This is a genomic window from Blautia sp. DFI.9.10 (genome assembly GCF_024461705.1).
In the GTDB taxonomy this organism is placed as follows: domain Bacteria; phylum Bacillota; class Clostridia; order Lachnospirales; family Lachnospiraceae; genus Blautia_A; species Blautia_A fusiformis.
The window spans coordinates 1-57,671 of record NZ_JANGAA010000009.1; the positions used below are offsets into that span (position 1 = coordinate 1).

Consider the following 57,671-nt stretch of genomic DNA (forward strand, 5'->3'; position numbering starts at 1 on the left):
TTACAGAATGTAACATAAAGAATCATCTACAAAATGTTCTATCTAAATGGCATTGGCCCGCTTTTCCCCCTCGCACTCCCCCTTTCCGGGCACGCTATATTGTCGTACGCTGTGGAAATGTGTTAATGTATTGGCACGGCGATGTATTCTACGGTATTGATAATGCTACGCTACACCGATGTATTCATCCCGCTCCGTCAACCACATTTTCTCCAGCCGCTTCCCGTCTCGCCTGTAATCCCACCCACCACCGCCACTCTATCCCTTCCGCCCTGAAATACCAGCCCGTGAGGTGTGTGCTGCCTGTCGGCGGACTCTGCAGGAGGGGTGCTGATTCTTAGCCGGTGGAAATCTGCGTTGCTTCAAAAATTCTCGCTGTCTGAGCGGCTTCAGACGCGAGTTCGAGAATTTTTAAAGCGCTTTTAGCAGATTTTCAGCGGCTTAGAAGTCAGCCCCCGACGAAGCCCCGCCGACAGGCAGCACACACCTCACGGGCGTCCGTATATCCATATCCATCCTTGCCCTTCCCACACCCAATATTGTATAATCACCTCATACAACATTCCATCCCATTTTGTGACCCAAAATTGCGTTTTTGTTGAATAACCCAAAAACAGGAGGCCCACCCAAATGAAAAACGATTCCAAAGAAACCCAAACCCAGCACACCCTCTCCGTCTACTTCTGCGGCCAGGAAGACTGCGGCCCGAACCACTCCTTCGGCCCGGCCATGCGCCCACACTACCTTCTCCACGTGATCTTCCACGGCAAAGGCATCTACCAGTGCAGCGGCCACACCTATCATCTGAAAACAGGCGACGCCTTTCTCATCCGCCCCATGGACTCCATCTACTACCGCGCCGACACCTCCGACCCCTGGAGCTATGCCTGGGCAGGCTTTGACGGCTCCGCCTGCAAAGAAATCCTGAAGCAAACCGTATTTTCCGACACCCCCATCTTCACCCCGGAAACACCCTCCCGGCAAAACAGCCTCCTCACCCACATGCAAAGCCTACTTGACACCTTTTCCGAAAACAACGGAAACGACCTTGCCTCCACAGGAAACCTCCTCCTGATATTATCCGACATGCAAAAAAAGCCCTCCGAAAGCAGGACCGACATCTCAAACCTGTACTTTCAGAAAGCCTCCGAATACATCAGAAACAACTATGCCTACCCCATCCAGATCTCAGACGTAGCACACTACGTAGGAATCGACCGTTCCTATCTTTACCGGATCTTCATGGAACATGAAAACACCTCCCCAAAACAATATCTCCTAAAACACCGACTCCAGATGGCAACCCAGCTTCTCTGCTCCTCCTCCTGCACCATCACAGAAGCTGCTCTCTCCTGCGGCTTCCGGGACGCTCCCTCCTTCTGCAACTACTTCCGCCAGGGAACCGGCTACACCCCAAAGGAATTCCGCAAAGCCTACAGCGGAACCATCTACACCTGACCAGACACCCGCACTCCGTCCTTTACCAGCCGGTCGGAAGATGATAGCTCCTAATCGCAGTTATAACAGCAGACCGAAACAATTCCATAACAGCAAAAAAAGACGGAAACCATCCCGCAGACTCTGCAAATGATCTCCGTCTTTTATTTTCCGGAAAAGAAATGCTTGATAAACACATACAAAACAATAATAAAAGCAAACACATAGCCAAAGGCGCCCAACGCCGGAATCCCCCACAGCTTTGGTTTCATATCCGTAGTACAGATAATACTGGAACTGATCAGAAGTGCCATCACCCACAGCCCCATCACAATATTCCGCACCAGCCGCCGCAAAAGCCACGCCAGATCATCCGAGGCATGAAGATCCAGATTGATCTTTGTCTGCCCCTTCATACAGCCCTGAAGGAAATCCGCCGCCAGAGAAGGAATATCCACTGCACGTTTCAGCGACCAGGCAAGATTTTTTCCTTCTTTTTTGATCTCACGCTTCCAGTTCCCATTGCTCAAAAACTGCTCCTTGAGCCTTGCCGCAGCAATCTGTGTCATATTGATGTCCGGACAGATCTCAGCCAGAACCCCCTCCACATGGGTCAGTCCTCTTGCAAGCATAGTCAATCCGTGAGGCATCATGATCTTATTCTCCTTCATGACCTCCATCAGGTCCACCATCACCTCTGCCACATCAATGTTCCCCATATCCGCAGTACCATATTTCTCCATAAGTCCGCGGATATCCTCATAAAGCTTGCTGGAATCCGGTTTGCCTTTAAACTCCCCAAGAGCCAGGACCGCATCCTGGATCTTGCCGATGTTGTTCATGGCAACCCCTTCAATAGCTTCTGCGATCAGCTGACGATCGTGCTCTGTAAGCCGCCCCATCATTCCCATATCGATCCAGACAATCTTTCCATCCTGGATCCGCACGTTTCCCGGATGGGGATCCGCATGGAAAAAGCCATCCTCCATCACCTGTTTGATGAAATTATCCACATATTTCGTTCCGACCTCATTAAGATCATAACCATTGACCAGAAGCGCAGCCTTGTCATTGACCGCAAAACCGTCAATATATTCCATCACAAGAATATGCGGCGAAATGTACTCACGGTAGAGGATCGGCACTTTCACAAAAGCCACATCTTTGTTCTTTTTTGCAAATTCCGCCATATTTGCAGCTTCCGTCAGGAAATTCATCTCCTCCTGGGTCACTGTCCACAGCTCGCTTAAAACCATGTTCAAGTCCACCATACCCTTGATGCTTACCGGCGGCATCAGACGCACAGCCTTATGCATCAGGCCGATATCCCTTGCCATGGTTTCATAGATTCCCTTACGCTGAACCTTGATCACAACTTCTTCTCCGGTTTTCAGCGTAGCGCGGTGAACCTGGGCAATTGAAGCAGCACCCAGCGGTTTCTGCTCAATATGCTGAAATTCTTCCTGCCACGGACACCCCATGGATTCCTCCAGAACCTCGATGACCTGGGAAAATGGCATGGGTGGTACATCCGAGCAGAGTTTCATCAGCTCATCACAGTATCTCTTGGGAAGAATATCGGAACGCAGGGACATAATCTGACCCAACTTGATATAAGTTGGGCCCAGGTCTTCCAGTATGAGCCGGAGCTTCTCAGGAGAAACACCCCGGGTAATGGCATGCTTTTTCAGAACGGCTGTGATCTCTCTCAGCCGTTCTCCATATCCGCTTTTTTCTTTTTTCTCCTGTTCTTCTCTGGCCATAAAATTCTCCGTTTACGTTATTAATTCTCCGACAGCTTTCATACTTCCTCTTTGTGCTTAAACTGCCTTTTTGTTTCTGTTCCACCGTCTTGTTCTGTCCGGCTTCTTCCATGAGTTCTGCTGTTTTCTCAGAAGTCTCTTTTTATTCTGCCTCCGGAGCTTCCTCACTCCCGCCGGCTGCTTCTGTTTTCTCTTCTTCAACAGTCTCTGTGGCTGCATCCTCAACAGGCTCTGCTACAGGTACTTCTTCCTCTTTTGCAGCTGCCTCAGCCTGCATGCTCTCGATCTGTGCCTTCACAGCTGCAAGCTGCTCCGGTGTGAGCTTGGAGATCGTCGCCTTAAGCTCCTCCTGCTCGTTCTTTCTGGCTGCGGATTCTTTCACGGAATCTGCTGCTGTCTTAACAGTTGACTTGATATTGTGCTTCAGTTCCTGATTGAGAACCTTGCCCTGCTCAACGGTGAGCTCACCTTTTTTTACCAGCTCATCCAGAATCTCCTTAGATTTCTCTGCTGTCACTGCTGCTGTACCAATACCCACCAATAAAATTTTCTTCAGTCCTTCACCTAATTCCATAATATTTTCTCCTTTCCTGAAACCGGCAGCTGCCCGACTATCACTCTGCAGTCCGACACCAGCCCCTGTCATGAAACAAAATTTCCTGTTCCTGTCATATTCCCAGAAAAACAAGTCCCTTGGGAACAAAAATGATCAGTCCGACGATCGCTGCCATGATCGCTGCGATCAGTACTGCTCCGGCCGCTGTGTCCTTGGCGATCTTTGCCAGTGGGTGACGTTCCTCCGTAACCAGATCCACAACAGCTTCCACTGCCGTATTCACCAGTTCCAGCGCCATCACCATTCCGAACAGCCCCAGGCAGATGCACCACTCTGTCACGGAAATCCCAAGGATCAGTCCTGCGATCACCACAAGCGCTGCCACCATACAGTGGATCTTCATATTTCTTTCCTTGCGGATGCAGGTAAAAATCCCCTGAAACGCATATCCGAAGCTTTTATACAGCGGATCCTTCTTTCTGCCTGCCATGTTCCTCACCTGATTTCCTGTTTGAATTATTCCCTCCAACGGGAAGTATGGGATTATTATAACAAGTTTGTAGTAATATTTCCAGTATTCCGGAAAATTTATGAATATTTAAGGAGTATATGTGGTTATTCACAGACAACTGTTCAAGCGGATAAAAGCATCCGCATTCAGTTAAACCACACATACTCCTGATCCTGTTGCATATTCTGTAAAATTTCCGGATATCCTGAATTATTTTTCCGGATATATATACAGATGTCACATATTATTCCACATTTTTCAGTGCTTCATCCATGGGCACTTGACGGATTCTCCGGAATTCCAGCACTGCTACCACTGCATAGGCTACGATTCCGATCGCTGTCATTTTCACATAGATCATGGGATCCACCCACATGGTGATCCATCCCGAAATACTGGAAAGCATCATCTCGCGGAACAGCACTTCCATGATCTGCCGTTCAACCGGAAGGCTTAACAGCAGGCAGAACACCACCACAAGTGATGTGGAAAGTATATACAAACGGCTGATCTCACCATTTGTATAGCCCAGGATCTTGGTCATAGAAATCGACTGGGCATTTTTTTCGATGATGACCTTGGAAAGCAGATAGATCACCACCAGGAAAATGATCACGGAAAATCCATACATCATTCCCATCATATCTCCCATGGAGACATCCAGCTGCCTGGATATTTTTGTAAGAGCTTCCAGATCAATGACAGAGCCGATATATTTTGAAGGGATATCCCTGATCTCTGTATCAGAGAAATATCCTCCAAAATAATCATCTCCAAATATCTATATGCGCTGTACCGGTCCGGCTCTTGCCAAAATCCAGTAAAACGTATATAATGTGGGAGTATCTGTATATTTTTAACCAAATAATCTTATTTTTAAAGGAGTGAATATTGAAAGTGGACCCCAGCGACACTTACCAGATAATCATATTACTTATTCTGCTGGCATTGTCAGCCTTTTTCTCATCTAACGAAACCGCGCTGATGTCGGTAAACAAGATCCGTCTCCGCTCTCTTGCAGACGAGGGAAACAAGCGTGCAGCCATGGCTCTCGATATCCTGGAGAACCAGACGCCCAAGCTTCTCAGTGCGATTCTCATCGGAAACAACATTGTGAACATTTCAGCTTCTTCCCTTGCAACCACACTTGCATACAGCTTTGGCGGCTATATGGTCAGCATCGTGACGGTGATTCTGACGGTTCTGATCCTGATCTTCGGTGAGATCACCCCCAAGAACTACGCAACCATTAACTCTGAAAAGATCACCCTCCGCTATATCCCGGTCTTTAAATTTCTTATGACCATCATGACACCGGTGATCTTCATCATCAATCTCTTTTCAAGAGGTGTGATGCGCCTGATGCGTGTGGATCCGGATGCAGCCAGCAAGGCCATGACCGAGGAGGAGCTTCGTACTATCGTGGACGTCAGCCATGAGGACGGTGTCATTGAATCCGACGAAAAAGAAATGATCTACAATGTGTTTGATCTTGGAGATGCCACAGCCAAGGATATCATGGTTCCAAGAGTACATGTTACCTTTGCGGATGTGGAATCCACCTATGATGAACTGATCGATATTTTCCGCGAGGATAAGTTCACACGTCTGCCGGTTTATAAGGACAGCCAGAACAACATTGTGGGAATCATCAACATGAAGGATCTTCTTCTTTACGACAAAAATGAGGAATTTGTTATCGATCATTTCCTCCGAAAGCCGCATTTCACTTACGAAACAAAAAGCATTTCCGATCTTCTTGTGGAAATGAAGGACTCCACCTTCAACATTGCCATTGTACTGGATGAATACGGTGATATGGCCGGACTGATCACACTGGAGGATATCCTGGAGGAGATCGTGGGTGAGATCCATGACGAATACGATGAGAAGGAGGACGAGCTTGTCCAGAAGATTTCCGACCGGGAATATATCATCGAAGGTTCCATGCATCTGGATGACGTAAATGATCATCTGGATACGGAACTGGATTCCGAGGATTATGATTCCCTGGGTGGATTTATCATCGAACATCTGGATCGTCTGCCTGTTGCCGGTGACGAAGTGATCACAGAGGACGGAATCCGTCTGATCGTAGAAAAGCTGGATAAAAACCGTATCGAGAAAGTGCATGTCTACCTTCCGGAAAAAGATCCTGAAACACTGGATAATACCGAATCCTGAGTAAGCAGGCTCCAGCTCCGTAACAAGAAACAGCTAATGTACCGAAAAAATATTTAATACTTAATATCATCCATATCGGAACTGTTATCGTAATCCCCGGCTCACCCATTGAGCCATCAGGATTTCTAATTGACAGTTCCGATATTTTATATTATAATGATAGAAAATTTTTATCCATATTTACTAAATGCAATGACAGGGAGTAGTACACAGTCTCCGGATGCACAGAGAGAAGATGGCCGGTGAGAATCTTCGTGACTGAACTGTGGAAGTAGCCCTCGAGCAGTGGACTGAACCATGGATCTTCATGCAGTAGGCTTCATCGTCATTCCCACGTTACAGGGAGGCAGTATAATTTTGTACTGGCAGAGAGCAGAGTTTTACCTCTGAAAACAGGTGGTACCGCGGAATCATCCGTCCTGAGCATATTTTATCCGATATGCCGGGACTTTTTTATTGGAAAAATTTCTCGCGACAGCCCTTATCTGCTTAACTTTTCACATCATCAAAGGAGGGAACCAATTCATGAAACAGATTTCCGGAAACAAATTGCTTGTAAAAGCCTTAAAAGAAGAAGGCGTTGATGTTCTGTTCGGCTATCCTGGTGCCTGCACCATCGATATCAGCGATGAATTATATAAACAGAGCGGCATTGACATCATCCTGCCACGTCACGAGCAGGCCCTTGTACACGAAGCAGATGCCTATGCCAGAACTACCGGAAAGGTTGGCGTATGTCTCGTTACCAGCGGTCCCGGAGCTACCAACCTTGTTACAGGTCTTGCAACTGCCAACTATGACAGTGTTCCGCTTGTATGCTTTACCGGACAGGTTGCCCGTCACCTCATCGGAAACGATGCGTTCCAGGAGGTTGATATTGTCGGGATCACCAGAAGCATCACAAAATACGGTGTTACCGTCCGCAACCGTGAGGATCTTGGACGTATCATCAAGGAAGCCTTCTATATCGCACGCACCGGACGCCCAGGCCCGGTTCTCATCGACCTTCCAAAGGATGTAATGGCCGAGCTGGGAAGTGCTGAGTATCCGAAGACCGTCAATATCCGTGGCTACAAGCCTAACACCAGCGTGCATATCGGACAGCTTAAGCGTGCCCTCAAAATGCTGCAGAAGGCCAAAAAACCTCTGTTTCTTGCTGGCGGCGGTGTGATCATTTCCCGCGCGCAGGAGATTTTTACCCAGGTTGTTGAGAAAACTCAGATCCCGGTTGTCACAACCGTCATGGGACGTGGCGCCATTTCCACAAAGAACCCTCTGTTTATCGGAAATCTCGGTATGCACGGCGCTTATGCCGCAAATATGGCAGTGAATGAATGCGATCTTCTGTTTTCCATTGGAACCCGTTTTAACGACCGTATCACAGGCAAGCTCCATGAATTTGCCCCACATGCACAGATCGTCCACATTGATATTGACACCGCTTCCATTTCCAGAAATATCCATGTAGACATCCCCATCGTTGCCGATGCAAAAGAGGCAATAACAAAAATGAATGAATATGTACAGGACTGTAATACCGGCAAATGGCTGAAGCAGATCCAGGAATGGAAGGAAGAGCATCCTCTTACCATGAAAGACCGTGGTATTATGGGACCGCTGGATATCATCGGCGAGATCAACCGCCAGTTTGACAAGGCCATTCTTGTTACCGATGTAGGTCAGCATCAGATGCTGGTGAGCCAGTATGCAGACATCACCGAGAACCGTCAGCTGATCATGTCAGGTGGACTTGGAACCATGGGTTATGGCCTTCCAGGTGCTATCGGTGCCAAGATTGGTAATCCGGATACACCGGTCATCTCCGTTTCCGGTGACGGCGGCATGCAGATGAACATTCAGGAGCTGGCTACCGCAGTTCTGGAGGAGCTTCCGATCATCTGCTGTATCTTTAATAATGAATATCTCGGAATGGTCCGCCAGTGGCAGAAGCTTTTCTACGGAAAACGTTACGCCATGACAAATCTGAAGGCCGGTGCACTCTCCCGCCGCACAGACGGTCAGGAATATCCGGAATACACACCGGATTTCATCCGTCTCGCAGAGAGCTATGGGGCAAAGGGTATCCGCGTAACTGAGAAGGATCAGATCGCGGCTGCTTTCGAAGAGGCTAAAAAGAATACAAAAACTCCTACGATCATCGAATTTATCATTGATCCGGAGGAAATGGTTTACCCGATGGTCAAGCCGGGCGGCACCCTGGCTGATCTGATCATGGATTGTTAGGAGGAATGAATGATGGATAAAGGAATGAAAAAAAGATGGATCTCTCTCTACGTTGAAAACCAGGTCGGTGTTCTTTCCAAGATTTCCGGTCTTTTCTCCGGAAAGTCCTATAACCTGGACAGTCTTACTGTTGGAACCACCGAGGACCCCACAGTTTCCAGAATGACCATCGCCACAGTCAGCGATGATGAGACTTTTGAGCAGATCAAAAAACAGCTGAACCGTATGATCGAGGTGATCAAGGTTATTGATTTTACAGACGTGTTCGTTCGAATGAAGGAGATCCTTTACATCAAGGTAAAGGGCTGCTCCCCGGAAGATAAAGTAGAACTTTTCCAGATTGCTGAGACTTTCAAGGCACGTGTCATCGACTATGGAAAAGACAGCCTCCTTCTGGAATTCGTCCAGACCGCAACCAAAAATGACGCGGTCATCAAGCTTATCAAAGAAGAGTTCAAGCATATCGAAGTTGTCCGCGGCGGAAGTGTCGGAATTGAGTCCATCAGCATGATGGAGAGATAAAAGCGGAATAATACTCCGACAGAAAAACACGGGGCTGATGCTTTAACGATTAATAAATCGTGATTTTTACAGCCCCGAGTTTGTTCATATACATTCATTATTTCTGCATAAATTCAAGCGCTGCCTCTTTCGTCGGAATCGCAGGGATTCCGCCTCTCTTTTGCACACACAATCCAGCAACTGCATTTCCCAAAACAGCACACTTTTTGATCTCTTCCCATTCCATTTTTTCAACATTCTTATTCATAGAAAGGATACTGCATAATACGCCTCCCCAGAATGAAGCACCTGCCCCAGTCGTGTCGACCGCATGTGTCTGAAATGCTTTGATGATTTCTTTTCTGCTTTTTGTTGCCATAAGAACGCCCTATTCTCCCAATGTAATGGCAACCAGCTTTGGTCCCATGGCAAGGAGTTGATCTGCAGCCTGCTCATAACTTTTCGCCTCTGTCAACAGAGTACTCTCTTCATCCGATACCTTCATGACATCTACCAATTCTATGACAGATCTCATTTTTTTCACTGCATACTCTTTGCTCTTCCAAAGAGACGAGCGATAATTTGGATCATAGGAAGCAACTCTCCCAATGCCACGATATCAACTTTTTCTTCCATTTTTCAGTTCCTCTACAATCTCGTTATAACGTTTTTTATTTAACCGGTAGAAAAATAATACAACCGCAGTCACAATCCACAGTACACCCGGAATCGTCGTAAATGCATGTTTCATAATTGAAAGTACAGTTGCATTTTGTGTCTGATTTGCAATATAACCATATTTTCCAAGTAATCCTGCTAAAAGTGCTGTTCCAACTGCCATTCCGATTTTATTTCCAAGTGAAATAAATGCATACTGAAAACCGTCATTTCTAAGTCCGGTTTTCCACTCCCCATATTCCACACAGTCTGGAATAATTGCATAGATTGCGGTATTAAATCCAGAGAAGAAAAACTGTGTGAGACCAGATAATGCATAAAAAATAGCTGGTGATTCTTTGGCATTGAAGAAAAACATAGACAACATGGAAATTCCTGTAAATAAAGCAAAGAGAGATGCTGTTCTTCCTTTGTTATTCAACTTGCGGAATAATGGTTGAAAACAGGCTGCCCCGATGATAGAAGGAATAATGATGCACATCGAATAAGTTGTGTAGTAGGAGGCATTCCCTTCCACATATGTAAAATAATACAGAATATCTGCATTTCTACCATATAATGTAAATCCAAATAATATCTGTCCTGCCAATGCAAGAAGATATGGTCTGTTCTGCATGACTGCTTTCAACTGTATCTTTACAGAAATTTTTTCTTTTTCCGGAGTAATCACTGCCTCTTTCGTCTTCGCAAAGCAGAAGAAATGACAGGCTGTAAAAATACATCCATATATGACCGCCACCGTCAGATATCCTGTCTTTGCACTGTGACTGCCGAATTTGCTGAGCAGCGGAACTGTGATAATATTTAACACACCAATTGCAATCATCGCTGCAACCGAACGGGACGTATTTATTTTTGCACGTTCATCAATATCCTGTGTCATAGCACCACACAAGGTTCCATATGGAATATTCACACAGGTATACCCCAAAACCAGCAGACAATATGTAATTACCATATAAATGATCTTTCCATTCTGCGGCCAGTCAGGTCTTGCCCAGAATGTCATAACAAGAAGAATCGCTGTAATTGGTGCCGCTACTAACAGCCATGGACGGTACCGTCCCCATCTCGATTTTGTTTTATCCGTAAGTCCCCCGACGATTGGATCATTGATCGCATCCCAAAATCTTGAAAAAAGCATAAGTGCTGACACAGCCGCCATACTGATTCCGAACACGTCTGTATAAAATATCATCAGAAAATTACTGACGAACATCCAGCTGAAATTACATCCGACATCACCAAAACCATATGCAATCTTACTGATCAGCGGTACTTTTCCATTTTTGTTTTCGCTTCCCATATGTCCCTCCTATTTTTATCAGAGTTTCTGACAGAACTCTATTCTTTCCTCATTTGGTCCCTTGATCATAAAAAACTTCACACCATTTTCCCAAAATGGCAGTTCTTCGATTCCGTCTGTAATAATTGTGTATTTTTCATTGCAGATTTTCTGATACATACTTTCAATGTCTTCCACATCAAGTGCAACATGTTGGTATGCACCGTCTGACATTGCCGCCTGCCCATTTTCAAAAGTTTCTATACAGTAATTTTTTATCTGTAAAAATGCCACTTTTTCCCCTGCTTTTTCATTATAAGACTGCATAATTACTTCAAATCCAAGACTCTTATAAAACTCAACTGTTTTCTGCAAATCGTTTGTCGGAAGCCCGACATGGGCAACTCCGACAATTCCATATTTATTTTCCATACGAACTCCTTACTTTTCACTGACGTTGATAATTACTTTCATCGTTGTCTCGCGGTTATCATCAATATACTGGTATGCCTTCAGATAATCTTTAAAAGCAAATGTCTTTGAGATGAGCGGTTTCAAATGAACTTTACCCTCATTTACCAGTCTGATTCCATCTATGTAATCATCATGGCGGTACATCATCGTGCTCTTAATGTCAAGTTCGTGGTCATTTGCCACTGCAAGATCTACTTCTGCCATTCCTGCAAAAACAGCCACCAGTACGATCGTGCTTCCTTTTCTTGCATATTTAATTGCCTGTCCCATTGTAATATTGTTTCCGGCACAGTCGTAGATCACATCCGCCTTATCCGGTCCAAATGCTTCGATCATTGCCTCACCGAAGTCTTTATTTTTGGTATTCACACACACATCAATTCCACATTCTTTTGCCTTTGCCAGTCTAAGATCACTGATATCTGTGATCATCACTTTCGCTGCCCCCATTCCTTTTGCTGCCTGTGCCACGAGATTTCCGATCGGTCCTGCGCCAAGGACTACAATATTCATGCCAGCCACATCGCCCATCTGTTTTACACCATGAACTGCCACCGCAAGAGGTTCGATCATAGCTCCTTCTTCATAGGACATATCTTCTGGAATAGGTGTTACTTTAGATGCATCCACTGCAAAATACTCAGATGCTGTTCCTGTCGTCTGAAATCCCATTACTTTTAATTCCTCACAGAGATTATACTTTCCATGACGACATGGATAGCAATGTCCACAATATACCTGAGGCTCTATCGTCACCTTCTGTCCCACATGAAACTCTGTGACATTTTTTCCAAGTTCTGTAATCTCACCAGAAACCTCATGTCCCTGTGTTACCGGATATTTTGTAAACGGATGTTTTCCATGATAAACATGAATATCTGATCCACAAACACCAATATTCATAATCTTTACCAACACCTGATTTTCCTTTACCTCCGGAACCGGAACCTCTCTGAAAATAATTTCTCCTGGATTTGTCATTACCTGCTGTAACATAATTGTTTTCTCCTTTTTTATCATAATTGTTTCCTCCTTATTTATATTGTTTTATTTGGTCTTTTATAAATTGTTTTATTAAAGTAATTACATTATTATCCTGTAAACACGATTTGTCAATATGTTTTTCATAATTTTATATATTTCATAATTTTAAAATACATTTTTTGTGTATTTTTCACAATCAACACGAAAAAAACGGAAAGGAAACCGTAGTTACTGTTTTCTTTCCGTTTTTTACTATAATATCTTTTTCTAATTTTACACAACTTCTTGTTTTTCACACATATAAAGCGGACATCCTCATTCGCTTTGCAACCTGTCAGTGGGAGCTTTTAACTCCAACAGAGTGAACATCCCCTTCCCCTACACTTAATGCCCTGCGCACCAGATGCGGTGTACTGCTTATCTGCGTTCAAAAAATTTACAATTCTGCCATATGTTTTGTAAAAAAGTATTTCGCAGCTCCAACAGCCGACGCTTCTTTCTTATACGAACAATTTTTTAAGTATGAAACATCATGCTCAAAGCCATTATATGCCATCACTTTTTCTCCCAGTGGTATCATATAATCTGACAATACACCTCCCACATCACCTCCTAGTATGATATCCATATCATATGCCATCCGCAGATTTGATATCAAAACAGCAAGATGATCCAGATACTCATTCCATGTCTGCAAAATTTTTTCATCACCACTTTCAATTTTTTCCATAAATGCATCCAGTGACTGCCTGTTATCTTGTGTCAGTACACTTGCAGCACAATATGCATCTGCACATCCTGATTTACCACAATAACACTTTCTTCCACCGGGAACGAGTATCATGTGACCAAACTCACCTGCTTTCTGGTTCTGCCCTCGAAACAGCTTTCCATCTATGCAGAATGCGCCTCCTAAGGTGTGGTTCAAAGACAGATATATCGCATTTGGATACTTTTGCTTTTTTTCTGCAAGCATTGCAGCATTAGCATCGTTTTCAAAATATACTGGAATTTCCAAAGCCTGCTCTAAAAAGCGCAGACTATAATTCTCTATACCTAAAGCATGGGATTTTAAAACGATCCGTTCTTTCTGATCAATAATTCCCGGAATCGCCACTCCAATCCCAAGTAGCGTATCCTTCGCTAATTCGCCTTCAAGAAAAGTTTTGACCTTTTGTGCCACTTCTGTACAATAGGATAATTCTGCCGTAAATTTTAAACGGATGCGATCTTTTTTTATAATCTCATCTCCAAGATTTACTAATACCATTTCTATATGATTCGCTGTAATCAAAATTCCCATTGCATGACAGTATGACTTATTAATCCCTATACTTTTTGCCTTTCTTCCACCGGTCGAAGCATATTCCCCAGTTTCTTCCAACACCATTTTTTCTAACAAGTCATTCACATTTGCTAACACAGTCGGCATACTCAAATTTAAATCTTTTGCGATTCCCGCCTTGGATGTAACATGATTGTTCAGCACATAATTAATTATTCTTTTTCTTGTTATATTTTTTTTATCTTTATTTTCCGTTTTCTTACCCTCTTTTATTAAATATATTATAAAAGAATTATATGCTTTTTTATTCTTCTTGTAAAGCAATGTTTTATAATAAATCTCCGACAGAATTTATCTTATAAACAGCAAAAAGCTCCCGAAGGAGCTTTCCACGCTTTAGATATAAACCAATTCTTTTAACATAATCTCTTCTACCATATTACGAATACCATTTACCAATCTGACACATTCCCTCTAATCACGAGCTTTCAACTCAGCTCTGGTTGTATCCAGCTCATCTAAGTCTAAGTCGCTCTCTATCGTGTCATCTGGTTTTTGCGCGAGCAACGAGGCAAGCCGAGATGCTTGCATCTCGATTTACCGACTACCGCGTTCATCGAGACAAGTACTCTTGTCTCGATGTTGGGACAAAAGAACAACCGTCTCCACATGGAATGTCACCGTGGAACGACTGTCGTTCCCACAAGCGAAGGTCTCCCCGAAGAGCTCATTTTTCCGCATACGGACCAGAAGTGTCTTGTTGCCCCAGAGATCCTCCTTTATCATATCGACGGCTCCTGAAAGGACGATGCCAATGTGCTTCATATTTTCCTGCTCGAAGGCGATGATCTCGCCTTTGCTGAAAACAGCGGTATGATAGGTAATACAGTCCAGCATGGGGCGACGGTCTTGTTGGGTGATGCCCTCAAAGAGAGGGGTGTCTAAAGATAGTAGCTTGTTTTCCATTTTCATAAAATTGCGTAAACCTTTGCTTTTTGATGGGATTATAAGGTATTTTGGGAGTTACGTCAAATTTTATTCAAAATAATGATATTCGAAGGGACAGGCTCGCCGCCTTTCCCTTCGAGCTTCCTTTTCTGCTCAAGGTCAAAAAATATGGGGCTTACGTCAGACTGGTAGTGTAAGACTCTATGGTGGGATGGATATCCAAATATGGATGTGTTTGACTTATTTTGAACGTTTGGGCGTTTGCAAACATACATTTTATGACTGCATTTGACTTATTTTGGAATTTTGCAATATGCAGTCAATCCAAGCTTGTAGAAGCTCCCCATTGCACCATTTTTAAGGAGCCGAAACTGTTCCGTACTTTCACAGTTACGAGTGAAAATCACCTTCGGCGATGGATTTTGACTTGTAACCATCGGCACTTTGGCATATACATGCCAAAACACCTCGCGGAACAGTGGCTCCTTGTACGAAGTAACTCATTCCGGCTTCCGGGTAGCGGTGAAGTGCCAGGTGTTGTCAGGGGCAGGTGGGAGGTAGGTTACGTTGGGCTGCCAGCTACAGGTAAGCTGAGGGTGGATGGCGGTAGCGGAATCTCCCGCGACTGTAGGGCGGAGAGTGTAGGTTTCAACGTAGGAGGTATTGATCAGAGCAACTTTGATCCGGAGCGCGGAACCGTCAAAGGCATAAGCAAGGCAGTGATACTGATGCCGGAAGTTTCCGGGATAGAGGTCGTTCCTGATCCATTTTCTGAAGCCGGCCGTGAGCTGTTTTTCCTCGCCGTCAATTTTCAGCCAGATCTCCAGGTTGTCATTTTCCTGGAGAAAAAAGGCCTCCTGGATGCCGCGGGGATTTTCACTGAACGAAAACTTCTGGTTCATCAGCATCCAATTATCCACCTCCCACTGGGCATGTTCTCCCTTTGGAAAGGCAAGACTTAAATCTGCCGTTTTTTTCTTCAGATTTCTGCTGTGCTCTGCCCGAAGCTCCGGCGCAGCAGACCTCTGCTGAAAAGCTTCCTTTATATAAGCAAGACAGATATCCGGTATCCTCTCTGCCGTTGTTCCCGCTGTAATGCCGATTGTAACAGGAAAATTCCGAAAACAGAGCAAAAACTGTCCAAAAGCGCCTTCCGCCGCAAACATCTCTTTCCCTGCTTTGATATGATAGGCATAATGGGACAGCGCTTTTCCTGCGCAGCCCGGGATCGCCACCTGGGGCTTACTCAGCGTCTCCACCCACCAGGCAGGAATCAGCTGCTCGCCCTTCCATTTTCCTTTTCGTAAAAAAAGTACGCCAAGCTCCGAAATTTCCCTAGCCGTCAGATACAGGCCCCAGCCTCCGGTGCTATGTCCTTCCGGACTTGAAAGCCATCGAATTTCCCGGAAGCCCATTTTTTCAAAGACTCGTTCATCAAGAAGTGTCCTGCAGTTTTTCCCCATAACTTTTGTGACAATCCGGGACAGGGTATAGCTGCAGCCTGAATCATAATGAAACACTTTTCCAATATCTTCCAGAATCTTTTTTTCTCTCAGCCAGGCGGTCTCCCAGTTTTTCTCAAGTCTTGAAAACCAGACATTGTTGCAGCAAAAAGGCGAACCGGCCTGCATGGTCAGCAGATCGTAAACCGTAATTTTTTCCAAAGCCGGATCGTACTCTTCCGGAAGATCCTCCCTGATATAATCAAGAAACGGAGCTTCCAGCTTCAGCTTTCCCTCATCCAGGGCAAAACCCACACAAATCGCCGTTCCCGTCTTGGAAAGAGAATGCATCATCTGGGGATCCTCCAGGGTAAAAGGCTTCCAGGCTCCTTCAAGAATCGTTTTTCCTTCATATTTTACAGAAATGCTGTGAAGCTCCGCTTCCTTTTCCAGTACCTCCAGCATCTCTCTTAACTTTCCCGAATCAATCCCGTAATTTTCAGGATCTACATAAATTGTTTCCATTTTTCCTCCTTATACACGGAAAACAGCCCGTCTTTTCAGGCAGGCTGCTCCACTCTTTTATCAGCAGTCTTTGGCAGAAAATACCTCCAGTTCTGCTTTTTTCTGTTCCAGATACTCTTTCCAGTCCTGATCGTTGATGAAGGGATTTTCTCCATCAGGGTCGGCTTTCAATTTTTCCAGTTTTTCAAAAAATTTATTATTTTCTGTATGATTTCCCAGGAAAAGCTCTACCTTTTCATCCTTCACTTTATCAATGGACTCTATGTAAACCTTTCTCATCTGAAACCCGGGATCCCCAATCTCTGTCAGATACTCTTTGGTCAGTGTGTTAAAACCAAAGCCTCCATAATAGCCTGCCCGGACTGTTTTTTCTCCATCACTGACATCGAAAAATAATGCGACACAGCCCGCCGTATGCCCCGGCACCAGTTTACATTCTATAGTGACATTTCCAAATTTCAGAATATCTCCTTCCCGGATCGCCTCATCCGGTTCAAAAAGCATTTCAAGAGAGTTGCCACTTTCCTGCACCAAAGAAAGTTCCGGATGTTCCTTAAACATCACCGCATCCGGCTCACCGAGATATACCTTACAGCCGAACATTTTTCTCAGGAAATTAACCCCTCCTATATGATCTACATGACCATGAGAAAGAATAATCCACCTGATATCCGCAGGATTAAAGCCAAGAGACCAGATCGAATGAATCAGCATGGCCGTTGCCTGTGCATTTCCGGAATCGATGAGCAGAAGACCATCTCCCGTATCGATCACATGAACACAAACCCAGGAATCGCCTGCATAATAGACATTTCCGAAAATCCGAAAAGGCTCTACATATCGTTTTTCCTGATCCAGCATAGCAAACTGAATCAGCTCTTTTTTCATAACTTCTTTCTGCTCTGCTATAAAGCGGTCGTAATCGTTTTTTACAGACATGGTAACTTCCTCCTTTATTCTGATTTTGGCGGCCAGACAGAGGTCTCGATATGAAGACCACCTCTGTCGGCAATCACTTTTCCGAGTACCAGCGCAACAACCATGGCTACCACTGCGATAACTGCATAGATCGGCTCCAGCACAATGACGGCTTTCACAAAGTTAATGGTATAGAGCGTCGCACTCAGCAGCACGCTGATCCAGAGCGCCGTTTTTGACATATGAAAGCTGTTCTTTTTCCAGGCCTCCGGATAAAGCTTCGGAATCCGCGCAATGCCGATCAGAGTGGCGATTCCCAGACCAAACATAATAATCTGACTGATATAGTTAATGGTTACAATACTTACATTGAACACAATGGGAATCAGCAGCATAATAAGCATGAAAAGCAGCTGAATCGGTGGCATTCCAAATCTGTTTTCTTTCAGAATCGCTTTAGGAAGCCAGCCATCTTTTGCCGCCTGGGTTGGCTGGAAACGGAACGATGCAATGGACGAATTCAGCGTAGTCAGAATCGCCATGATGGGACCACCCACTACAAAAGCATAATAAACAGGTTTCGGAAGAATCGCCAGTGCCGCCGGTAAAATTGTTGCGGCTCCGTTAGCATTTTCATAAGGAACTGTTCCTGAAGTAACCATAGCCAGTGTCACATAGATAAATACCACTACCGGGAAACACATCAGGCAGGCAAAAGGCATATCCTTTGTTGCGCTTTTTGCTTCTTTTCCAAAATAGATGAGTCCGTAATACCCATGGCAGCAGTTGATAAGAAGAAAGGTTGCCAGGAAAAAGCCCTTGAAACCGCCGGTAAACATCTGAGAACTGGAAAAATCAAAAATTGGCTGGTTGATCTGAGTCAGACCGTAAATATCATAGGCCACCATAGATACCAGCAGGATGCCGCTCATCAGGTTATTGATCTTCGCAAAAGCATTAATACCCAGAAGATTCAGTCCCACTAGCAGGAAAATGATAGTAATACCAAAAATTTTAGCCGAAACTGTCGGCAGTACCATATTCATGTAGAGACCAAAGGCCATAGCAAAGGTACTGAACTGAACGGTAAAAATCAGGTTGGAATAGATCACAAGACCGCCCGCGGAAGGGCTGGTGAGGTTTGTCACGACAGAATACTGACCACCTGCGACACGAAGCGTACCACCCAGAATAATGTAGGGAAAAATCATAACCAGTGCCAGCACCGTTGCCAAAAGCATGGCCAGCCATACTGAATATCCGGTGTAGGCCATGGCTGGCCCCATCAAAGTTACCATTCCGGCTCCCACTACGGCTCCAAAACCAATTCCAAAAAGATCCAATTTTCCCAGTGTACCAGGAGCCGGTTCCGGCTTATTTATAATGTTGTTTTGTCTGCTCATTTTTTCTCTGTCCTTTCTCTTATGCTTACTTGATGAAGCTTACATGACGGCAGATTTCGGCGGTGGCCTCGTCCTTTCGCTTATTAAAGAGCACTTTGTTTTCTTCAAAAAGATTCCGGCCTTCGGTGTCGATCGACACAATCAACGGACCAAATTCTTTTACATGGCAGTGCCAAAGCGTTTCCGGCATGCCAAGATCCTGCCACTGTGCCTCCACAATCTCTTCCACCTCTGTCGCTGCAACCACCGCGTTTCCCGCCGGAAAAACACAGTGGATCGCTCTATAATTTCTGCAGGCGTACTCCGTGTTCGGTCCCATACCTCCTTTCCCCACGATTACTCTCACTCCGGTATCCCGCACAAATTCTTTCTCAAATTTTTCCATACGCATACTTGTCGTAGGACCTACAGAAACCATCTCAAACCGGCTATTTTCCAGCGGACGGATGATCGGGCCCGCATGCAGAATCGCCGCATTTCTTACATCCACAGGAAGTTCCCGCCCCTCTTCCACCAGGCGGCGGTGCGCCACATCCCGGCAGGTCGTGAGATCTCCATTCAGATAAATGATATCTCCGATATGGATATCCTTTAAATCCTCCTCCGAAATTGGCGTGATGAGAATCTTTTTTTCTCCTTTTATCTCCAGCATTATAAAGTCACCCCCGAATGTGTTGTGATCGTGTAGTTCAGATCTCTGTCAAAAATGATATGGCCTCTTCTGTGGGACCAGCAGCCCACATTGACTGCCACGCCAATGGTGGAGGGATGGCGCGCCGTATTTTCGATATGAACGCCCATAACGGAATATTTTCCGCCCATCCCCTGGGGCCCAAGGCCAATGGAATTGATTCCATTCTCCAGAAGCTTTTCCATATAAGCCGCTCTCTCATTTTCATTGTGGGAACCAATGGGACGCATCAGCGCCTTCTTGGACAACAGAGCCGCTGTCTCCACAGAGGTGGCCACGCCCACACCTACGAGAAGCGGCGGACAGGCATTCAGGCCATAAGTTGTCATCACATCCATAACAAATTTTGTCACACCTTCGTAACCGGCCCCCGGCATCAGCACCATGGCCTTTCCCGGAAGGGAGCAGCCGCCGCCTGCCATATAGGTGTAAATCTCACATTTATCACTGTCCGGCACAATATCCCAGAATACGGTGGGAGTTCCCTTTCCCACGTTTTTTCCTGTGTTATACTCGTCAAAAGTTTCCACACTATTGTGCCGGAGCGGTGTCTGAAAAGTTGCACGGATCACAGCCTCTTTCAAAAGAGCTTCCAGATCTCCGATTAACGGAAAAGCTGTTCCGCATTTTACCCAGAACTGGAGCACTCCTGTATCCTGACAGCTGGGTCGGTCCAGTTCTTTCGCCAGCTTCTGATTTTTCTTCATCGTCTGATAAATCACTTTCGGCAAAAAGCCATCTTCCCTTTCTGCCAGCTCATCCAGTTTTGCGATCACATCATCCGGAAGTACCTTCGCCGTATAGCCGATGAAATTCGCCATATAAGCGGTCAGTTTTTCTACCTGTTCTTCCCTGCTCATGGGTTCCTCCTTGATATTTTATTTTTTATATTTAATAATGTATCCATTTCTTGTTTCTCAATATAGACGAAAACGCTGGATCCGTCAACTATTTTTTACAGATTCAGCGTTTTCTATTATTTTCTATATTTATTTTTATGCAAAATTCACAATCACTGGTATCGAGTCAATACATCCTCCATACTGCGGTAAATGTGTTTTTCCATCTCCTTACCAGCCAAAGCGGCATCTCTTTTTTCCAGTGCCGCATAGATCTGCTGGTGCTCCTTCTGGGAACGCCGCGCGTACTCCTCTTCTGTGGAATTTAAGCCCAGGGACAGGCCATTCCAGAGCTCTCCCAGCATTTTTTCCAGCTTTCCGTTGCCCGCTGCCTTCCAGATTTCATAATGAAAGGACTGATTCTGGTTGGCATAATCCGTCACATCATTGCGTTCCAGAGCCTCCTCTGCAGTGTCAATGCAGTTCTTCACAGAGGAAAGATCTGCTCCATTTTCACAGCAAAGCTCACAGGCTGCTTTTTCCAGGACGGCCCGGACCTGATAATGCTCCCGAAGCGTTTTTTCGTTGATTCCCAGCACGGTGGCTCCTCTGTTCTGCTGCAGGGAAATCAGCCCGTCCCTCTCCAGAATCTGGAAAGCCTCCCGCACCGGTGTGATGGAAACTCCCAGTTGCTGGGCCGTGGTCTCCAGTGTCAGCGTCTCCCCTTCTTTGATCTGTTGGGCGATGATCGCCTTGCGAAGCGCAGATGCCACCCGCTCACGGGCCGGCAGCAGTTTAATCGGTTTTAACCCCAGCATTTATTTTCCCTCTTTCTTTTATAATTGCCTGTTTTATCTCCTCCAGATAAGCCTTCAGGCCGCCCGCCGGATCTTTTTCCAGCTTATGATCTCTTGCACGGATTCCAAAACAAAGATAAATTTCCGTAAAAGTTTCCAGCATTTTTCGCTGAAAATCAAACGGACACTTCTCATAAAGATAGCGGTGAAATTCGAGCTCTTCATCCGGCAACTCTTCCGGATCTGCCCATTTTTCCAGCACTTCCGCCTCCAGTGCCAGTCCCAGTTCAAAAATATGATCCAGGCAGTCTCCAGAAAGTTCTGCCACACGGACGTGATTATTCGGCAGGCGTCTCACAAGCCCCTGATATTCCAAAAGAATCAGGGCTTCCCGCACCGGCATCCTGGACCGGGAAGACTGCTACCGCTGGGTGCGCTTTCTGGATGAGCGTTTCGACGGAAAACAGAACATTTTCCTCCATGGAATCTCCATGGGAGCAGCCACAGTGCTCATGGCGTCGGACCTCTGCCTTCCCATGTCCGTACGGGGCATCGTGGAGGACTGTGGCTTCACTTCTCCCGAGGAGGAGTTTCAGCATGTGCTGAAGCAGAGTGGAAAAGGCTATTTAAGCAGGCCGCTGATCTGGCTGACGAACCTCTTCTGCAAGGCTTTGGCAGGCTATGGTTTTTCTGACTTTTCTTCCGATGACTGTATCGCCGAGAGCCGGCTTCCGGTGCTGGTGATCCACGGGGAGAAGGATGATTTCGTGCCCACGGGCATGGGCAAAAAGATTTATCAGGCCGCAGCCGGTGAGAAGGAGATCTGGATCGCCAAAGGCGCAGGCCATGCGGAGAGTTACTATCTCCACAGGGAGGAATACGAGCATAAAGTGCTGGGATTTTTCCACAGATGCATAGAAGCAGATGCTTATGCAGAAGATTAGATTATTAAATTGCCACAGGAGGATATAAAAATGGCAGAAAAAAGCTGCAGCAATCAGGGCTGCACAAAGGAGAGCTGCGAGGGATGCCCCTCCAAGAAGACCAGCTTTCTGGTAGACCAGAATATTTATTCCAATGTAAGACACGTCATCGGCGTGGTCAGCGGAAAAGGCGGCGTCGGTAAATCCATGGTGACCGCCACCCTGGCAAACCGCATGGCAGAGAAAGGCTTCCGGGTAGGTATCCTGGATGCGGATATCACAGGCCCGTCCATCCCGAAAATGTACGGCCTTCACGGACCGGCCGTGGCTGACGATAACGGCATCATTCCCGTTGTCACCGAGAACGGCATCAAGGTCATGTCCTTAAATCTTCTCGTTCCCAACGAGGAGGACCCGGTGATCTGGAGAGGACCGGTCATCGCCAACATGGTAAAACAGTTCTGGAGCGATGTGATCTGGGGCGAACTGGACTTCCTGTTCGTGGATATGCCGCCAGGAACCGGTGATGTACCACTGACGGTCTTCCAGTCCCTTCCGGTGGAAGGCATCGTTATCGTTTCTTCCCCCCAGGATCTGGTACGCATGATCGTGACCAAGGCCTTCAACATGGCAAAAGCCATGAAGATTCCGGTACTCGGCATCGTGGAGAACTACAGCTACCTTGTCTGTCCGGATTGCGGCAAGAAGATCTCCGTCTTCGGCGAGAGCCATATCGACGAGATTGCCGCTTCCCTTGAGACCGAGGTTCTCGGAAAAATGCCCATCGACCCGTCTCTGGCTTCCCTGGCAGACGGCGGAAAATTCTCCGAGCAGAAAGATACGCACCTGGATGCGGCTGTGGAAAAGCTCTACAAGCTCTACCGTGAGAATCCCAAAGACGACGAAGAATAAGAAAAAGAAAAAAGCGTTTCGGCGAAAAACCGGGACGCTTTTTCTCTTTCCGGCGGAAAACTATTCGGAAAACACGCTGCCTTCCGCCTGGTCCAGGGCCTTTTCGATGGCGTTTAAGAGGATGCCGGCGGTGTATTTTCCCGTGGCCTCCCAGGTGATATCCTTCGTGGACTGTTTTTCCAGAATCTGGGCTTCCAGCTCTTCCACAGCCGGGCGGATCAGCGGGTACATGGTGGAGGTGGTTTCGCTGAGATTGTTAAGATCGATGGCTTTGATCCGGTCCGGATCGACGGTCACGGTCACATCCACCACCGTGTCACCGAGGGTCACAGGAGAGGAGTAGACGCCGGCCGTGTAGCGCTCGGTGGAGATGGACGTCCGCTTCTCCGGCGCCTTTTCTGTGCGGAACATCAGCACCAGAAGGACGATCAGGACCACCGCCAGAAACAGAAAAATTCCCGTATAGACCAGTTCCCGCATTTTCAGTACCAGGATTTTCGGCTTGGACTGCAAGGTGAAACCTCCTTATTTGAAAGAAATTTTTTCCTCAGTGCATTGTATTTTTCCAGACACGCTTTTAGACCAGCATAAATTTTTTCAAAAAAGGAAATACTGCCTCTCAGAACAGACTTCCCGGGAAAAGGGAAGAGAAAAGAGGAGACCATGAGACGGGAAATTGCAGAAAGCCTGGAGAAAAACAGGCATGAGATGGAAGAACGGCTCCGGACTTCTCATCTGGGGTGATGTCGGTACTGGAAAATCTTTTTTTGCAGGCTGCATTGCCAATGCCCTGCTGGAAAAAGGCGTTCCTGTACTGATGACCAACTTTTCCCGGATTCTGAATACCCTTACCGGAATGCATTTTGAAGACAGAAACCAGTTCATCAACAACTTAAACCGCTACAGTCTTCTGATTATTGATGATCTCGGAATTGAGCGGAACTCTGACTTTGCACTGGAACAGGTATTCAATGTGATCGACAGTCGTTACCGCAGTAAAAAGCCTCTGATCATAACGACCAATCTCACTTTATCAGAGCTGAATAATGCCGCTGATATCGCACACAAACGAATTTATGACCGTATTCTGGAGAGATGTATTCCTGTCCGTATCAATAACCGGAATATCCGTCAGGACAATGCAACAGCTAATTTAAAACAGGCAAAAAAAATCCTGTTGAACAATCATGCTCCGAACCAGAATTGACTCGAAAAAGTATAACACAATGATTACTTTTCACTGACAGTGGTACTACTTTCTTTCCTCATTTATTACCGGAAATATGTCACTGTCAGTTATCTAAAACCATAGTACCAAACCAAAAGATTTTAAAACCAAAACTGCCCGGATACGGGCATAAAAAGGAGGTGCCAGATATGGCAGATAAAAAAATCATGACACCGGAAGAAAAAGCACTTTTACAGGCAAGACACCGCCAGGAAGAAGCCGAAGCAAGAAATCGCAAAAAAGAACGTGATGCCAGAACACACAGGTTAGTCCAGGAAGGAGCAATTCTGGAAAGTATTGTTCCCCATATTAAAGAAATGGATTTAGATTCCCTGAAACGGGAGCTGATGATCCGGCTACGGGGAATGTAAACGCACAAGTTCCACTCCCGAAGGGCGCACTTACTCACCACCTGATAAATCAGGCAGTGGTATCCCCTTCGGGGCTCGTGCGCTCTGCCGAGGGCTTTATCCGCTGTTGCAGGCAACATCGAAAGGAGGTGCCAGATATGGCAATTTATCATATGCAAGCCAAAGTCGTCAGCCGTGGTTCCGGTCGATCTGCTGTTGCTGCTTCTGCTTATATGAGCTGTAGCCGCATGTACAATGATTATGACGGCATCCAGCATGACTATACCAGAAAGCAGGGGCTGATCTATCAGGAGGTGATGCTTCCTCCAATGGCTCCATTGGAATGGAATGACCGGGAACAACTCTGGAATGCTGTGGAAGAAAACGAAAAGACCAAAGACAGCCGACTTGCAAGAGAATTTGTTGTCGCACTCCCCGTTGAGTTGGATAAAGACAGCAATATTTCTCTTCTTCAGGATTTTATTAAAAAGAATTTTGTAGATATGGGGATGTGTGCTGATTTTGCCATTCACAATACAGATGGTCACAATCCCCATGCACACATTCTTCTTACTGTCCGACCACTAAATGAAAATGGAACATGGCAGTATAAAACCGAAAAAGAATATCTCTGTATCAAAGATGGAGAAGAAAAAGGATTTACTGCTTCTGAATTTAAAACTGCTCAGAAACAGGGATGGGAAAAGCAATATCGCTATAAAGTTGGGAAAAAGAAAGAATATCTGACTTCCTCTGTTGCACAGGAAAAAGGATATGAACGGAATGATAAACACCCCAAGAGCAGCCGATATGGCAGACAGAATCCTATTTCCGAACAATGGAACAGTGATGAACAACTTTGCATCTGGCGGGCAAACTGGGCAGATGCCGTAAATAAAATGCTTGCACGTAATCAGATAAATGCTACCATTAATCACCGCAGCTTTGCAGATCAGGGAATCACCGAACAGCCAACCATCCATGAAGGCTACATTGCCCAGAATATGGAAAAGAAAGGCATGATAGCAGACCGCTGTGAAATCAACCGTCAGATTCGTGCAGATAACAAAATGCTCCGGGAATTAAAAGCCCAGGTAGCAAAACTGGCACAGGCTGTAGAAAAATCTATTCCAATAATAGCAGAAACATTGGAAGCAATCCGCAATCACATGATTTTTACACAATATCATTTGCTCCACAATGAGATGCAAAAAGAAGTGATCCATGACTGGATGAATCATTTTAATCCAATACTGAATAAATACAACACCGTTAAAAAGAAACTCAAAGCTAAAGTTACAGAGCGGAAAGAACTGAATGTGAAAAAAGAGAAAGCCAGTATTTTTAATCCCATCCAGCATATAAAATTGAATCAGCAGCTTACCACTGTTACCGAAGAAATTGAAGAACTGAAATCAAGGAAAGAGCAGCTAATCTTCCAGGCAGAATGCTCTACCGATAAAGATATGACGAATCTATCCAAGAAATACGACCAGATGAATAACAATCTTGATATCCTAGATTCTCAGGACATCTCGCTCAAAAAACATCTTGAAAAAGATGCCGCCGCTTTCCGGGAAGAAAAATTTCGTCCTGAACCTGAACAGTATACAGAATTGCTGGACACCAGAATCCAGATACGTCCTGATTTTCGGGATAAGCTAATCGAACAGCTCAAAGGTACTTTCGGTAAATATTATGACTATCACCGTCGTGATATTGCCGCCAATGAGGTAGATTATCTCAATGTGGAAGATCCTGATGTTTTTTCCCATCGTGCCTGGGAACTTGAATATCAGAGGAAACAGGAGATGCGGCGAAATCAGCCTGCTCGGACTAAGAAAAGGTCGTATGATATGGAATTATAATTTGGTTCTTCTTTGCCCATTATAAACACAAGAGCTGAACAAATAGGATTTTTCGTCCTACCTGTTCAGCCCTTTGTTTACCTGTAAATCAATTCTTTCAACACAATCTCTTCTGCAGCATTCCGGACATTATTTACCGCTCTGACCCATTCCATCTGGTCACAAGCTTTCAATTCTTCCGTAATGCCCTGCCTCTCCATCATCTGACGCACCAGAATATCCATTCTCTCCTGTGCTTCATCGTCCACAGTATTCAGATGTTCTGTCAGTCTGTCTTCCAACATATACAGTGAATACATTGCCGGACGATGCTCTTTCAGATATGTTTTCCGCATCATTCCATATTTCCCATAATGCGGTTCTTCATCTGTACTGACAAGATTCGGATAGTAAATTCCGTCTGCGCCAAGTGTGTAGGTTCCACCCATTTTTTCAAATGTGCTTTTCATGTGTTATTCCTCCTTGAAATCAGCGATGTCCTTAGATCATCGCATAATATTTCAGGGCAGCCTTGATAGCATCTTCTTTCTCTTTCGGGCATTGCGGAACTCTTGCATTTTCTGATTTTGGAAGATTATAGTTTTCTCCCACTTCAATTCCACATTTGCGTTTTACCTGAGAAATATATAAACTTGAAACCTTCAAGCCAAATTCTTTCAGCACATAATCTTTGATTTCCTGATAGGTTGCTTTCAACTCGGCACTGGTGGCATCCAGCTCGTCCAGGTCTAAGTCGATCTCTATCGTGTCATCTGGTTTTTGTTGGGACAAAAGAACAACCGTCTCCACATGAACCCCCTGACAGAACTGATCCACTGCACAGGCGTTGGTCATCTGATACCCTGCTTCATAAAATGCCGGAAGGTCTCTTACAAGGCTTGTAACCTTGCAGGAAATGTATACGATCTGGTCCACCCCATAAGCCAGAATCTTCGGAAGGGCTTTCGGGTGAACGCCGTCTCTTGGCGGATCCAGAATGATCATATCCGGTTTCTCCGGCACTTCATCCAGCACTTTCAGCACATCTCCGGCTATAAAGCGGCAGTTGCTGATGCCATTTCGTGCTGCGTTTTCTCTGGCAGCTTTTACCGCATCTTCCACGATCTCCACGCCGATCACCTCACTGGCAACAGATGCCGCAAGCTGGGCGATAGTGCCGGTGCCGCTGTAAAGGTCAAACACTACTTTATCTCTGGTATCCCCCACATATTCACGGACTTTTGAATACAGGATCTCCGCAGCCAGGGAATTTGGCTGGAAGAAGGAAAACGTGCTGATCTTAAATTTCAGCCCAAGAAGTTCTTCGTAGAAATAATCCTTTCCGTAAAGAATCTTCGTCTCATCGCTCTGTACCACATCGGACAGAGAATCATTTAAAATGTGCATGATCCCCACGATCTTACCTTCCAGGGGAAGTGCAAGGAGCTGTTCTTTCAGTGGTTCCAGATCATACTCTTCCTGGGTGGTGGTCACCACATGGACAAGGATCTCGCCGCTTGTGACACCTCTTCGAAGAAGCAGATGTCGGAGATATCCCACATGCTGAAGCTTCTTATAAAAGCTGGCATTACGCTCCAGGAAAAACTCCCGCACACAGGCAAGGATTTTCGTCATATCCGGATGCACCAGCTTACAGTCATCTGTATTCAGGATATCGTAAGTGCTGCCCTTCTTATGAAGTCCAAGGGACAGCGGACCATCCTTATACTCATCGCCAAAGGAAAACTCCATCTTGTTGCGGTATCCAAACTCGATAGGACTTCCGTAGATTCCATCCCAGTGATACAACTTGTCTGTATCCTCAGTTTCTTCTGTCTCATCACTGTTCTTCCCGATCTTATCCATACTTTCTCTGACTGCCCCATCCAGAAGTTCCCTTACCTGGCGCTCCTTCATCTCTTTCTGCGCCTCATAACTCATGGTCTGGTACATACAGCCGCCACAGGCCGGGAATTCCTGACAGGCCGGTTCTCTTGTCTCCAGCGGAGATTTCTCCAGAACTTCTAAGAGGCGTCCCTCCGCCCGTCCGGAACGCTTCTTGTTGATCATAAAACGTACTTTCTGTCCCGGAATTCCGTTCTTTACAATGACTTTCTGGTCATCCACCCATACAAAGCCTTTGTTTGGAAATTCCACTTTTTCTATAACACCTTCGTAAATTTCACCTTTTTTCATAAATCCTCTTTCTGTCTTATAAGCAGCAGGCAGTAAATCGAATATTCCAAATTTGCTTTACGGTCTGCTCGCAAACACAATCGCTTCACTGCCTGCATTCAAAAATCAAGCCCCGGTATCGCGCCGGGGCTTCAATCATCCGCTTCTCATATTCATACACTGCAGACAACCATTCTGATCTGTTCAAAACAGCTGTTCCGGTGAAAGATCTTACTCTTCCTCGTCCTCAAAATAATCATCGAAGTCATCATCAAAATCTTCTTCGAAATCCTCCAGATAATCCGGAGCGAAGAAACGGTATACTGCAAATGCGATTCCTGCAACAGCTGCAACCGCACCGATGATCGCCAGTACCCAAAGGACTGTGTTCTTATCTTTCTCTTCTTCTTTTTTCTTCAGTGTCGCAAGCAGTTCTTCAAGCTTTGTTGTATTTAAATTCATAACACTGCACCATCCTTTCTTTCTATTCGGCTGTACTGTCTGACAGTAAACCCGTAGCACAGTAGTTTCACTGTACTAATATCTCTTAAGTGTTCTTATTATACCACCATATGTCTGGTTTTACCATAACTTACGCAAATTTTCACAGGAACATTCTTGCCTTCATATTGCTTCCGATCAGATCTTTTTCAGCTTGGCAAAACCTGCGAACATTTTTTTCACTCCGACTTTGTCAAAGTCGACCGTTACCTCGTAATCCCTGCCGCCATCTACAATATTTTTTACGATACCGACACCGAATTTCACATGGCGTACCGTATCACCGACACCGTAATCCAGGCTTGCTGCCTTGCTGACCGTAAAGTCTTTTTTCTGGAGGCTGGTCTTTGCCTGGAAATTCATCTTCATCTGTGCATAGGCGCTCTTCGGAGATACGATGTTATCCACCTTGGGCTTTTTCTCCTGAATCGTATGTCCAAGATCCACCAATTCTCTTGGAATTTCCCTTACAAAGCGTGATACACGGTTGTACTGGGTCTCTCCACGGATCATACGCTGTTTTGCACAGGTTAATGTCAGTTCCTTCATGGCACGTGTGATCCCCACATAACAGAGTCTTCGCTCTTCTTCAATATCCGACGGGTCTCCGGACCAGATGGACGCATATCCCGGAAATACTCCGTCCTCCATACCTGCCATAAATACATTGGGGAATTCCAGTCCCTTGGCACTGTGAAGGGTCATAAGAAGCACATAATCCTGATCCGGATCAACGGAATCAATATCTGCCACCAGTGCGATCTCTTCCAGAAATGCGGAAAGTGTTGCCGGCTGTCCTGCCTCTTCCATGGCTTCCTGGAAAGATTCGGTCTTGGAGATCAGCTCATCGATATTCTCGATCCTTGCCTGAGCTTCTTCTGTTTTTTCTGCTTCCAGCTCTTTCACATAACCGGTCAGTTCGATCACTTCTTCCAGCGTTTCACGGACTGTATAAGCCTCTGCCTTACTCTTAAGTCCCTGGATAAAAGATACAAAATCATTGATCTTTCCTGCTGCCCGGCCAATGGACGGTACTTCCTCCACCACACGGAGGGCATCATAAAAGCTCAGGTTCATCATATCCGCATAGTCCTGGACACGGCCGATGCTGGTGAGTCCGATCCCTCTTTTTGGCACATTTAAGATCCTGCGCACAGCCAGATCATCACTGGCATTGTCAATGGTCTTCAGATAGCTTAACAGATCCTTAATCTCTTTGCGGGCATAAAAGTTCACGCCGCCGACAATCTTATAAGGAACATTTGCCAGGAGAAATTTCTCCTCAAAGAGACGGGACTGGGCATTGGTCCGATAAAGTACTGCACAGTCCTTGTACTGGAATTTCCCGTTGCGGCGCCCCTGGATGATCTCTCCTGCAACATACTCCGCTTCCTCAAATCCGTTGTTGAACTGACGGAAATGTACTTTATCGCCCTCTTCGTTCTCTGTCCAGAGGCGTTTTTCCTTACGCTCTGTGTTGTTGACGATCACCTCATTGGCTGCATTGAGGATGTTCTGGGTAGAACGGTAATTCTGTTCCAGGCGCACCACCTTAGCCTCAGGAAAAACCTTCTCAAAGCCTAAGATATTCCCGATATTTGCTCCACGAAAACGATAGATGGACTGATCATCATCACCAACCACACAGAGATTCTTGTATTTCTCGGCAAGAAGACTTACAAATTTAAACTGGGCAGTATTGGTATCCTGATACTCATCCACCATAATATATTTGAAACGTTCCTGATAATAGTCCAGGATATCCGGATTATGCTGAAAAAGCTCCACAGTCTTCACGATCAGGTCATCAAAATCCAGCGCATTGTTTCCCCGGAGGATAGACTGATATTCCTTATACATACCGGCAATCTTCCGTGCATCCGGGTCGCCGCCTGCATTCAGCTCCATCTCTTCCGGTGTGATCAGTTCATCCTTGGCATGGGAAATCTCAGCAAGAACGCCTCGTTCCTTGTAAATCTTGGTATTGATATCAAACTTCCGGAAGATTTCCTTCATGACTGTTTTTTGGTCGTCGGCATCATAAATGGTAAAATTACTGCCAAAGCCCAGCACCTCAATATGTCTGCGCAGGATCCTCACGCAGGCGGAATGGAAGGTGGAGACCCATACGCTCTCCGCACCCATTCCCGCAATTTTATTCACACGTTCCCGCATCTCACTGGCGGCCTTGTTGGTAAAGGTGATCGCCAGGATATTCCATGGGTTTACACCCTTTTCTTCCATTAAATAGGCGATCCTGTGGGTCAGCACTCTTGTTTTTCCGGAACCGGCTCCTGCGAGGATCAGAAGTGGTCCCTCTGTATGTACGGCAGCTTCCCGCTGCATAGGATTCAATGTGTCCAAAGCATCATGTATACTCATTTTGATCTCCATTTCTTTTTCCATATGAACAGTATCTTTATATACTATCATGACTTTACTTTCCGGTAAACCCACCTCTCTGAAAAAAAGTTTCTTTACAAGTAGTATTTAAAACTATATAATAGGGAGCAGAGGTGATAATGTGATGACAGAAAACGAAAAAGAAATGATGAACAGCATTTTTGCAAAAATTGCTGAGCTTGATTATATAAAACCCGATGAAATTCCCAATATTGCTCTTTACATGGATCAGGTCACAACCTTTATGGAAGATAATCTCGCTTCCACCAAGCGTCATGATGATGACAAGATCCTGACCAAGACCATGATCAACAATTACGCAAAGAACAAGCTCCTTCCCCCGCCGGAAAAAAAGCGGTATTCCCGGGAGCATCTGCTGATGCTGATCTTTATCTACTATTTTAAGAATATCCTCTCCATCAGTGATATCCAGACCCTTCTGGGACCGATCACCGAGAAATACTTCAAGTCCGTTACAGAAAAGGACATGACTTACATCTACCAGGAGGTTTTCAGTATGGAGCAGTCACAGATCCGTTACCTGGAAAAGGATCTTATGCGCCGTTTCAAAAGTGCCGGAGAAATTTTTGAGGACGCCGACCCGGAGGATAAGGAATTCCTTCACCAGTTTTCCTTTATCTGTCTTCTTAGCTTCGACGTATACATGAAAAAAATGATCATCGAAAACATGATCGACCACATGAATTCCTCAAAAGATACGGATTCCTCAAAAAAAGACAAATAATATCCGGAGCTCACATCCGATCATAAACGTGCGTCGCCGGGCGCACCGAAAAAAAGAGACAGACGCACGATCGCCTGTCTCTTTTTCATTACAGCATTATCCGTTATCATCACGGTATGGACGTAAGCCTTATTCTGCTTCGCCGCCCTGCTCCCCGTTATCCTTCTTCATACGTGCAAATACCATCTCATAACCATCATTTCCATAGTTCAGGGAACGGTTCACACGGCTGATCGTAGCTGTGGAAGCTCCTGTTTTCTCGGAAATATCAAGGTATGTACGCTTATCAGTAAGCATCTTGGCTACCTCGAAGCGCTGAGATAAAGAAAGCAGCTCATTGATGGTGCACACATCCTCAAAAAATGTATAACACTCTTCCTTGTCCTTCAGGCACAGGATCGCTTCAAAAAGATGATCCACAGCCTCCGTCCTGATTTTTTTGCTCATTGTTACGCTCCTTTAAAATACATAAATTTCGTCTAATACAATACTGATATTTTAACACTCTAAATCGTGATAAGCAAGCCTTTTAGGGAAATTTAATAAACTATTTCGCTATTTTGTCTTTCTATGGCGGACACATGATTTTCCCATTTCCACTTCCCAGGAAAACATTTGGGATTTGCTTTTTCTGCTGTGATTGGGTATACTTAAAATAATATCCAAAAGAAAAGGAGACTTATCAAATGAATCGTTTTTTCAACATGGACAACAAATTCTTCGTGTTCATGGGACGCGTAGCAGACCTGCTTCTTCTGAATTTTCTGTGCATCCTCTGCTGTATTCCGGTTGTCACCGCAGGCGCCTCCATAACAGCTCTCTACTATGTCACACTGAAGATGGCAAGAGACGAAGAATCTTATATTGCCCGCAGCTTTTTTCGCTCATTCAAACAGAACTTCAAACAGGCGACCATCATCAATATCATCATGCTCCTCACCGCTGCTGTTCTGTTTATCGATCTTCGGATCGCCAGAGCCGGAAGCGGAGCTATGTACAAAGGACTTTTCAGTCTGTTCATTGCATTTGCACTGATCTATGCGATGATCCTTCTGTACATTTATCCGATCCTTTCCAAATTTTTTAATTCCGTCAAGAATACCTTTGTAAATGCATTCCTGATGTCCGTCCGCCATCTTCCGCTGACACTTTTGATGCTTGTGATCTCTGCGTCTCCACTCCTACTGATGTGGCTTTTTGCTTATGTGAGCTACGCACAGTTTACATCCATCCTGATCATGCTTTTTATTCTGATGGGATTTTCCACGCTGGCCTACTGGAAATCAAAGATCTTTGTAAAGATCTTCGATAACTATATACCGAAAGATGAAAACGAAGAAAACGGCGAAGAGAAAAACGAACCGAAAGAGGCATAATGAAGCGCTGGAACGACAAGCCTTATCATTCTCTGGACTATATGCTCCGGGAGCGATACGGCGAAAAGGTCTACCGGGTTGCATTAAACGGCGGCATGTCCTGTCCCAACCGTGACGGCACCCTGGGCAAAAAAGGCTGCATTTTCTGCAGCCAGGGCGGAAGCGGAGATTTTGCAGCAAACGCCGCTCTTTCCATTACAGAGCAGATCAACACACAGATCAAAAGTCTCTCTTCCAAACGCCCGATCCATAAATATATCGCCTATTTTCAGGCATATACAAACACATACGCTCCTGTGGAACACCTGCGTAAGATCTTCACAGAAGCCATCTCCCATCCGGATATCGTGGCACTGTCCATTGGTACCAGACCGGACTGTCTGGGAGATGATGTACTGGAGCTTCTTTATTCCCTGAACCAGATCAAACCGGTGTGGGTGGAGCTGGGACTCCAGACTATCCATGAAGATACCGCCAGATATATACGGCGCGGCTATCCACTGTCCTGTTTTGATACCGCAGTGAAAAATCTCCGCGCAGGCGGCATCGAAGTGATCGTCCACACCATCCTGGGGCTTCCCGGCGAAAGCCGGAAGGATATCCTGGAAACAATAGCTTATCTGAACGCCATGGATATCCAGGGGATCAAGCTGCAGCTTCTTCATGTACTGCGTGGTACAGATCTTGCCGCTGATCATGAAGCCGGTCTTTTCCGCACTTATGAACGGGACGAGTATCTGAACCTTGTCATTGACTGTCTGGAACATCTCAGACCGGATATCGTGATCCACCGGGTCACCGGCGACGGACCGAAGGATCTGCTGATCGCACCTTTATGGGCCAGCCGCAAACGAGAAGTTTTAAACCTTCTTCATCACCGGATGAAAGAAAGAGCAAGTTTTCAGGGAAAAGCTCTCGAAGCCCTTTCCCGCAGCCAGTAAAAAGGAGGATTCTTATGGCATCACCTTTTACAACCTATAAGCTTATTATTTTATATATGCTGCAGAATTCCGATGGGGATCTCACAAATTCCCAGATCACCGATTTTATCCTGGACCGGAAATACACCAATTATTTTCAGCTCCAGCAGGCAGTTTCCGAACTTGTGGAGGCAGATCTGGTGGAAATGTCTTCACAGTCCAACCGCAGTTACTATCGACTGACCTCCGAGGGAAAAAACACTCTGAAATATTTTTCCAAAGAACTTTCCTCTGACATCAAGAAAGAAGTGGAAGAATATCTCAATTCCCTCCACTGCAAGATCGAAGAACATCTCCTGACTCCTGCAGATTACTATCCCACCAAAGAGGGTAGCTACTCGGTACGTCTGCGGATCATCGAAAGCGGCGTCAGCATCGTTGATCTCAGCATCAATGTGCCAAATCTTGCTGCTGCACAGTCTGTATGTGAAAGCTGGCCTTATAAATACCAGAATGTTTATGACAAAATAATGGAGGAGCTTCTCTGAGAGGCTCCTCCGTTTTACTTATATTCATTTATTTCGCTTCTTCGTGGATCTTCTTCATATGCTCTTTCAGTTTCTTTTCATATCCCATATCACTGAGCTCGTAAAAATGTTCTCCTTCGATTTCTGATGGCAGATACTGCTGTTTTACATAGTGATTCGGATAATCATGGGCATATTTATATCCGATACCATGACCCAGACTTTCGTGGCCACCATAATGGGCATCCTGCAGATGCACCGGAACGGTTGTCTTCTTCGCCTTCACGCAGCGCATGGCTTCCTGTATGGCATTTACTGCAGAATTGCTCTTGGGTGCACAGGCCATGTATGTAACTGCCTGGGAAAGAATGATCTGGGACTCCGGCATTCCCACACGTTCCACTGCCTGTGCTGCTGCCGTTGCCACGCAGAGGGCCTGGGGATCTGCGTTTCCGATATCTTCGGAAGCAAGGATCATGATCCTTCTTGCGATAAATTTCACATCTTCTCCTGCATAGAGCATTTTTGCCAGATAATAGACTGCCGCATCCGGGTCGGAGCCTCGCATGCTCTTGATAAAGGCAGAAATGATATCATAATGATTGTCCCCGTTCTTATCGTAGCGCACCACCCGCTTCTGGATACACTCAGAAGCCACCTCAAGGGTCAGATGGATCTTACCGTCTGTATCACGAGGTGTGGTGAGGATTCCTAGTTCTATGGCGTTTAAGGCGCTTCTGGCGTCTCCTCCTGCCATATCTGCCAGAAATTCCAAAGCCTCCTCCTCGATCACCGCCCCATAGCTTCCCATTCCACGTTCCGGATCGTTAACCGCACGCAGGATCAGTTCCTTTATCTCCGGTATCTCCAGGGACTTCAATTCAAAGATGATCGATCTTGAAAGAAGCGCTCCGTTTACCTCAAAATATGGATTCTCTGTTGTGGCCCCGATAAGAATGATGGTTCCGTCCTCCACAAAGGGAAGAAGATAATCCTGCTGTCCCTTGTTGAAGCGGTGGATCTCATCAATGAATAGAATGGTCTTTTTTCCATACATGCCGAGATCGTCCTGTGCCTGCTTTACAACTGCTTCCATATCTTTCTTCCCTGCTACGGTTGCATTGATCTGGGTAAAGCTGGCGCTTGTGGTATTGGCAATGACTTTTGCTAGGGTGGTCTTTCCGGTTCCCGGAGGGCCGTAAAAGATAACAGATGTCAGCTTATCCGCCTTTATGGCACGATACAGCAATTTATCTTTTCCTACGATGTGCTGCTGTCCCACCACCTCATCCAGTGTTCGCGGACGCAGCCTGGATGCAAGAGGTGACTCCTGATCCAGCGTTTTTGACTTTGCGTATTCAAATAAATCCATGGCTTTCACTCCTGTATTTTCTGTAAAAAGCGGATATTCACGATCCGTATTCTTTTCATAGATCTGTATCCGGCAACGATCGTTTCATTTGTTTCCGGCATACGGACAGATTCCTTATTTTTATAATTTTACCTGTTTGCACATAAAAAAGCAATCGTTTCTGCCCTTTCGGCAAATCACAGTTACATCACCAGCAACTGATCTGCAGTTACCAGGTCATATCCTTCTTCCGTAAGCATATCCGCGATCTCCAAGGCCGCTTCCACGGAGGTAGAAAAGCTGTCATGCATCAGGATAATGGAGCCATCCTTCACTTGTCTTTTTACGATATTTTCCACAGAACGGACATTTTTTGATTTCCAGTCCAGAGTATCCACATCCCAAAATACCGGCAGCATGGTCACACAGAGCTCCAGATCCTTCGGCCATGCACCGTAGGGCGGGCGAAGATACATGGGATATTCTCCGGTGATCTCGTAGATCTCATTATTCGTCTTTATGATCTGCTGACAGGCCTGGTCACCGGGAAGCTTATCAAGCTGCACGTGATCATACGTGTGATTACCGATGAGATGACCGTCTCTCTGCATCTGCGTTACGATCTCCTCATTTCCCCGGATATTTTTTCCCATAAGAAAAAATGTGGCATGGATCCCACGCTTCCGCAGGCCATCCAGAAGCAAAGGTGTATATGTTGCATGCGGTCCATCATCAAAGGTAAGAGCCACACGTGGACGATCCTCTTTTTCGCTTCTGTCAGAGGCTGTCTCAGCCACCGGTTCTGCTACTTTTTGTCTGTACTGCGCCGCCACCAGCCGGAACATCCCCTCACCGGCGATCATTCTGGTCACCCGCATCCGAAATGCACTGTCTGAGATTTTTCCATATCCGCTGAGCAGGATCAATACCATTGCCACTACACAGAAATATTTTTTTCGCTTATCCATATTTCCCGCCGGATCAAATATACTTTTCCACAATATATGAAAAAATCCCCGGGAAAAGACTTTTGGCTTTTCTTTCCCGGGGAATATTCTCTGATATATGTCTTATTTTTTCAGGATCTCAAGTGCACTCTCGATCTCCTCCACGCATTTCTCATAACCAAGGGTACCGTTATCCAGGCACAGATTGTATTTCGTCATGTCTGCCCAGTCAACACCCATGAAACGTTTGCAAAAATCTTCTTTGCGTTTGTCATCCTTCTGCATAAATTTCTCAATATCCTTTGTAGTTCCGCTGAGCTTCTTACTTGCCTCACGGATACGGAAATCCCAGTCTCCGTAAACAAACACACGAAGAACATTGGAATAATCCTTCAGGATCATATTTGCACAACGTCCGATGATCACACAGGACTCTTTTTCTGCCAGCTGCCGGATCACCTTTGCCTGATAATTAAACAGGTTCTCATCGGATGTAAAATCCTTGCTCTGAGGCGGGATCAGCTCACCCTTGTAGATTCCGGACTTTGCAAAAAATCTCTGCTTTGTGCTGACATTTTCATCTGCCCTTCCAAAGAGCTGCTCATGAATGCCGCTCTCCTCAGATGCCATGCGGATGATATCCTTGTCATAGTAAGAAATCCCTAATTTCTTTGCAAGCTCCTCTCCGATGGTACGTCCACCGCTTCCATACTGTCTTGCAATGGTAATTACGAAATTATCCATGTCTTTCCCCCTACTCTCCAAGATATGCCTTCTGAACGGCCTCGTCATTCAGAAGATCCTCTGCCTTTCCATCCATAGTAATGCTTCCTGTTTCCAGAACGTACGCTCTGTCCGCAATGGAAAGAGCCTTCTTCGCATTCTGCTCAACCAGAAGCACTGTAGTTCCGCTCTCACTTACCTCGCGGATAATGTCAAAAATCTCATTTACAAAAATCGGCGACAGACCCATGGACGGCTCATCCATCAAAATGATCCTTGGTCTGCTCATCAGTGCACGTCCCATGGCAAGCATCTGCTGCTCACCACCGGAAAGTGTTCCGGCACGCTGTCCTTTACGTTCTTCCAGACGCGGAAATCTCTTGTATACACCAGCAAGGCTCTCTGCGATCTCTGCCTTGTCTTTTCTTGTGTAAGCTCCAAGAAGAAGATTCTCATAAACGGACATATCCGCAAATACTCGTCTTCCTTCCGGAACGTGTGCCATTCCCATTTCTACGATCTTATGGGCTGGTGTTCTTGTGAGGTCTTTTCCCTCAAACACAATGCTTCCGGACTTCGGAGAAAGAATTCCGGTAAGTGTCTGAAGTGTGGTTGTCTTTCCGGCACCGTTGGCACCGATCAGCGCAATAACCTCTCCCTGATTTACATGAAAAGAAATTCCCTTCAGAGCCTGGATCACACCATAATAGACCTGGAGGTCCTTTACTTCCAACATTGCCATTGTCTCGTTCCTCCTTATTCTCCCAGATATGCAGTGATAACCGTCGGGTCTTTCAGCACTGCAGATGTCTCACCCTGGATCAGTACCTGACCGAAGTTCAGAACTGTAAGTTCCTCACAGATACCGCCCACCAGTTTCATGTCGTGCTCGATCAGAAGAACAGTCATATCAAAATGCTCCCGCACAAAACGGATAGTATCCATCAGCTCCTGTGTCTCATTCGGGTTCATACCAGCCGCCGGCTCATCCAGGAGAAGAAGCTTCGGCTCTGTAGCAAGAGCTCTGGCGATCTCCAGCTTACGCTGTTTACCATAAGGCAGATTTCCTGCCAGAGTGTCTGCTTCCTTATCCAGATCAAACACCCTCAGTATCTCCATGGCACGTTCATTCATCTCTTTTTCTACCTTGTAATATTTCGGCAGTCTTAAGATCCCGGTCAGTGTGGAATATGGATGATGATTGTGAAGTCCTACTTTTACATTGTCAAGAACCGGCATATCCTTGAAAAGACGGATATTCTGGAAGGTTCTTGCGATTCCGGCCTTGTTGATCTCAATGGTGCTTTTTCCTGTGATATCCTGGCCGTCCAGTTTAATGATTCCCTCTGTAGGCTTGTACACGCCTGTGAGAAGATTGAATACTGTTGTCTTACCGGCACCGTTAGGTCCGATCAGTCCATAGAGCTGTCCTTTCTCAATGGTCATATTAAAGCCGTCAACAGCACGAAGACCGCCGAACTGGATAGACAGATTATTTACTTCCAGCATTGCCATGATCAGGCCACCTCCTTTTTCTCTTTTTTGCCTTTAAATTTCTCTACCATGCGTGCTCTCCAGTCTCTCGCCGCCGGTGCCCAGTTAAAGAGCATCATGATGATCAGTACGATAGCATAGATCAGCATACGGTAGTTTGCGAATCCACGGAGAAGCTCAGGCAGTGCATAGAGGATAATGGTTGCAATGATAGATCCTCTGATATTTCCGATTCCTCCAAGTACTACATACACAAGTACCAGAATGGACATATTGTAATCGAATACAGAAACCTTAAGAAGAGAAAGGTTATGTGCATACAGCACACCTGCAACTCCTGCAAGGGCTGCAGAAATGGTAAATGCTAGCAGCTTATATCTGGTGATATTGATTCCTACAGACTCCGCTGCAATACGGTTGTCCCTGGTTGACATAATAGCACGTCCGCTTCTGGAGTTTACAAGGTTCTGTACAATAAACAATGTGAGAAGAAGCAGGATCACGCCGATCAGGAAAAAGTAATTCTTGATATCTTTATAAAGAGTTGCTGTTCCCGAAATACCAAGGGCACCCTTGAGGATCTGCTTTCCGCCGGCTTCCAGATGAAGACCGGCTGCACTTGTTGCAACGTGAAGTCCTTTGTCATCCACGCCAATGTAAAGTACATTGATCAGGTTCTTGATGATCTCACCAAAAGCCAGTGTAACAATAGCCAGGTAGTCACCGCGGAGACGAAGTACCGGAATACCGATGATCACACCGAACAGTGCTGCAACTGCCGCACCTACAAGGATTGCAAGGATAAAGCGAGGAACCTGCGGAATGGAGTCTGCAGCAACCTGTGAAAACAGGGCACTGGAAAAAGCTCCCACGCACATGAAGCCCGCATGTCCAAGGCTCAGCTCACCGGAAAAACCGACTACCAGGTTCAGGGAAACTGATGCAATGGTATAAACACAAAGGGGAACAAGAAGTCCCATAAGAAGTCTGGAAAGATTTCCAGTTGAGGAAAGTGCCTGTACGATCACAAAAAGCACAATGACAATTCCATAGTTGATCATGTTATTTTTTGTTGTTTTGTTTTTCATATTCTTCATATCGGCCACCTTACACTTTCTCCTGGATGTTCTTGCCGAACAGTCCGGTAGGTTTTACAAGAAGCACGACGATCAGGACTGCAAATACGATCGCATCTGCAACCTGGGAAGAAATATAAGCTTTTCCGAAGATCTCGATGATTCCCAGAAGGATGCCGCCGACCATAGCTCCCGGAATCGAACCGATTCCACCGAATACAGCAGCTACGAAAGCTTTGATACCAGGCATGGCTCCTGTGTACGGAGTCAGTGTCGGATAAGTCTGACAGAGCAGAAGACCTGCGATCGCTGCAAGTCCGGAACCGATGGCAAATGTGAGGGAAATTGTCGCATTGACGTTAACTCCCATCAGCTGTGCCGCATCTCTGTCCTCGGAAACCGCCTGCATGGCACGGCCAGGTTTTGTCTTTTTTACAAAGAGGGAAAGTCCCACCATGATGATGATACATGCAAGGATGGTTACGATGGTGATTCCCTTGATGGTAAGCTCACCGTCAAACAGTGTGATGGACGGAACTTTGATAACAGCTACGAAACTCTTGGCATCTGCGCCGAAGATCAGAAGTGCCAGGTTCTGAAGCAGATAACTGACACCGATAGCCGTGATAAGAACGGCCAGGTTTGAGGAAGCTTTTCTAAGTGGACTGTAAGCTACCTTCTCAATGACAACACCAAGCAGTGTACAGATCACAACGGAAAGGATCACAGCAAGGATCGGTGACATGCCGCCTCTTGTGATACAGGTAAGGATGATATAAGCTCCCACCATGATAACATCTCCGTGTGCGAAGTTCAGCATCTTGGCAATACCATAAACCATGGTATATCCAAGTGCGATGATCGCATAGATACTGCCAAGACTGATGCCGTCTTTTAAATAAGATATAAAACTCATAACGCACCTCTTTTAATTGTTTATTGATAAGGGAAAAAGGGGACGGTTCCCACTAAAGGTGACCGTCCCCTGACCCCTAACGTTAACAGAAATTACTTATTTCATCTCTACATAAGCACCGTCTTTGATCTCGAATGCTTTCGGCTCTTTATCACACTCGCCATCCTCGGTCCATTTTGCTTTTCCGGTAAGTCCGTCAAGCTCGATGTTTGCCATGGATGCGCTCATTGCTGCACTGATGTCTGCATTTTCCATATCTGGTGTAATCTTTGCATCGTCAGCTGCAAGCTGCATTGCGTAAAGTACATCATATGTATCTGCCGCAAACTGGTTCGGGATCTCACCGTTGTGAGCATCGCCGTATGCTTTTACGAAGTTCTGGCTCTTTTCATCTGTAGCTGTTGCGGAGAATGGTGTCAGAAGCATAACACCCTCTGCAAGGGATTTATCGAAGTTCTCTACATTGAGGATACCATCCATGCCATCTACACCAAAGAATTTAATGTCAAGTCCTGCCTCAGATGCCTGCTGAAGGATCAGCGCATTGTCGGAATAGTAGTTCGGAAGGAAAAGAAGCTCAGCGCCGCTCTTCTTGATCTTTGCAAGCTGTACAGAATAGTCTGTGTTGCTGTCTGTTGTGTAAGCCTCATCTGCAACTACTTCAAGTCCGTCATCAGCAGCTGCTGCAACGAATGCGTCATGTACACCGGAGTTGTAGTCAGCAGCGGAATCATAAAGTACTGCTACTTTCGTTGCAAGTTTGTGCTCGGAAATGTACTGAGCAGATTTGGTTCCCTGTGCCGGGTCTGTGAAGCACATACGGAACTCGTTTGTTCCTGCTGTGATACAGTCAAGTGCTGTTGCGGATGGTGTGAAGAGGAATGTATCCTCAGCTGCCTCAGCTCCTACTGCGATACAGGAACCGGATGTTACAGTTCCACAGAGCATCTGCATTCCTTTATCGATCAGGTCATTGTATGCGTTAACAGCCTTCTCCGGATCTCCCTGGTCATCACCTGCGTCAAGAATCTCTACTTTATATCCGTTGAATCCACCGTTCTCGTTGATCTCATCAGCTGCGATCTTGGCTGCGTTGTATACGTTAGTACCGTACTGTGCGTAATCACCTGTCATCGGTCCGATCACACCGATCTTAAATGTCTCATCCTCTGCCGCAAAAACGGATGCAGGCATCATCATAGCTGCTGTCATCGCTGCTGCTGATGCAACGCCGATTACTTTCTTCCAATTCTTCATAATAATCTCTCCTCCTGCGCTTTGTCGCGTTACTAATGTTTAATGGTAAAATTATAGCATCGCATATTTTTTATTTCAAGGGCAAATTTAGTTATCTGTTGTTTTTCGTCTGATTGCACAACGCGGACACTTGTCCGCTGTACAGCTTGTGTCGTTTTTCGGCAAATTGTCTGAATTTTTTTACAAAAAAATCCAGGGAAAAATTCCCTGGACTCCTTCGTCTCTTAATACTTTACTTATGCGATTGCTTTCTTAGCGATCTCAGCAAGAGCTGTGAAGCCTGCTGCATCGTTAACAGCCATCTCTGCAAGCATCTTTCTGTTGATGTCGATGTTTGCAACCTTAAGGCCGTGCATCATTTTGCTGTAAGAAAGTCCGTTCATTCTTGCTGCTGCGTTGATACGAGCGATCCAGAGCTGTCTGAACTGACGTTTCTTCTGTTTTCTTCCTGCATAGGAGCTTGTAAGAGCTCTCATTACAGACTGTTTTGCTACTCTATACTGTTTGGAACGGGCTCCTCTGTAGCCTTTTGCCAGTTTTAATGTACGGTTATGTCTTTTCTTTGCGTTTAATCCGCCTTTAATTCTTGCCATTTCTTAATTCTCCTCCTGTTCGTCTTCTCTATCTTATAAATATGGTAATACTTTCTTCATGCTCTTTACATTAGTAGAATCAACAACAGTAGATTTTCTCAGATTTCTCTTTCTCTTCTGAGATTTCTTTGTAAGGATATGGCTCTTGTAGGCTTTATTTCTTACTAATTTTCCTGTACCTGTTTTTTTAAAGCGCTTTGCTGCTGCTCTGCAAGTTTTAATTTTTGGCATTATGAATTCCTCCTTGATTTGGTACTTCTAAATTTTATATAGCATCCCGTTCTGCCCGGCTGTTGCCGTGAAGACTGAGATATCTACCGTTTCTCAGTCAGAAACATAGTCATGCTTCTGCCTTCTACCTTCGGAGCCTTCTCTACAGTCGCTATATCGGACAGAAGATCTGCGAAGTCATCAAGCACATGCCTACTGCTGGACATATGTGCCATCTCTCTTCCGCGGAAACGAAGTGTAACCTTAACTCTGTCGCCCTTGCTAAGGAACTTTCTTGCTGCATTTACCTTCGTCTTCAAATCATTCGTATCAATGTTCGGGGAAAGACGCACTTCTTTGACATCGATGGTTTTCTGCTTTTTTCTGGCCTCTTTTTCTTTTCTTGCAAGCTCGTAACGGTATTTACCGTAATCGATGATCTTGCATACCGGCGGTTTCGCCTGTGGGGCAATCTTTACAAGGTCAAGTCCTGCCTCCTGCGCTTTCGCCATCGCTTCTCTGGCGGACACGATTCCAAGCTGAGCTCCGTCCGGACCAATCAAGCGTACCTCTCTGTCTCTGATCTGTTCGTTAATCATTAAACCGCTAATTGTTGTACACCTCCATGAACATGATAGAATTATTTTTTTCTTTCTCATTAATGTAGCTTAAGCCGCACAAAAAAAGCGCAGACAGATGTCCACACTTCAAATAATTACACCTGCGCACTGATGGTTGGTCCGTTCGCAGTACTGTGCAATATTGACCTGAGTCGCTTATCTTCAGCGCTGAGGTGAGAGTGAACTCTGCTTTCTTTTCGCTACGTACTTTAAGAGGATACCATGGTGTCTGCTATTTGTCAACTGTTTTTTATATTATTATGTATTTATTTTTTGAGTATAAATTTTTCTTCTTCCGGACATACTATGCAACATCGGAATCTGTCAAGCCTTACCGCAGTGCTGACGATCAGACAGGATGCGCATTCCGGCAGGCTGACGGTTTCCGGTAAAATCATAATTATCAGGAGGACACTTTTATGACAAGTCTTAAATGCTCCGCACACAACTGCTGCTATAACAAAAATTCTCTCTGCTCCAGGGGATCCATCAGTGTCGAAGGTGCAGATGCTCGTTATGCGGACGACACCGCCTGTGAAAGCTTCCGTGACCAGGAAGAGTGCGCTGTAAAAAATTCCGCAGATCCCTGCTGTGGGTGCGAGACCATTAACATCGACTGCAAAGCACACAACTGCACCTACAATGAGCACTGCAAATGCACCGCAGCTTCCATCAATGTATCCGGTGACAATGCACATCGCTGCTGTGATACAAAATGTGATACTTTCAGCTGCGAATGCTGATATCCTGAACAGAAATCCTGTTTCCATACAGAGCAGACATTCCTGTTTCTTTTGATCAGAAAGTCAAAAAGATCCGGCAACGTTCCAGATGGAGTCTCTGCCGGATCTTATCCTGTTCATTTATTATCTGTTCTTAAGAAAATCCGGGATCTGGATGTCCTTTTTCTGAACAGTGCTTGTAGGAGCCTTTGTTCCAAACTGTGTGGAATTCATAGTCGGCAGGCTGAAGCTTGGCATGTTAAGGTTCATACCGCCTGGCTGTGACTGGCTTGTTTTTTTGGTGTTTCCGAATACAGAATTGGAAGCTCTGTTTCCAAATGGTGTGTTCTGAAGGTTATTGTCTGTAAGACCTGTAGCAATAACTGTAATTCTCGCATAATCTGCAACAGAATCATCATACATAGCACCAAAGATGATGTTTGCATCCTCACCTGTAAGCTCCTGTACATAGCTTGCAGCATCGTTGGCATCCATAAGAGAAATATCTCCGGAAATGTTGATGATCACATGAGTAGCGCCCTTGATGGTTGTCTCAAGAAGCGGAGAAGATACCGCCTGCTGTACAGCCTCCATAGCCTTGTCATCACCTCTTGCCTCACCGATACCGATATGAGCGATTCCCTTGTCTGTCATGACTGTCTGCACATCTGCAAAGTCAAGGTTGATCAGAGCCGGCAGATTGATCAGGTCTGTAATACCCTGTACTGCCTGCTGAAGAACCTCATCAGCCTTACGCAGTGCTTCCGGCATGGTTGTTCTTCTGTCAACGATCTCAAGTAATTTGTCATTGGGGATGACAATCAAAGTGTCAACTGCTTTCTTCAGATTTTCGATTCCCGCAAGTGCATTGTTCATACGGGTCTTTGCTTCAAAACGGAAAGGCTTGGTAACAACACCGACAGTCAGGATACCCATCTCTTTTGCCGCACCGGCGATCACAGGAGCAGCTCCGGTTCCGGTTCCGCCTCCCATACCACAGGTAACGAAAACCATGTCCGCTCCCTCGATGATCTTCTTAACTTCCTCAATGCTCTCCTCAGCTGCCTTCTGTCCAACCTCCGGCTGTGCACCGGCGCCGAGACCTTTCGTAATTTTCTCACCAATCTGAAGTACAGTCGGAGCTTTACACAGTGTCAGAGCCTGTTTATCGGTATTAACACCTACAAACTCAACTCCGCCAATGGCCTCTTCCACCATTCTGTTTACCGCATTATTACCTGCGCCGCCTACTCCAATTACAATAATTTTCGCAGAAGACTCAGCCTCATTCGTCATTATCTCTAACAATGTACTTCCTCCTTTATTTCTACCTGATATCCGATTCAGTGTAATAATCTATTCCAAGCTACATATACACATAGTTATATCATATATTTTTTTCGGTAATTAATCAACCATTAATTTTGTTTTTTTATACTTTTTTCACTAAATTTCGGCACTGTTTCTATTAACCGAAACATTTACAAAACAATCTCTGGCAAAATGTCCAAATACTGGCACTATATATTAAGAAAGCTTTTTTATCTTTACTCATAATCGGACTCATCACTGTAATCGCTGTACGAATTTTCATCATAATCCTCAGCTCCTTCTTCCTGATCACTGCTGTAATCAGCCTCTTCCTCGGTGCTGTCCGTACTGCTGTCTGAAGAGTCTTCTTCATTTTCTGTATCTTCGGTATCCGTACTCTGAGCATCTGGATCTTCGGAGTCTGTTCCGTCCCCGGAGCTTTCTGCCGAAGCCTGATAATCCTCCAGAGCGCCTACGTAATTGCCATCACGGTCATATTCACTGACTCCGTCATAGCCTCCGTCTTCCCGGTAACCGCCCTTCCAGTTTCCTTTTTCTGCCATGGTTTCTTCTGTGGGGGCTTCGCCTACATAGGTCATGTTGGCATCGTACTCACCACTGCCTGTGTAATCTCCCTCTTCATCATAGCCACCTACCCAGTTTTCCTGCGCATACTCCAGATCCGTCTGCGGTTTCGGTCCTACATAGTTGCCATTTTCGTCGTATTCGCCTTCTCCGGTGTAATTTCCTTCCTCATCATAGCCTCCGGTCCAGTTTTCTGCGGAAGTCTGGCTCTCATCCTGTTCCTGCTCCAGGGTAATGTTCTTGGAATTATCATTTACATTTTCTGCATGGAGAATTCCTTTTTTTTCGGAAATCATCGGAAGGATAGCCAGAACTCTGGTCATTTTGTCTTCCAGATATTCATCCTTTCCAAGTTTAACTGTGATATCCCCGTAAACAAGACTGATCTGTCCGTCGTCTTCAAATTCAATGTGATCCGGAACCTTATCATTTTTTGCAAAAATAGTAGAAAGAGCAACTGCCGTGTTCATCACCGTTTCATCCTTGATGGGGAGTTTCTCGTTCTGGATCACTTTTTTGACTTTGATCCCGTCAAAAAACGGAATTTTTTCGTTACGTTCCGTGGATCCTTCCACAAAAATACCGTTTCTGTCAAAATAAATATAACTGTCCAGATAAGGGATACAGCCAACGATATCCTTCTCCTTCACACTGACACAGATGGTGTGCCGGTTCAGCCTTGTTACGGTATAGCCTTCTATAAAGGGAACATCCTTTGTGTTCTGCTTAGTATAAAGAAGCGGTGCAAGAACAGAATTGGATGCCAGCGGCCCCCTAAGCACCATCTTCCTGATCTGTTTTTCAGAATAATGGTTGCTGCCCATCACCTGCACTTCATCTACCTGATAATACGTAAAAAAGAAAATAATTCCTGCCAGCAGCAGGACAAGAAGTCCGCCAACTGCTTTCAGTGGCTTTTTTTTTGATGTTTTCATAAAGTTCCTCTGTCCTTTATCAGCAGACCGCCCAGTGCGGTCAGATCCTCACAGATATGTTCATAGCCTCTTTCTATGAAACAACAGCCCCGGATCCTGGTAATCCCCTGCGCGGCAAGTGCTGCGATCACAAGTGCCGCACCTCCGCGAAGTTCCTCTGCTTCCACAGTACAACCGTTCAGGGGCTGCCCTCCGTATATCACGGCAACTCCATCCCGGATCTGGATCTGTGCTCCCATTTTACAGAGCCATGAAGCTGTTTTATATCTGTCTTCAAAAATCTTCTCGCGGATCCTGCTCACTCCCGGGATCGTGGCCAGTACCGCCATCGCAGGAGACTGCAGGTCTGTAGGAAATCCCGGATAAACTTCTGTTTCCAGAAGCTCCAGGGGAAAACCTGTATTTTTTCCGTTGACTATTAGTTTACCACCTACCCTGCGGCATTGTCCACCCATTTTCCGATATACGTCCAGGATTCCATCCATTTCCTCCAGAGGCGGATTTTCCAGGATGATCTCTCCTCTGGTTGCCGCCGCTGCCATGAGATAGGTTCCGGCGACAATACGGTCTGGTGGAATGCAGCCATCGCCAGCTTCAAGCTTCTCCACCCCTTCAATACAGATACAGCCATTTTCACGAATCCGGATCTTTGCACCCATTCCGGTAAGATAATGGCAAAGCCAATAAATTTCCGGTTCACAGGCGCAGCCGTTAAGGACTGTTTTCCCCTCTGCAAGGACCGCTGCCAGAATGCCCTGTTCTGTAGCGCCTACACTTCTTTTTTGAAAAAACATCTCTGCACCTCGGAGTTTTCCACAGGATGCCCGGATCGTCCCGCCGTTTTCCACCACAGCTGCACCAAGGCGGCTCAAAACCTGGATATGAAGATCCACCGGCCGCTTCCCGATCACACAGCCGCCGGGATATCCTGTCTGTGCCTTTTTGCTCCGCCCCAGCATTGCTCCCATTAAGATCACGGAAGAACGCATTTTTCCGGAATAATACTCCGGTATCATGGTGCCGTCCGCATGGCTGCAGTCCAGATAAAGATCTTGACCTTCCCACCAGGTTTCTGCCCCCAGATATTTCAGGATCTTTTCCATCAAATACACATCACTGATTCTCGGGCATCCCCGCAGTACACTGGTCCCGGTGCTTAAGAGTGCTGCTGCCATAACCGGAAGTGCCGCATTTTTTGACCCCTGGATCCGGACGCTTCCATGCAGCGGCCTGCCTCCGGTCACGATGATCTCATCGATCTCATTCAAGTATTCCACTCCTAAAAGGGCCTCTTACTTGTTATTCTATGTGATCCTTCCATGTCTGTGACTGCTGACACTTAAGGCCAGCCCCATTTCCCCCAGAAGAAAAACAACAGAAGTTCCGCCATAGCTTACAAAGGGCAGAGTGATCCCGGTGTTGGGAATCGTATTCGTTACTACTGCAACATTCAGGACTACCTGGATCGCCATATGTGCCATGATCCCGGCGCACAGCAGCGTTCCCTGCAGATCCCGGCAGTTTAATGCCAGAATACAAAGCCTCCAGATCAGAATACCAAACAGAAAAAGTGTCAGAAAGGCTCCCAGTATCCCCGTTTCCTCACACACAATAGAAAATATCATATCATTCTGGGCTTCCGGGACAAATCCCAGCTTCTGCAGACTGTTCCCGAACCCCTTGCCGAAGATCCCTCCGCTTCCGATCGCATACAGGCCCTGTATGGTCTGAAATCCTTTTTCATATTTTTCCGGATCCCGCCAGATTGCCAGGCGTTCCAGACGATAACTCTCCGCGGCAAGAAAAACCGCAATAAATCCTATCCCCGCACCTCCAAGCGCGAGAAACTGTAGATACCTGGGATTGGCCACAAAGATCAGCAGCACACCGATTCCCAGAATGATCACCGCTGTGCTTAAGTTATTGGAGCCCACCAGACCTGCTACCGGAAGCAAAGTCATCATAGTCCTGCAGATAAACCAGAATCCGGTTGTTTTGCTTTTTGTATTGCTGATCTGCCACACCAGAAACAATATCACTGCCACCTTGGAAAACTCCGACGGCTGAAAGGAAAGCGGCCCCAGGTTCAACCACCTTTTCGATCCATTGATCTCCTGTCCGAAAAGCAGGACTGCAGCAGACAGAAAAAGCGAAAAAATATAGGCAGCCGGCGCCAGCTTTACAGACAGCCGGTAATCTACCCGTGATGCCAGATACATAACAAGCAGCCCCAGTGCCGTGGCAAAGAGCTGCTTCTTAAAATAATAGGCAGAGTCGTGGAAACGTACTCTGCCATTATATTCACTTGCCGAAAAAAGCGCCCCGAGTCCCAATACCACCAGAATCAGAACCAGTACCCAGAGAACGGTATCTGTCTTTCCGGTCTGTTTCTGTCCTGCCTTCATGCATGGCCTCCACAGTGGTCTTTATTTCAGCTTATGTATGTATTTTTCAGATTATTACAGTGCTCTCACGTATTCCTTGAACATGTCACCGCGCTGCTCATAATTATCAAACTGTCCCCAGCTCGCACATGCCGGTGAAAGCAGAACTGCATCTCCGGGATTGGCTTTTTCCGCACAGACCCGGACAGCTTCCTTCAGATCCTCGCAGAGGATGATATCTGTAAATCCAAGACGTTCTGCTGCCGCTTTGATCTTCTCTTTCGTCTGACCGATGAGAACAAGATAACGGACTTTTCCGTCGAAGGATTCTATCCACTCATCATAGCTGGATTCCTTGTCATAGCCACCGCCGATCAGAAGAGTCGGACGGTTCATTGCCTGAATCCCCTTGATGGCCGCATCCGGATTGGTTCCCTTGGAATCGTTGTAATATGCAACACCGTTTTTCTCTGTCACATACTCGATCCTGTGTGGAACTGCCACAAACTCACAGACACTCTTGCGGATACTCTCCACAGAAACACCCGCATAATATGCCATGGCTGCTGCTGCCATTACATTCTCGTGATTATGACGTCCCAGGATCTTAAGCTCTCCGGTTTTTACGATCGGGATCTCTTCTTTTTCTGTTTTCAGAATGATCTGGTCTCCGTCCAGATAAATTCCCTGATCCAGTTTGCGAAGACTTGAGAAATATACCACCTTCGGAACGATATTTTCACCGAATTTACGAAGGACTTCATCCTCGTAATTCAGAACACATACATCTTCCGGTCCCTGATTTTTGGTGATCAGCTCTTTTACACGGATGTATTCCTCCATGGTATGATGACGGTTCAGATGGTCCTCTGTGATGTTGAGGATCGCACTTACCTTCGGGCGGAACTGGTCAATAGTCTCCAGCTGAAAGCTGCTGATCTCCGCAACAGTTACGGAATCCTCCCTCATCTCCAATGATTTGGATGTATATGCAGTTCCGATATTTCCTACAACAAATACAGATTCGCGGGCATCTCCCATGATCTTTCCGAGAAGTGCTGTTGTTGTTGTCTTACCGTTGGTTCCTGTGATCGCAAGAACCTCTCCCTTGCCTGTACGATAGGCAAGCTCCACCTCGCTCCATACCGGAAGGCCCTTTTCATAAAAGCTCTTTACCAGCGGCAGGTCTGTGGGAACTCCCGGACTTAGTACTACAAGATCAAGACTGTCCAGCGCTCTCTCCGGAAAATCTCCGGCCCAGATCTCCGGGGTGTATTTTCCGTTTGTTTTATGTAAAACTGCCTCTTTATCAAGATCTGCGTTTCCGTCATAGATCACCGGCTGTGCTCCTGCACTTCCAAGCAGATCAGCTGCTCCAATGCCGCTTTTTCCGGCTCCGAAAACGAGAACTTTTTTTCCTTTTAAATCCATTTTTCTGTTCCTCCTTATAATGCCAGGAGAGCGATCAGGCACATAATAGCAGTTACAACAGAGAACACTGCAACAACTCGTGTCTCGGACCACCCACAAAGCTCAAAATGATGGTGGATAGGCGCCATCTTGAAGATTCTTTTTCCGTGTGTTGCCTTGAAATAGGATACCTGGAGCATAACAGACAATACCTCCACAAGGTAGATCAGTCCGACCAGGATGATAAACAGCGGCATCTGCATGGCATAAGCCACACCAGCCACAAAGCCACCCAATGCCAGAGAACCGGTGTCTCCCATAAATACCCTGGCAGGATATACATTAAACAGAAGGAATCCCATCAGACTGCCCACAACTGCACAGGTAATCGGTTCCACACCACTGTTCATTCCAAGGGAAACCACCGTAAAGAATACTGCCACGATCAGGGTAACACTGGAAGCCAGTCCGTCAAGTCCATCCGTAAAATTGACTCCATTTACTGTACCGATCACCGCAAAGAACAGTACCGGAACCGCAAACCATCCCAGGTTCAGATAATGTCCGCTCCAGAACGGGATCTTCATAGTCAGGGATACGTTGGAATAATTTACAAGATAAAAAGCAAATACAGCTGTCACAACGATCTGCAGTGCCATTTTCTGCCATGGCAGAAGTCCGTCAGAACGCTTCAGAACTACCTTCAGATAATCATCCAGAAATCCGATCAGTCCAAATCCCAGTGTCAGGAAAAGTACCGGGATGATCATCGGATAATCTCTGATATAAAACAGTGATGTTACAGTTGTTGCAATGAGAAAGATCACCCCACCCATAGTAGGGGTACCGTTCTTTTTCAGGTGGGACTGCACACCCAGCTCTCTCTCTGTCTGTCCCATTTTAAGTCTTCTTAAAAAAGGGATAACAATCGGTCCTAATACAAGGCTGATCGCAAATGAGATCAGCACAGGGATCACAACATGAAACTCCATCCTCACACCTCTAATTCTTTCGTTTTTTTATACTTCTTCAACAGTATAAGGCTTTTATCCTCATTAATCAACCCCATCTGCCCGGTTTTCCCCGAATGGAGTTTCCGTAACTGTCCTCTCGATTCCAAGATAGGGAAGTACATTTTCAAAAATACTGCGTACCACCGGTGCGGCAATGATCCCACCATAATACATACCCTGGGGTGCATAGATAATACAAAGAGCCAGGACCTTCGGATCCTCTGCCGGGGCAAACCCCAGGAATGAAGAAATATATCTGCCGGAGCCTCTGGGCAGTGTCTGAGAGGTAGCTGTTTTTCCCCCAATGGAAAACCCCTGGATCCCGGCATTTTTTCCGGAGCCTTCTGAAACTACAGTTTCCAGGATCGTACGTACTGTCCGGGAAGTCTCACCGGACACGATCCCGCTTTCCACCGGATATTCCAGTGTCCGAACCTTTGTTCCGTCCGCACTTTCCACGCTGATCCCAAAATGAGGTGTGATCCGGTTTCCGCCATTGATGATCCCACTGACGGTTGTTGCAAGCTGGATCGGTGTGATCTGAAACGACTGGCCAAAGGATACCGTGGCAAGCTCCACCTCTCCCATATTTTTGGGGTTATGCATGATCGTTCCGGCCTCTCCCGGAAGATCTATTCCTGTTTTTTTCAAAAGTCCGAACTGTTTAAAATATTTGTAATAACGGTCTGCTCCAAGCCGCAGGCCCACCTCAATAAATACCGGGTTACAGGAGTTCTTGGCACCTTCTACAAAACTCTGCGCACCATGTCCTGTTCTCTTTGCACAGTGGATCCGCCGGTCCTCCACCACCTTATAGCCCGGACAGAAAAAGCGATCCTCTGTTGACACCACTCCTTCCTCCAGCCCTGCTGCCATAGTGATGATCTTAAAAGTCGAGCCAGGTTCATAGGTATCATTCAGGCAGGGGTTTCTCCACATCCGGTTCAGAAGATCCTGCTTCTTTTCTCCCTCTGCTGCTGTTTCTTCTGTATTCAGAGTAAACGGATCGTTCAGATCAAATTCAGGCACATTGACACAGGCATAGATTTCTCCGTTCTGAGGGTTCATAAGCAGTATGGAAACTCTCTCCGCCTGTTTTTCTTCCATGACTTTACCGGCTGCCTGCTGCACATATTCCTGGATATTAACATCCAGACTGGTACGCAGAGTATTTCCTGACACCGGTTCCTTCCTCCGTTCTCCGGTTCCGTCGATCTCCACACCACGTGCATCCGTAACTGTGAGGATCTTTCCGGGCTCTCCTTTCAGGATCTCATCGTATTTCACTTCAAGACCAATGATCCCCTGATTATCACCTCCGGTAAATCCCAGTACTTTTGAAGCGAGAGATCCATAAGGATAATATCTCCGATAATCCTCATCTACCTTCACTCCCTCAAGGTCATATTCCCGGATCCTGTCTCCAATGCTTTTTTCCACGTTTGTCTGTATTCTTTCAATAGAAGAAACTTTTTCAACTTTTTTCCGGATTTCCTCTTCTTTCACAGACAATGCTCCGGACAGTACACGGATCACTTTTTCAGGATCTTTGATCTGGCTGTGTATCACCGATACTGTGCAGACTGTCCGGTTATCTGCCAGAATATTTCCCCTGATGTCTAGGATCTTTCCCCTGGCTGCTTTTATGTCACGTTCCCTCTCATGAAGATCCTCCGCCTTTTTTGAATAATATTCTGCCCGGACGTTCATAAGATACCAGAGTCTTCCCACAAGTCCCAGAAGAAGCATTATGCAGATCAGAAAAACCATCCATATTTTTTTCCTGTGATAAACCATGGTCCGGATCATAAAAAAATCCCTCTCAGAGGTCGTCACTGTAATATATGACGTTCCCCTGAGAGGGTATTCTTTTTATCTATTCCAGACCGGCCTCCTCGTTGGTAAGACCTTCGCTCTGCATATCGTTATTATCTTCGGTATCACTGTCCTCCGACTCATCTTCCGGCGGACTTGGTACATTCTCATCGGAAATTGCCTCCTTCTGCCCGTCCGCGCCGGTTCCTGTTGCAGAATCGCTGATTCCCTTAAAAAGTTCCCACAGCTCTGTAGTCGGAACTTCTCCATCCTCTGCCTCATCCGGCTGTACATTCAGATACGGAAGTGCTTCGGAAAGGATCCCCTGTGCAATGTACTGTGCGTACGTACTACTTGCCTGATCATCTACCTTCGGCTCATCCACAACTACATAGATCACAAGCGCCGGATCATCTACCGGTGCAAATCCGATAAAAGATACCAGATACTTGCCATTGCCTCGCGGAAGCTTCTCGGCAGTACCGGTTTTACCACCGGAGCTGTAACCCTGCACCTTGGAGGTACGGCTGGTACCATGGTCTACGCTGGCAGCCATGTAGGAGCGGATATCTGCAGATATCTTCTCGGAAATCGTCTGCTTCATCAGTGTCGGAGAGATCGTTTTTACGATTCCGCCGCTGCTGTCCTTGATCTTCGTCACCAGATGAGGCTGATAGTAGTATCCTCCATTGATCACAGAACACATTGCATTGATCTCCTGTATCATGGTCAGTGTATAGCCCTGTCCGAAAGCAGAGCATGCAAGCTCCGTTTCTCCCATGGTATCGCTGGTATGGATCACACCGCTTCCCTCATTGGGAAGATCGATACCGGTTCTTGTTCCGAAATTGAAAACGCTCTGTGTCTTAAGAAAATTATCTTTTCCCATCTTTGCTGCGATCTGCATCATACCATCGTTACAGGAATTGGCAATGACATCGGAAAGAGCTTCTGCCCCGTGAGCATCCGGCCATACCGCACATTTGATAAAAGTAGTCGCACCTTCCGCTCCAAAAGACTGTCCGCCGTCACAGACAAAATTATCGCTCTCGGAAATCGCTCCCATTTCAAGTGCGGAGCCCATAACGATAGGCTTTACAACCGATCCAGGCTCGTAGGCATCTGTCACACAGAAATTACTCCACATCCCGTTTAGCGCTTCCACGGTTTCCTCATCGTTCATGGCAGCGATCTCACTCTGGGAATACACATTTGAAAGATCTCTCGGGTTATTCAGGTCATAACGGTCACCGCCGTCCATTGCCAGGATCTCTCCTGTTTTCGGATCCTCGATGATCACGCCTACATTTTTGGCTCCCATCTTTTCTTCAAAGGTATTTACGTATTTTTCCACGATCTGCTGAAGTCCCAGATCCAGCGAGGTCTCAATGCTTTTGCCATCCGTCGGTTCGATGATCGTCTGTTCTACGTCGGAATTGTTGTTGATGTATCCGTACTGTCTTCCATCCACGCCGGTAAGTGTCGCATTGTAATATCCTTCCAGTCCGGCATCCGCCACATCTCTGGAAAGTGTAAATCCAACGGTATCACAGGCAGTCTCATTAAACGGATAAGATCTGAGATAATCTTCCTCAAACCATACACCTGTGATCCTGGAACGTTCTTTCAGCTGCGTGGCAGTCAGTTCACTGTCGTCTCCCGGATCTTCGTATTTTTCGAAAGCTTTTTTGTCGTCCATGGAAATCTGTTTCTTTACGATCTGATACTGACTTTTTTTTGTACTGCTGTCGGTGAGAAGCTTCCGCATCTCATCTTCATCCAATCCCAGGACTTCCACAAGAGCCTTTATGGTAGGCTCCACGGAATCCTGATCCTTATTGACCTCCAGACAGTCAAGAACCACATTATAGACCTTGTTGCTGGTTGCCAGGATATTCCCGTTCCGGTCATAGATATCGCCTCTTTTTGCCGGAAGTGTCTGATTTTCATATTTCTGCTGAGCCTGACTCAGCACCTGCTTTCGATATTTGCTTCCGCTGGTGGCATTGATATAGGTAATTCTTGCCACCAAACCGACTAAAGCCAGCAACACTAAGGAAAATAGTACTGCCAGCTTTTTCTTCATACTGTAATTTATTTTTTTTACCGGCCTGCGCCTTCTTGTACTCAATCGATCACCTGCTTAAAAACTGTACTTCTGTTACTTGTGTGTGTCCACATCCTGATATTGTCTCACATAACTGTTTCCTTCCGTGGTATAGGTCTGTATCTGATCCTCCGAAGGATATTTCATTCCAAGCTCGCCGATAGCTTTTTTCTTGATCTCGCTGATATCCACTGCAGAAGTGACCTGACTGTAATATGCATCGTTATCTTCTTTCAGCTGTGCAAGCTCAGATTCCAGATTTGCAACATTTTTCATACTCGCCGTGATTTCGGATTTTACCTGAAGATAATTGATACAGGTAAAAAGTACCGCGATGGAAACTGCCGTAAGAAACAGAACGAACCCCTTGTTCATGGCCATTGCCTTTTCCCGGTTCCGCTGTGCCTGTCTGCTTACCACCTGTTTTGCCGGTGTCACAGGTACTGCGGATTTCTGTTTTCTTTTCTGAGCCAGCCGTCGCCTTTCCTGTATCTCGGGCAGATCAGTCCTCTGAGGAACTTCCTGCAGCCGTTTTACCGCATTTCCCTGAACATACATTTCTCTGCTGTTCCTGACGGTATTTCGATTTCTTCTGGCTGTAGTCCCTCTTCCTGTCTTCGCCATTTGCCTACCTTCCATCTCTCAACTACATTTTCCGTTCAAAAATACGAAGCTTCGCACTTTTGGATCTCGGATTCTCTTCCATTTCCTCTTTTCCCGGTAAGATCGGTTTCCTTGTGATCACCTTACCCTTGGATTTCTTTCCGCATACGCAGACCGGAAAATCCGGCGGGCAGGTACAGGGATTTTCATTTTTTCGGAAAATGGTC

At 46.0% G+C, this 57,671-nt stretch carries 55 protein-coding genes, 3 pseudogenes and 1 other annotated feature (1 of these 59 running past the window's edge); of the genes and pseudogenes, 14 read left to right on the forward strand and 44 right to left on the reverse strand.

Features of this window, described 5'->3' with window-relative positions:
- The first annotated feature begins 630 nt into the window (after positions 1-630).
- Complete coding sequence (locus NE671_RS07150) at positions 631-1,458, forward strand: AraC family transcriptional regulator (RefSeq protein ID WP_256163819.1); 828 nt, start codon at positions 631-633, stop codon at positions 1,456-1,458.
- Positions 1,459-1,601: 143 nt separating this feature from the next.
- Here NE671_RS07150 and NE671_RS07155 read toward each other — a convergent pair whose 3' ends face one another.
- The 4 genes and pseudogenes from NE671_RS07155 to NE671_RS07170 form a co-directional block, all read right to left on the reverse strand.
- Complete coding sequence (locus NE671_RS07155; protein ID WP_173734282.1) at positions 1,602-3,200, reverse strand: ABC1 kinase family protein; 1,599 nt, start codon at positions 3,198-3,200, stop codon at positions 1,602-1,604.
- Between the two features lie 142 nt (positions 3,201-3,342).
- Positions 3,343-3,774, reverse strand: a complete 432-nt coding sequence (locus NE671_RS07160) for a phasin family protein (protein ID WP_202885307.1) — start codon at positions 3,772-3,774, stop codon at positions 3,343-3,345.
- A 94-nt stretch (positions 3,775-3,868) separates the two neighbouring features.
- Positions 3,869-4,246, reverse strand: a complete 378-nt coding sequence (locus tag NE671_RS07165; RefSeq protein WP_015526060.1) for a diacylglycerol kinase family protein — start codon at positions 4,244-4,246, stop codon at positions 3,869-3,871.
- A gap of 265 nt (positions 4,247-4,511) precedes the next feature.
- Positions 4,512-5,042, reverse strand: a pseudogene (locus tag NE671_RS07170) (FtsX-like permease family protein); the annotation flags it as partial.
- Between the two features lie 122 nt (positions 5,043-5,164).
- Here NE671_RS07170 and NE671_RS07175 point away from each other — a divergent pair.
- The 3 genes from NE671_RS07175 (at position 5,165) to ilvN (ending at position 9,217) form a co-directional block, all read left to right on the forward strand.
- Positions 5,165-6,451, forward strand: a complete 1,287-nt coding sequence (locus tag NE671_RS07175) for an HlyC/CorC family transporter (RefSeq protein WP_021652503.1) — start codon at positions 5,165-5,167, stop codon at positions 6,449-6,451.
- Between the two features lie 183 nt (positions 6,452-6,634).
- Positions 6,635-6,876: a binding site (T-box leader), on the forward strand.
- 100 nt (positions 6,877-6,976) lie between these two features.
- Entirely contained in the window at positions 6,977-8,695 is a 1,719-nt protein-coding gene (ilvB, locus tag NE671_RS07180) for a biosynthetic-type acetolactate synthase large subunit (RefSeq protein WP_015526064.1), read from the forward strand.
- Between the two features lie 12 nt (positions 8,696-8,707).
- Positions 8,708-9,217: an acetolactate synthase small subunit gene (gene ilvN / locus NE671_RS07185; protein ID WP_015526065.1), complete on the forward strand. Its 510-nt coding sequence runs from the start codon at positions 8,708-8,710 to the stop codon at positions 9,215-9,217.
- Between the two features lie 97 nt (positions 9,218-9,314).
- Here the strand turns inward: ilvN and NE671_RS07190 are convergent.
- From NE671_RS07190 to NE671_RS07250, 13 genes and pseudogenes are all read right to left on the reverse strand, one after another.
- A pseudogene (locus NE671_RS07190) lies at positions 9,315-9,731 on the reverse strand (carbohydrate kinase family protein).
- Between the two features lie 84 nt (positions 9,732-9,815).
- Positions 9,816-11,180, reverse strand: coding sequence for an MFS transporter (locus NE671_RS07195; RefSeq protein WP_021652507.1), 1,365 nt, complete (start codon positions 11,178-11,180; stop codon positions 9,816-9,818).
- A gap of 18 nt (positions 11,181-11,198) precedes the next feature.
- Positions 11,199-11,591, reverse strand: a complete 393-nt coding sequence (locus tag NE671_RS07200; protein ID WP_008369413.1) for a VOC family protein — start codon at positions 11,589-11,591, stop codon at positions 11,199-11,201.
- Positions 11,592-11,600: 9 nt separating this feature from the next.
- Positions 11,601-12,629: a zinc-dependent alcohol dehydrogenase gene (locus tag NE671_RS07205; protein WP_059086986.1), complete on the reverse strand. Its 1,029-nt coding sequence runs from the start codon at positions 12,627-12,629 to the stop codon at positions 11,601-11,603.
- Positions 12,630-13,053: 424 nt separating this feature from the next.
- Positions 13,054-14,226, reverse strand: coding sequence for an ROK family protein (locus NE671_RS07210; protein WP_330384676.1), 1,173 nt, complete (start codon positions 14,224-14,226; stop codon positions 13,054-13,056).
- A 273-nt stretch (positions 14,227-14,499) separates the two neighbouring features.
- The gene (locus NE671_RS07215) at positions 14,500-14,874 is read right to left on the reverse strand and encodes a cyclic nucleotide-binding domain-containing protein (RefSeq protein WP_173740632.1); all 375 of its coding nucleotides are present in this window, start codon (positions 14,872-14,874) and stop codon (positions 14,500-14,502) included.
- 476 nt (positions 14,875-15,350) lie between these two features.
- Positions 15,351-16,817 carry a serine hydrolase domain-containing protein gene (locus NE671_RS07220; RefSeq protein ID WP_256163821.1) on the reverse strand — a complete coding sequence of 489 codons (1,467 nt, stop codon included), beginning with the start codon at positions 16,815-16,817 and terminating at the stop codon, positions 15,351-15,353.
- Between the two features lie 60 nt (positions 16,818-16,877).
- Entirely contained in the window at positions 16,878-17,756 is an 879-nt protein-coding gene (locus NE671_RS07225) for an MBL fold metallo-hydrolase (RefSeq protein ID WP_227588532.1), read from the reverse strand.
- Between the two features lie 14 nt (positions 17,757-17,770).
- Positions 17,771-19,138: an APC family permease gene (locus NE671_RS07230; RefSeq protein ID WP_173740630.1), complete on the reverse strand. Its 1,368-nt coding sequence runs from the start codon at positions 19,136-19,138 to the stop codon at positions 17,771-17,773.
- A gap of 25 nt (positions 19,139-19,163) precedes the next feature.
- Positions 19,164-19,790, reverse strand: a complete 627-nt coding sequence (gene ttdB / locus NE671_RS07235) for a L(+)-tartrate dehydratase subunit beta (RefSeq protein ID WP_173740629.1) — start codon at positions 19,788-19,790, stop codon at positions 19,164-19,166.
- A complete protein-coding gene (gene ttdA / locus NE671_RS07240) occupies positions 19,790-20,689 on the reverse strand; it encodes a L(+)-tartrate dehydratase subunit alpha (protein WP_173740628.1) in 900 nt (299 codons plus the stop codon). The genes ttdB and ttdA overlap by 1 nt, the downstream gene beginning before the upstream one ends.
- 152 nt (positions 20,690-20,841) lie before the next feature.
- Positions 20,842-21,486: a GntR family transcriptional regulator gene (locus NE671_RS07245; protein ID WP_173740627.1), complete on the reverse strand. Its 645-nt coding sequence runs from the start codon at positions 21,484-21,486 to the stop codon at positions 20,842-20,844.
- Entirely contained in the window at positions 21,464-21,841 is a 378-nt protein-coding gene (locus NE671_RS07250; protein WP_202030728.1) for a hypothetical protein, read from the reverse strand. Before NE671_RS07250 ends, NE671_RS07245 begins: the two co-directional genes overlap by 23 nt.
- A gap of 28 nt (positions 21,842-21,869) precedes the next feature.
- Here NE671_RS07250 and NE671_RS07255 point away from each other — a divergent pair, with 28 nt between their 5' ends.
- On the forward strand, positions 21,870-22,409 hold the full coding sequence (locus tag NE671_RS07255; protein ID WP_227588554.1) for an alpha/beta hydrolase: 540 nt from the start codon (positions 21,870-21,872) through the stop codon (positions 22,407-22,409).
- Between the two features lie 30 nt (positions 22,410-22,439).
- The gene (locus NE671_RS07260; protein ID WP_173740624.1) at positions 22,440-23,300 is read left to right on the forward strand and encodes an Mrp/NBP35 family ATP-binding protein; all 861 of its coding nucleotides are present in this window, start codon (positions 22,440-22,442) and stop codon (positions 23,298-23,300) included.
- Between the two features lie 60 nt (positions 23,301-23,360).
- Here the strand turns inward: NE671_RS07260 and NE671_RS07265 are convergent, their stop codons facing one another.
- Complete coding sequence (locus NE671_RS07265) at positions 23,361-23,813, reverse strand: hypothetical protein (RefSeq protein ID WP_173740623.1); 453 nt, start codon at positions 23,811-23,813, stop codon at positions 23,361-23,363.
- Positions 23,814-24,015: 202 nt separating this feature from the next.
- Here NE671_RS07265 and NE671_RS07270 point away from each other — a divergent pair.
- From NE671_RS07270 to mobQ, 3 genes and pseudogenes are all read left to right on the forward strand, one after another.
- A pseudogene (locus NE671_RS07270) lies at positions 24,016-24,507 on the forward strand (ATP-binding protein); the annotation flags it as partial.
- Positions 24,508-24,677: 170 nt separating this feature from the next.
- The gene (locus tag NE671_RS07275; RefSeq protein ID WP_014080783.1) at positions 24,678-24,899 is read left to right on the forward strand and encodes a DUF3847 domain-containing protein; all 222 of its coding nucleotides are present in this window, start codon (positions 24,678-24,680) and stop codon (positions 24,897-24,899) included.
- A gap of 137 nt (positions 24,900-25,036) precedes the next feature.
- A complete protein-coding gene (gene mobQ / locus NE671_RS07280) occupies positions 25,037-26,746 on the forward strand; it encodes a MobQ family relaxase (protein ID WP_015528527.1) in 1,710 nt (569 codons plus the stop codon).
- A 77-nt stretch (positions 26,747-26,823) separates the two neighbouring features.
- On the opposite strand, the gene NE671_RS07285 is transcribed toward mobQ, so the two are convergent.
- From NE671_RS07285 to pcrA, 4 genes are all read right to left on the reverse strand, one after another.
- The gene (locus NE671_RS07285) at positions 26,824-27,195 is read right to left on the reverse strand and encodes a TnpV protein (protein ID WP_015528526.1); all 372 of its coding nucleotides are present in this window, start codon (positions 27,193-27,195) and stop codon (positions 26,824-26,826) included.
- Between the two features lie 31 nt (positions 27,196-27,226).
- Positions 27,227-28,921 (reverse strand): 23S rRNA (uracil(1939)-C(5))-methyltransferase RlmD, encoded by a 1,695-nt coding sequence (gene rlmD, locus NE671_RS07290; protein ID WP_173740622.1) that lies wholly within the window; start codon positions 28,919-28,921, stop codon positions 27,227-27,229.
- Between the two features lie 210 nt (positions 28,922-29,131).
- Positions 29,132-29,362 (reverse strand): hypothetical protein, encoded by a 231-nt coding sequence (locus tag NE671_RS07295; RefSeq protein WP_015526073.1) that lies wholly within the window; start codon positions 29,360-29,362, stop codon positions 29,132-29,134.
- Between the two features lie 177 nt (positions 29,363-29,539).
- On the reverse strand, positions 29,540-31,783 hold the full coding sequence (gene pcrA / locus NE671_RS07300; RefSeq protein WP_173740640.1) for a DNA helicase PcrA: 2,244 nt from the start codon (positions 31,781-31,783) through the stop codon (positions 29,540-29,542).
- 145 nt (positions 31,784-31,928) lie between these two features.
- Here pcrA and NE671_RS07305 point away from each other — a divergent pair, with 145 nt between their 5' ends.
- Positions 31,929-32,549 (forward strand): DUF1836 domain-containing protein, encoded by a 621-nt coding sequence (locus tag NE671_RS07305; RefSeq protein WP_021651658.1) that lies wholly within the window; start codon positions 31,929-31,931, stop codon positions 32,547-32,549.
- A 129-nt stretch (positions 32,550-32,678) separates the two neighbouring features.
- Here NE671_RS07305 and NE671_RS07310 read toward each other — a convergent pair whose 3' ends face one another.
- Positions 32,679-32,996 carry a YerC/YecD family TrpR-related protein gene (locus NE671_RS07310; protein WP_015526079.1) on the reverse strand — a complete coding sequence of 106 codons (318 nt, stop codon included), beginning with the start codon at positions 32,994-32,996 and terminating at the stop codon, positions 32,679-32,681.
- A gap of 239 nt (positions 32,997-33,235) precedes the next feature.
- Between NE671_RS07310 and NE671_RS07315 the strand changes: the two genes are divergently transcribed.
- Genes NE671_RS07315 through NE671_RS07325 form a run of 3 tightly spaced genes read left to right on the forward strand, consistent with a single transcriptional unit; the run spans position 33,236 to position 35,393 of the window.
- Complete coding sequence (locus NE671_RS07315; RefSeq protein WP_021651657.1) at positions 33,236-33,925, forward strand: YesL family protein; 690 nt, start codon at positions 33,236-33,238, stop codon at positions 33,923-33,925.
- Positions 33,925-34,866: a TIGR01212 family radical SAM protein gene (locus NE671_RS07320; RefSeq protein WP_256163822.1), complete on the forward strand. Its 942-nt coding sequence runs from the start codon at positions 33,925-33,927 to the stop codon at positions 34,864-34,866. Before NE671_RS07315 ends, NE671_RS07320 begins: the two co-directional genes overlap by 1 nt.
- Positions 34,867-34,880: 14 nt before the next feature.
- Positions 34,881-35,393 (forward strand): DUF4364 family protein, encoded by a 513-nt coding sequence (locus tag NE671_RS07325; protein ID WP_059086750.1) that lies wholly within the window; start codon positions 34,881-34,883, stop codon positions 35,391-35,393.
- A gap of 28 nt (positions 35,394-35,421) precedes the next feature.
- Here the strand turns inward: NE671_RS07325 and NE671_RS07330 are convergent, their stop codons facing one another.
- From NE671_RS07330 to infC, 11 genes are all read right to left on the reverse strand, one after another.
- Entirely contained in the window at positions 35,422-36,744 is a 1,323-nt protein-coding gene (locus NE671_RS07330; RefSeq protein ID WP_256163824.1) for a replication-associated recombination protein A, read from the reverse strand.
- Positions 36,745-36,926: 182 nt separating this feature from the next.
- Positions 36,927-37,691 (reverse strand): polysaccharide deacetylase family protein, encoded by a 765-nt coding sequence (locus NE671_RS07335; protein WP_118752769.1) that lies wholly within the window; start codon positions 37,689-37,691, stop codon positions 36,927-36,929.
- A gap of 102 nt (positions 37,692-37,793) precedes the next feature.
- A complete protein-coding gene (locus tag NE671_RS07340; protein WP_173722505.1) occupies positions 37,794-38,414 on the reverse strand; it encodes a cytidylate kinase-like family protein in 621 nt (206 codons plus the stop codon).
- Positions 38,415-38,424: 10 nt separating this feature from the next.
- Positions 38,425-39,135 carry an ABC transporter ATP-binding protein gene (locus NE671_RS07345; RefSeq protein ID WP_015526086.1) on the reverse strand — a complete coding sequence of 237 codons (711 nt, stop codon included), beginning with the start codon at positions 39,133-39,135 and terminating at the stop codon, positions 38,425-38,427.
- A gap of 14 nt (positions 39,136-39,149) precedes the next feature.
- The gene (locus NE671_RS07350; protein WP_021651650.1) at positions 39,150-39,908 is read right to left on the reverse strand and encodes an ABC transporter ATP-binding protein; all 759 of its coding nucleotides are present in this window, start codon (positions 39,906-39,908) and stop codon (positions 39,150-39,152) included.
- A gap of 2 nt (positions 39,909-39,910) precedes the next feature.
- On the reverse strand, positions 39,911-40,984 hold the full coding sequence (locus NE671_RS07355) for a branched-chain amino acid ABC transporter permease (protein ID WP_173722504.1): 1,074 nt from the start codon (positions 40,982-40,984) through the stop codon (positions 39,911-39,913).
- Between the two features lie 10 nt (positions 40,985-40,994).
- Positions 40,995-41,879 carry a branched-chain amino acid ABC transporter permease gene (locus tag NE671_RS07360; RefSeq protein WP_015526088.1) on the reverse strand — a complete coding sequence of 295 codons (885 nt, stop codon included), beginning with the start codon at positions 41,877-41,879 and terminating at the stop codon, positions 40,995-40,997.
- 96 nt (positions 41,880-41,975) lie between these two features.
- Positions 41,976-43,136 carry an ABC transporter substrate-binding protein gene (locus NE671_RS07365; protein ID WP_021651647.1) on the reverse strand — a complete coding sequence of 387 codons (1,161 nt, stop codon included), beginning with the start codon at positions 43,134-43,136 and terminating at the stop codon, positions 41,976-41,978.
- A 236-nt stretch (positions 43,137-43,372) separates the two neighbouring features.
- Positions 43,373-43,729 carry a 50S ribosomal protein L20 gene (gene rplT, locus NE671_RS07370; RefSeq protein WP_015526090.1) on the reverse strand — a complete coding sequence of 119 codons (357 nt, stop codon included), beginning with the start codon at positions 43,727-43,729 and terminating at the stop codon, positions 43,373-43,375.
- 33 nt (positions 43,730-43,762) lie between these two features.
- Complete coding sequence (gene rpmI, locus NE671_RS07375) at positions 43,763-43,960, reverse strand: 50S ribosomal protein L35 (protein ID WP_021651646.1); 198 nt, start codon at positions 43,958-43,960, stop codon at positions 43,763-43,765.
- A gap of 83 nt (positions 43,961-44,043) precedes the next feature.
- Positions 44,044-44,538: a translation initiation factor IF-3 gene (infC, locus tag NE671_RS07380; RefSeq protein ID WP_015526092.1), complete on the reverse strand. Its 495-nt coding sequence runs from the start codon at positions 44,536-44,538 to the stop codon at positions 44,044-44,046.
- A gap of 440 nt (positions 44,539-44,978) precedes the next feature.
- Between infC and NE671_RS07385 the strand changes: the two genes are divergently transcribed.
- On the forward strand, positions 44,979-45,302 hold the full coding sequence (locus NE671_RS07385) for a DUF1540 domain-containing protein (protein WP_015526093.1): 324 nt from the start codon (positions 44,979-44,981) through the stop codon (positions 45,300-45,302).
- A gap of 123 nt (positions 45,303-45,425) precedes the next feature.
- Here NE671_RS07385 and ftsZ read toward each other — a convergent pair whose 3' ends face one another.
- From ftsZ to rsmH, 10 genes are all read right to left on the reverse strand, one after another.
- Positions 45,426-46,577, reverse strand: a complete 1,152-nt coding sequence (ftsZ, locus tag NE671_RS07390) for a cell division protein FtsZ (protein ID WP_015526094.1) — start codon at positions 46,575-46,577, stop codon at positions 45,426-45,428.
- Between the two features lie 251 nt (positions 46,578-46,828).
- A complete protein-coding gene (locus tag NE671_RS07395) occupies positions 46,829-48,112 on the reverse strand; it encodes a cell division protein FtsQ/DivIB (protein ID WP_059086746.1) in 1,284 nt (427 codons plus the stop codon).
- Positions 48,109-49,389, reverse strand: coding sequence for a UDP-N-acetylglucosamine 1-carboxyvinyltransferase (gene murA / locus NE671_RS07400; RefSeq protein ID WP_256163826.1), 1,281 nt, complete (start codon positions 49,387-49,389; stop codon positions 48,109-48,111). Before murA ends, NE671_RS07395 begins: the two co-directional genes overlap by 4 nt.
- 27 nt (positions 49,390-49,416) lie before the next feature.
- On the reverse strand, positions 49,417-50,517 hold the full coding sequence (locus NE671_RS07405) for an FtsW/RodA/SpoVE family cell cycle protein (protein ID WP_015526098.1): 1,101 nt from the start codon (positions 50,515-50,517) through the stop codon (positions 49,417-49,419).
- Positions 50,518-50,571: 54 nt separating this feature from the next.
- Positions 50,572-51,927, reverse strand: a complete 1,356-nt coding sequence (gene murD, locus NE671_RS07410) for a UDP-N-acetylmuramoyl-L-alanine--D-glutamate ligase (protein WP_059086745.1) — start codon at positions 51,925-51,927, stop codon at positions 50,572-50,574.
- 14 nt (positions 51,928-51,941) lie between these two features.
- Positions 51,942-52,898, reverse strand: a complete 957-nt coding sequence (mraY, locus tag NE671_RS07415; RefSeq protein WP_173740619.1) for a phospho-N-acetylmuramoyl-pentapeptide-transferase — start codon at positions 52,896-52,898, stop codon at positions 51,942-51,944.
- A gap of 63 nt (positions 52,899-52,961) precedes the next feature.
- Positions 52,962-54,728, reverse strand: a complete 1,767-nt coding sequence (locus tag NE671_RS07420; protein WP_173740618.1) for a peptidoglycan D,D-transpeptidase FtsI family protein — start codon at positions 54,726-54,728, stop codon at positions 52,962-52,964.
- A gap of 67 nt (positions 54,729-54,795) precedes the next feature.
- Positions 54,796-56,865 (reverse strand): peptidoglycan D,D-transpeptidase FtsI family protein, encoded by a 2,070-nt coding sequence (locus tag NE671_RS07425; protein ID WP_244095972.1) that lies wholly within the window; start codon positions 56,863-56,865, stop codon positions 54,796-54,798.
- 30 nt (positions 56,866-56,895) lie between these two features.
- Positions 56,896-57,465: a hypothetical protein gene (locus NE671_RS07430; protein WP_015526105.1), complete on the reverse strand. Its 570-nt coding sequence runs from the start codon at positions 57,463-57,465 to the stop codon at positions 56,896-56,898.
- Positions 57,466-57,487: 22 nt separating this feature from the next.
- On the reverse strand, positions 57,488-57,671 hold the 3' portion of the coding sequence (rsmH, locus tag NE671_RS07435; protein WP_015526106.1) for a 16S rRNA (cytosine(1402)-N(4))-methyltransferase RsmH. It continues 752 nt past the right edge of the window; 184 of the gene's 936 nt are visible here — the last part of the coding sequence; its start codon lies beyond the right edge, outside the window — the gene reads right to left on this strand; it ends in the stop codon at positions 57,488-57,490.

What these genes read in the sequence shown, in the direction of transcription:
- NE671_RS07150 (WP_256163819.1), top strand. Translation starts at nt 631, where the DNA reads ATGAAAAACGATTCCAAAGAAACCCAAACCCAGCACACCCTCTCCGTC.
- NE671_RS07155 (WP_173734282.1), bottom strand. Translation starts at nt 3,200, where the DNA reads ATGGCCAGAGAAGAACAGGAGAAAAAAGAAAAAAGCGGATATGGAGAA.
- NE671_RS07160 (WP_202885307.1), bottom strand. Translation starts at nt 3,774, where the DNA reads ATGGAATTAGGTGAAGGACTGAAGAAAATTTTATTGGTGGGTATTGGT.
- NE671_RS07165 (WP_015526060.1), bottom strand. Translation starts at nt 4,246, where the DNA reads ATGGCAGGCAGAAAGAAGGATCCGCTGTATAAAAGCTTCGGATATGCG.
- ilvB (WP_015526064.1), top strand. Translation starts at nt 6,977, where the DNA reads ATGAAACAGATTTCCGGAAACAAATTGCTTGTAAAAGCCTTAAAAGAA.
- ilvN (WP_015526065.1), top strand. Translation starts at nt 8,708, where the DNA reads ATGGATAAAGGAATGAAAAAAAGATGGATCTCTCTCTACGTTGAAAAC.
- NE671_RS07195 (WP_021652507.1), bottom strand. Translation starts at nt 11,180, where the DNA reads ATGGGAAGCGAAAACAAAAATGGAAAAGTACCGCTGATCAGTAAGATT.
- NE671_RS07200 (WP_008369413.1), bottom strand. Translation starts at nt 11,591, where the DNA reads ATGGAAAATAAATATGGAATTGTCGGAGTTGCCCATGTCGGGCTTCCG.
- NE671_RS07205 (WP_059086986.1), bottom strand. Translation starts at nt 12,629, where the DNA reads ATGTTACAGCAGGTAATGACAAATCCAGGAGAAATTATTTTCAGAGAG.
- NE671_RS07215 (WP_173740632.1), bottom strand. Translation starts at nt 14,874, where the DNA reads ATGAAAATGGAAAACAAGCTACTATCTTTAGACACCCCTCTCTTTGAG.
- NE671_RS07220 (WP_256163821.1), bottom strand. Translation starts at nt 16,817, where the DNA reads ATGGAAACAATTTATGTAGATCCTGAAAATTACGGGATTGATTCGGGA.
- NE671_RS07225 (WP_227588532.1), bottom strand. Translation starts at nt 17,756, where the DNA reads ATGTCTGTAAAAAACGATTACGACCGCTTTATAGCAGAGCAGAAAGAA.
- NE671_RS07230 (WP_173740630.1), bottom strand. Translation starts at nt 19,138, where the DNA reads ATGAGCAGACAAAACAACATTATAAATAAGCCGGAACCGGCTCCTGGT.
- ttdB (WP_173740629.1), bottom strand. Translation starts at nt 19,790, where the DNA reads ATGCTGGAGATAAAAGGAGAAAAAAAGATTCTCATCACGCCAATTTCG.
- ttdA (WP_173740628.1), bottom strand. Translation starts at nt 20,689, where the DNA reads ATGAGCAGGGAAGAACAGGTAGAAAAACTGACCGCTTATATGGCGAAT.
- NE671_RS07245 (WP_173740627.1), bottom strand. Translation starts at nt 21,486, where the DNA reads ATGCTGGGGTTAAAACCGATTAAACTGCTGCCGGCCCGTGAGCGGGTG.
- NE671_RS07260 (WP_173740624.1), top strand. Translation starts at nt 22,440, where the DNA reads ATGGCAGAAAAAAGCTGCAGCAATCAGGGCTGCACAAAGGAGAGCTGC.
- NE671_RS07275 (WP_014080783.1), top strand. Translation starts at nt 24,678, where the DNA reads ATGGCAGATAAAAAAATCATGACACCGGAAGAAAAAGCACTTTTACAG.
- mobQ (WP_015528527.1), top strand. Translation starts at nt 25,037, where the DNA reads ATGGCAATTTATCATATGCAAGCCAAAGTCGTCAGCCGTGGTTCCGGT.
- NE671_RS07285 (WP_015528526.1), bottom strand. Translation starts at nt 27,195, where the DNA reads ATGAAAAGCACATTTGAAAAAATGGGTGGAACCTACACACTTGGCGCA.
- rlmD (WP_173740622.1), bottom strand. Translation starts at nt 28,921, where the DNA reads ATGAAAAAAGGTGAAATTTACGAAGGTGTTATAGAAAAAGTGGAATTT.
- NE671_RS07295 (WP_015526073.1), bottom strand. Translation starts at nt 29,362, where the DNA reads ATGAATTTAAATACAACAAAGCTTGAAGAACTGCTTGCGACACTGAAG.
- pcrA (WP_173740640.1), bottom strand. Translation starts at nt 31,783, where the DNA reads ATGAGTATACATGATGCTTTGGACACATTGAATCCTATGCAGCGGGAA.
- NE671_RS07305 (WP_021651658.1), top strand. Translation starts at nt 31,929, where the DNA reads ATGACAGAAAACGAAAAAGAAATGATGAACAGCATTTTTGCAAAAATT.
- NE671_RS07310 (WP_015526079.1), bottom strand. Translation starts at nt 32,996, where the DNA reads ATGAGCAAAAAAATCAGGACGGAGGCTGTGGATCATCTTTTTGAAGCG.
- NE671_RS07315 (WP_021651657.1), top strand. Translation starts at nt 33,236, where the DNA reads ATGAATCGTTTTTTCAACATGGACAACAAATTCTTCGTGTTCATGGGA.
- NE671_RS07320 (WP_256163822.1), top strand. Translation starts at nt 33,925, where the DNA reads ATGAAGCGCTGGAACGACAAGCCTTATCATTCTCTGGACTATATGCTC.
- NE671_RS07325 (WP_059086750.1), top strand. Translation starts at nt 34,881, where the DNA reads ATGGCATCACCTTTTACAACCTATAAGCTTATTATTTTATATATGCTG.
- NE671_RS07330 (WP_256163824.1), bottom strand. Translation starts at nt 36,744, where the DNA reads ATGGATTTATTTGAATACGCAAAGTCAAAAACGCTGGATCAGGAGTCA.
- NE671_RS07335 (WP_118752769.1), bottom strand. Translation starts at nt 37,691, where the DNA reads ATGGATAAGCGAAAAAAATATTTCTGTGTAGTGGCAATGGTATTGATC.
- NE671_RS07340 (WP_173722505.1), bottom strand. Translation starts at nt 38,414, where the DNA reads ATGGATAATTTCGTAATTACCATTGCAAGACAGTATGGAAGCGGTGGA.
- NE671_RS07345 (WP_015526086.1), bottom strand. Translation starts at nt 39,135, where the DNA reads ATGGCAATGTTGGAAGTAAAGGACCTCCAGGTCTATTATGGTGTGATC.
- NE671_RS07350 (WP_021651650.1), bottom strand. Translation starts at nt 39,908, where the DNA reads ATGGCAATGCTGGAAGTAAATAATCTGTCTATCCAGTTCGGCGGTCTT.
- NE671_RS07355 (WP_173722504.1), bottom strand. Translation starts at nt 40,984, where the DNA reads ATGAAGAATATGAAAAACAAAACAACAAAAAATAACATGATCAACTAT.
- NE671_RS07360 (WP_015526088.1), bottom strand. Translation starts at nt 41,879, where the DNA reads ATGAGTTTTATATCTTATTTAAAAGACGGCATCAGTCTTGGCAGTATC.
- NE671_RS07365 (WP_021651647.1), bottom strand. Translation starts at nt 43,136, where the DNA reads ATGAAGAATTGGAAGAAAGTAATCGGCGTTGCATCAGCAGCAGCGATG.
- rplT (WP_015526090.1), bottom strand. Translation starts at nt 43,729, where the DNA reads ATGGCAAGAATTAAAGGCGGATTAAACGCAAAGAAAAGACATAACCGT.
- rpmI (WP_021651646.1), bottom strand. Translation starts at nt 43,960, where the DNA reads ATGCCAAAAATTAAAACTTGCAGAGCAGCAGCAAAGCGCTTTAAAAAA.
- infC (WP_015526092.1), bottom strand. Translation starts at nt 44,538, where the DNA reads ATGATTAACGAACAGATCAGAGACAGAGAGGTACGCTTGATTGGTCCG.
- NE671_RS07385 (WP_015526093.1), top strand. Translation starts at nt 44,979, where the DNA reads ATGACAAGTCTTAAATGCTCCGCACACAACTGCTGCTATAACAAAAAT.
- ftsZ (WP_015526094.1), bottom strand. Translation starts at nt 46,577, where the DNA reads ATGACGAATGAGGCTGAGTCTTCTGCGAAAATTATTGTAATTGGAGTA.
- NE671_RS07395 (WP_059086746.1), bottom strand. Translation starts at nt 48,112, where the DNA reads ATGAAAACATCAAAAAAAAAGCCACTGAAAGCAGTTGGCGGACTTCTT.
- NE671_RS07405 (WP_015526098.1), bottom strand. Translation starts at nt 50,517, where the DNA reads ATGAAGGCAGGACAGAAACAGACCGGAAAGACAGATACCGTTCTCTGG.
- murD (WP_059086745.1), bottom strand. Translation starts at nt 51,927, where the DNA reads ATGGATTTAAAAGGAAAAAAAGTTCTCGTTTTCGGAGCCGGAAAAAGC.
- mraY (WP_173740619.1), bottom strand. Translation starts at nt 52,898, where the DNA reads ATGGAGTTTCATGTTGTGATCCCTGTGCTGATCTCATTTGCGATCAGC.
- NE671_RS07420 (WP_173740618.1), bottom strand. Translation starts at nt 54,728, where the DNA reads ATGATCCGGACCATGGTTTATCACAGGAAAAAAATATGGATGGTTTTT.
- NE671_RS07430 (WP_015526105.1), bottom strand. Translation starts at nt 57,465, where the DNA reads ATGGCGAAGACAGGAAGAGGGACTACAGCCAGAAGAAATCGAAATACC.